The following is a 57,671-nucleotide window of genomic DNA, read 5'->3' as shown; positions in this document are numbered from 1 at the left end:
CATGCGGGCATACATGCATCAGGCAATTGGATGACGAGGCATTTCACGTATGCGCAATAGCATGTGGCAAAAAAGGATGCAACAGCCATGGTCGATCCCACCAGCACTTCAGCCCCTGAATCCGCTCCTGCACATTCGCGCCTGACACGTCATTGGCTGCGCTGGTCAGCCCTTGCGATGGCGCTGCTGCTGGCTTTGATTCTGGCGGCAGCACTGCTGATTGCCTTCATGGACTGGAACAAGCTCAGGCCCTGGATCAATGAAAAAGTCAGCACTTCCGCGGGCCGCGACTTTGCCATCAACGGCGACCTGCAGCTGCAATGGACCTGGCCACAGCCCCTCGATACGGGCTGGCGCCACTGGGTGCCGGGAGTGGTGATACATGCCAGCGATCTGACACTTTCGCAACCCCAGGGCTGGCTGGTTCAACAGGCACCTGAAAAAGCCAATGACAAACAGCCGGTATTGCCTGCGGACCCCAAGGAGCTCAACACCGGTCGCCTGCCCGAGCAAGGCCAGGTAGCGAACGAGAAAAAGACGAACGTAGATGACGACGACGCCATATCCGATGCCGGCCGGCAACCGCCCGAACGCAATGCCCGCACCATGATCACCGCTGCAAATGCGACGGCCAGCCTGCGCCTTTGGCCGCTATTGGCGCGTCATGTTCAACTCGACTCCTTGCTGTTGCAGGCTCCCGACATGGTGCTGGCCCGCAACGACAAGGGCGAGAACAACTGGACATTTGACAAGCCCGCAAGTAGCGGCCCGAAGTGGAGTTTTGAAATAGGCCAGCTGCGCATCAGCGATGGCGTTCTGGGCTGGTCCGACGCCGTCAAGAACATGGCCGTGCGCGCCCGTATCGACACGTTGCGCAGACCGCTCGGTGCCGATCAACCTTATGGCGTGCGCTTTGGCCTCGCTGGCTATCTGCACCAAGGCAAGACCCGCGCGCAAATTCAGGCCCAGGGTCTGGCGGGACCTGTACTGGATCTGCGCCAGGACAGGCTGCGCTTTCCGCTGCGCATTTCGGCCAAGGCCGGCAGCCTGCAAGCATTTGCCGAGGGTATTCTCGACAATCCCAAGACACTGGATGGACTGGACTTTCAAGTTCAGGTGCGCGGCAAGAGCATGGCCGACCTGTTCGAGCTCAGCGGCCTGCTGCTGCCCGCCACTCCGCCGTTCGAGACCAGCGGCCGTCTGATCGGCAGCCTAGCGCCAGGCAAGGCCGTCTGGCAATACGAAAAGTTTCAGGGCAAGCTGGGTCAGAGTGATTTGAGTGGTGACCTCCAATACCGCTCCGCCCAGCCCCGGCCAAAGCTGACGGCACAGCTGCACTCCAAACAACTGCGACTGGTGGATCTGGGACCTGTCATAGGCGCAGCCCCGTCCGACAGCCCCGACAAGCCCCAACCCGTCAACGGCAAGGTACTGCCGCAAGTCCGGTTCCAGACCGAGAACTGGGACAAGATGGATCTCGACCTGCGCTATGAAAGCAGCCATATCCTGCGGCCCGAAGCTCTACCCCTTCAAAACCTCAGCGTGCATGCGCTGCTGGACAACGGCAGACTCACCCTCTCGCCACTGAAGTTCGGCCTCGCGGAAGGCGCGCTGAATATCGATGCCAGCGTGGACAGCCATGCCAAGCCCGTTGCTGCCAAACTCAACGCACAGGTGCAGTCGCTCAAGCTCTCCGCGCTGTTTCCCACAATTGAAAAGATGAAGAAAAGCCTGGGCCGGCTCGATGGCGCAGTCGCGCTCACCGGACAGGGCGAGTCACTGGCACAGTGGCTGGGCACGGGCAATGGCTCGCTGCGCCTGTTTGTACGCGACGGCACTTTCAGCTCGCAACTGCTGGACCTCGCGGGGCTGAACGTAGGTTCCATCGTCATCGCCAAGCTGTTTGGCAGCGACAAGGAAGTGCAGCTGCGCTGTGCCGTGGCTGACTTCAATGTGCAACAAGGTATTGCCCGCCCACGCATGGCCAAGCTGGCCACCACAGAAGCCGTTGTTGAGGCCACGGGCGAGATCAACCTGGCGCAGGAACAGCTCAATCTGCGCATCGTCCCCGAATCGCTGAAGTGGAAGTTCTTCTCGTTGCGCACGCCACTTTATGTGCGTGGCAGCTTTGCCAAGCCCGATGTGGGCCTGGAGCCCGGCCCCCTGGCAGCCCGTGCCGGCGCTGCGGTGGCTGCTGCCGTTTTTGCGCCAGCGGCACTGGCTTTGGTACCGCTGACCGTGCCTGCCGCTGACGACGATGTGAACTGCAAGCAGTTGCTGACTCAAGTACGCCAGTAAACGAAGGCAAGAGCACACCGCTGACCCCAGACTTCGAGCCGGAGCTCATTTGTATTTCACAGTCCATCGCTTATCTTCGAGATAGGCATAGGTGTATAGCCCGCAAGCGTGAACACATGCATTCACTAGGAAACAGAGGGCCCGATACACGAGCCAGCTCAGGAAGGTAAGCTACCGGCCCGGAGCAAACAGCCGCAGCGAAGCTCCGCACGAATCCTTTAGGCTGATCCTGATCATTCATGGCCTCGGGACTGAGCGGCAGCAACCGCCAACAACAACCCTTGAACGCTGCCTGTCCTGAACGGCCGCCCCCACGGAACCGGGCGCTCGATTGCGCGGTTTTCCGCGTACCAGCGCGACGGACTGCTACTGCGTGCCCCGATAGGCTCTTGTTGACCCAGAGCCGTCGACCAAGCCGCGTTGGCTTGGGACGGCTTTGCAGCGATTGCCGCTGCTCGTAGCCGCAACGCTTCATAACGGTCACCGCTCCATACCAGCCATCCGGGCATCGACGCAGATGACCGCTCAACGACGGGCTTAAGGTCGTCGTCGTCAGTGCCCCAGAGGGGCTCCTGAAAGTCCGCTCTCGTGACTTTTGAATAGGCGTTGCCGACCCGATTCAGACGTTAAAAATCTCTCTAGCGAACGTCTGCTCTGAGGGCCATTGCAGCAGCTTGCTTATCCTGAAGTCGTTGCATGAAACGAGTAGCGTCGATGATCGAACGCCGGTGCGTCCCCTTGCCGATCAAGCCAGCCTCGTCATGACAAGAGACATTGAACAATAAGGTTCTGGCGTCGACTGCGATGAGTTCGACATCGGCGGTGACTGTCATGCCAATGGGAGTCGGAGCGATATGACTGATATCCACGTGGATGCCAACTGTTTTCTGCCCAGGCTCCAGAAAGGGGCTCAGGCTTCGAATGCAGGTTTGCTCAATAAAGGCCACCATCATCGCCGTTGCCAGCACTGGCGGCATTTCCTGAAAGCCTAGCCAGGACGTGTCGACCTGAGGGACGGTGTGGCGCGTGTCGACGACGAAGTGCTCAATATGACGAAGCCCTACGGCAATGCTTGGTGCTGCCTGGATTGTCATAGTCTTCCGATCCTCATATTGATTGGCCACGAAATTGCGCGGGTGATGTTTGCATCACCCCATAGCGATGAGATGTCGTCGGCAAAGTCAAGCAGCACTTTTTCCCGTCCTGCTTCTTTTGCGCTGCGAACTGCTGACCAAGTCAGGAGATATCCCAGAAATTCGGAAAGGTGCCAATCGACTTTGATGTCCAAGGTTGGGGCGGCCAGCTCCTCAAAGGGAAAGTCTATGGTCGCATAACCACTATCGACCAATTTTCGTTCAGGAGGCCAGTAGGGGCCAATTTCGTCCCAGTAGAATTTTTGAAATCGCTGGTTCAGTGCTGATTCGAGGTTCAGAACTCCATAGCTAATCAATGCCAGCACACATTCAGGTGCTGCAATCCGTCTGACTTCCTGATAGAACACAGGCAGGTTGAACCAATGGGCGGCCTGGGCCGCTGTAATCAGACTGGCGCAATCAGCAACCAGTGGCAGTTGTTCCGCTCGTGCACATTGATAGGTGATTCGCTCATGGGGAATGGCGTTCGCAATCTGGTCTGCACTGGGATCAAGTCCGATCAGAGCCTCGAAGTGTGGAGCAAGAAGCTGCGTGAGTTGTCCATTGCCACAGCCTACGTCAACAGCAAGTCGATTATCGAGGGCTATCTCGGCAAGATGTGTAGCCAGTTCTGGCGGGTACTCTGGACGAAAGCGGGCATAGGCTCGACCACCTTGCTCAAACCAGTTGCGAATGGAAGTAGCTTGATCTGACATTGTCTTATTCCCTCCCGACCAGGTCGCTTTTGGCTGTCGCGATGCGAGCGGAGAACCCTTGTTCCTCAAGCGCCTGAGCAGTTTTTTCCAACACTTCCCTTAGTGGAAAGCCTATTTCTTCTTCAAGCGTGGCAATCGCGGCGAAGGTCGCAAGCCAGTGATGTTCGAGTTTGGCTACGAGGCTTCTGCCAGTAGCCGTGAGTTGGATGCCACTCTTACGTCCATCGTTGACCGCATAGCGCGTAATGAGGTTGTCGCTTTCTAGAAGGGCGATAGTCTGGCTGATGGCACCCTGCGTCAGATGAGTACTTGTGGTGATATCCGTGACCGTGTGCATCCCCGCCTGTAGCGCTCGAAGAATGGGTGTATAGCGAGGCCGGTAGTTCAGGCTCATTGTTCGGTAATGTTCCTGCGCTCCCTGCTCGACCAATTCGCCGACGTAACGCAGGAGCTCGCCTAATCCTGGGTTTTTCTTGAAGTTCATTTTTTGAATAATACATTAGCACTAATGTAAATTTCAAGAGTAGTGATTTGAAAATCAAGCAGAACCTGATGGGCCTTCTTGGTGTCTTCATCGATCAGGATTGCGCTGGCGAGCGCACCGAGTAACTGCGTGTTGGCGAACTCGACGGCACCGGGGAAGAGGTCCGCGGCGTTGGCCGGCAGGTCGAGCGGCACCTCGTCGAGGAGCAGGCTCAACGCTTCATGCGAAGTGGCGTAGCTGCCAGGCTCAACCCCTGTGATCAGCGTGACTTCGGAATGCGGATACTTGCCGCCCTCGGGCCTCAGGATTTCCGCATCGGGATAGGCTTGGCGAAAGCCATCGACTACCTTGTCTTGATGCAAGCGGCGCCAGTCCGTCCCCTGGTGGCTCAGTGCCTACTGTGGCGGCGCAGTTGGCTGCCTATGTGGCGCGCTTTGAACTAACCACGGAACGCGGCTTCTCTATACTTTGTGTGTGGCTTGACTGAGGCAGGTAGCCCCCGTTGAATGACGATGGAGTCCTGATGGCGCAAAACATAATTTTTTCGGTGGACATCGGCTGGCAGGCCTTGCTGAAGGACCTGGGTGTCCAACCCGGCCATGTGTTGCGTCGGGCCGGGCTTCCCGACGATTTGCTTTCCCGTGGCAGACGCGGGCTTCCCACTGAAGACTGTTTCCATTTCTGGAACGCTTTGGAGGCTGAGGCGGGTGATGTCATGTTTCCCTTGCACCTCGTCGAAACCCTCTCGGCCGAGTCCTTCGATCCGCCCCTATTCACGGCGCTGTGTAGCGACAATTTCATGCAGGCCGTAAAGCGCCTCGCTGGCTGCCGGTGCAGACCGACGTGCCGTACTCGTTGCAAGTGGCCGAGATCGCATTTTTCCTGCGGTTGGCCCGACTCGCGACCCGCGAGTCCGTCCAGGCGCTGCGGGTGGCGCTTCCGCAACTTCCGCCTGCTGCCTATGCCCGGCGTTACGAGAGTTTCTTCTGTGCCCCCGTACAACAGGGGGCGAATCCGAGCATCACATTCGCGTCCGTTTCTCACGGTCAACGATGGCATGTGGCGCCTGTTCGAGCCTGATCTGCGCCGCCGGCTCAGCGAACTCGATGCGACGACGACGGCGGAACGCGTGCGTGCCGTCCTGCTGGAACTGCTGCCCGACAACGAGGCAACCATCGAGAGGACCGCCGGGCGCCTGGGCTTGAGCAAGCGTACGCTACAGCGTCGCCTTGAAGACGAGGGAGAAAATTTTCGGGCCTTGGTCAATTCGACGCGGGAGAACCTGGCCCGCCACTACCTGGGAAACACCACGATGTCCGGCGCGGAGATCGCCTTCCTGCTCGGCTTCAAAGATCCCAATTCCTTCTATCGAGCATTTCAGGACTGGACCGGGCAGACGCCCCACAGCGCCCGCCATGCCATGTGTCTGAACTGAGGAGAAACACACCTTGACCACGCTTGTCGATCAACGAAAAGTGCTGCTGGCCGGCGCCACGGGACTGGTGGGCGGCCTGATGCTTCAGGCCCTGCTGGCCGACCAGACGGTCTCCGAAGTGCATGCCCTGAGCCGTCGGCCATTGAGTGTCCGCCACCCCAGGCTTCAGGTTCACATCGTGGATTTCAGCCGCTTGCCCGCGCTGCCGCAGGTCGACGAGGTGTATCTGGCGCTCGGCACCACGATCAAGGTGGCCGGCAGTGAAGCAGCGTTCCGTGCGGTCGATCTGGAGGCCAATCTGGCGGTAGCCAAGGCAGCGTTCACCGCGGGAGCCCGTCGCGTGGGACTGGTCAGCGCCGTGGGGGCGAATGCGAAATCCTCCGTGTTCTACAACCGCGTCAAGGGTGAGTTGGAGGACGCCCTCAAAGCGATGGGGCTGACGACACTGGTGATCGCGCAACCCTCACTGTTGCTGGACTACCGGAATGGCCTGCAGCAGCCGACGCGCATCGGTGAACTGATCATGATCCCGATCGGGAAGCTGCTCGCGCCGCTCCTACCCGGAACCTATCGACCAGTGCGTGCGCGGGCGGTCGCGCAGTCGCTGGTCAAGACCGTGCCTGCGGCTGAAGGCGTGGTCGTGCTGGCTTCCAACGTGCTTGCCAGGATGGACGACGAGCGCTGAGCGAGACTTTGGCAGCACCGTACATGGCGCGCTGGTAGTTGCGTCTGTTGGTGGCCGCCAGCCTCTGGCCGAACGCACAGTTCAACGCCTGATGTCCAGCTTATGCTGGAACCAGCCATTCCTCATACAACTGTGAACGGCGGCTTTGGCTGGTAGTGTGAGTACACAGATATGCCAGGATGCAGACACCCGCTACGCGAGCCCAGCCAGAGGAGTCTGCTGTCACCGAAGGCCACGAGCAGTCGATGACGGCAAGGAACAGCGGACCTGAATGGACGCCATTAGGTCGCCAAGGCACAACAGCCCTAGTGTCTTATCGTCTCCACACGCATCCCGGCAGCCCACCACCCGGGAAAGCCGTCATACACCCGGTCCGCCTGGAATCCCTGGGCGCGTAGCCAGGCCACGGCCTCTATCGAGAGCACGCAATAGCGGCCGCCGCAATAGGCGAGGATTTCCTGGTTGCGCGGCAATTGGGCAAGGTGTTGATCAAGCTCCTCGGTCGGAATATTGATCGCACCCGGGATGTGTCCACTCTCATAGTCCTGGTGAGACCGGACATCCAGAAGTAGCGCCCCGTTCTCCAATTTTTCGAGCAATTGCTCGATGGAAACGCCCTCCAGTTGTTCCGGACGCTGGATGCTGTCCGAAATGATGCGCTGCATGTCAGCCTGCTGGTGGGAAACATAGTCGCGTAGCGCCGCAAGCAGGTTGGCGACGGGACCGCTGCCGACGCGATACAGCACCTGCTTTCCATCGCGCCGCGACTGAATCAATCCCGCCTGTCGCAATTGCTTCAGGTGCTGGGATGCATTGGTAATGGAGAGCCCGGCGTCCTCAGCCAGCTGTTCCACGGAGCTCTCCCGCTTAAAGATCGCTTCCAGCAGCGCCAGCCGATGGGCATGCCCGAGCGTCTTGGCGACATTGGCCAGGTCATCCAGTGATTCAAGGGGGGACAGGGTCGCGCTCATTGTGGTCTTCATTGACGCCAAGATACCACTCTCATATCATTTCAACAATTAATGGAATGATGTTTGAAGGAGGTATCGATGGAATCAGTCGGTGAGAAAGCCGCATCGTGGAGTGAGTTGCTGCAGGGACGCAATGGGCTTCGATCCATTGCTCTGGCGGGTGGGGTTGCATTGCATGCGATCAATATCTACGTGGTCACGACCATCCTGCCCAGCATCATTCAAGAAATCGGCGGGCTGGAGTATTACGCCTGGAACACGACCCTGTTCGTGGTGGCGTCCATTGTCGGATCGGCCGTCTCTGCCAAGTTCATCGATGCGCTGGGGCCACGCATGGCCTATCTATCGGCGCTTGCCATCTTTTCGCTGGGCGCAGCATGCTGCGCACTGGCTCCGTCGATGCCTGTCCTGCTGCTTGGGCGAGCCGTGCAGGGGCTGGGGGGCGGCGTGTTGTTCGCACTCAGCTATGCCCTGATCCGCGTGGTGTTTGAGGCGCCTTTGTGGCCGAGAGCCATGGCCCTGGTGTCGGGCATGTGGGGTGTGGCGACCCTGTGCGGCCCGGCCGTGGGCGGTGTCTTCGCGCAAAGCGGCCAATGGCGGTTGGCATTCTGGGTGTTGTTGCCAATTGCGCTGCTGCTGGCGGCAATCGTGGCAAGCCAGGTTCAAAGCCGCACGCCTGCAGCCGGAGCCTCCGGGCCTCTGCCTTGGCTGTCGATCACCCTGCTGGTCCTGTCGGTGCTGGCAATCTCCACTGCCAGTCTGAGCGAGAGCCTTGTTTGGAATATGGCCGGCATTGCGGCAGGCATGGTCCTGGTCCTTGTCATTGCGAAGAGGGACAGGCTGGGCAGCGTCAAGCTGCTGCCGTCGGGAGCCTGGTCGTTGTCAGCCCCCCTTGGGGTGGTCTACGCCATGATGGTTCTGCTTGTCATTGGGTTGACGACCGAGATTTTCGTGCCGTATTTCTTGCAGGTGATCCATCAGATGACGCCTTTGGCTGCGGGCTACATGACCGCCATGATGGCGGGCGGATGGACGCTGGCTTCGCTATACAGCGCAGGACGCGGGGAAGGCCGTGCCGCCTACCGCTTTATACGGTTTGGTCCGTTGATCGTGCTGGCTGCATTGCTGAGCCTGGCTGTCATGCTCCCCAGCGTGACATGGGGCAGCACTATGGCCGGCAAGGTGACATATGGGGTAGCCCTCGCCGCCGTGGGGTTCGGTATCGGCCTGAGTTGGCCTCACTTGCTGACACGCGTGTTTTCCGTGGCCACTTCGGGAGAAGAGACGCTCGCGTCTTCCTCCATCACCACGGTTCAACTGTATGCCACGGCCCTGGCCGCTGCCATCGCCGGTGTGGTTGCCAATCTGGCTGGATTGACCGAACCCGGCGGGGTCGATGGCGCGAAGTCGACGGCATTGGTCTTGTTCGCATCGTTTGCGGTCGCACCTGCAGTCGCAGCAATTCTGTCCAGCAGAATGGAGCGGATCCCTAAGTGACTGCCATGTCGCACATATTCGTGAGGCTGCTTAGAGACGATCAGCTACAGTCTCAGATCGGCCAGAAGCAGGCATTCGGAGTAACCTCCTTCGAGCTTTTGGTATCGTTCTACCCTGCTTTATAAAAGACAGCTTTGGGTCGTGTCTGCCGGTAGTATCTGCCAGGAGCAGCCACTCTGGCATTGTCTTTTTTGGATATTTAACCCATGCAAATGCCTATTACCCGGCGCTCATTGTCATTCTTCGCTGCCTTTTTTATGGCTGGGGTCATCGCATGTCTTCACACTTACAGCCAAGCAGTTGAAACTGGAGTGCTTAGGCTTGGGGGGCGGAATCCCGCTGAATTTGCTTTGGCTAATGCACCCGAATCGTTCTACTTTTGGCTCAACTTCACTCTGGTCGCTGCGGGGTTTTGCACATTGCTTGCTCTAGTGTCAATGTGGGCCGCATGGCGCATGGGTCCTACAAAGGGATTGAAATAAGCTTCTTTTTTAGTAATCACGGCCTACCTATAAGTGCAACAGGTCGCCAACGGAGCCAAATGAATCCGCCATTTGTGACTGACCGCTCAGGGTCGTTCAGCGACAGTCGCAGATCGGCCAAGAGCAGCCGCTTGAAATGGCAAGATGCAAGCTATGCTGCATCATTTGCTGAATGACTAATGTGATCTGGTCATCACTTTATGGGGGCAGAATGGGTTTTATATTCCGAAGCGGGGATTCACGACGAGCAAAACAGTTCACGGTCTTCCTGCTGGCAATCATTTGTATTGGAATATGGGCTGGGCTTAACCGTCGAAATTTCCTGCCAAGTGACTCTACGCATCAAGCTGCGGTGATCGCTGGAATTTTTGTGTCCTTTGTGAGTGCCTATGCACTCTTTCGTGATGCAAACCCAGATGCTCCATTCAATCGTTTTGGCCCAACTCGACGGGCCTTTTTTGTGCTTCTGGGTGCAATGGTGACTTTCATCGCCGGATGGATGGCTACCTTCGGCATCGCTGCAGCAATCCTTCAGTTCGTTGTTGCTTCGCATGAGACTCAAACAACTGTGCAATTCGTGTACCCACCGCACGAAGGTAAAGGTTGCCGCTATCGACTAAAGCTAATCGCTTCTACCCCGCAAGTGGAAATAAGCCCTTGTGTTTCAGAAAAAGTTTGGCGAATTGCTAAGCAGGGGGAGATCGCCACGGCAGTCGTAGCTTCAAACCCCCTCGGATTTCAATTTATCGATCTTCGGCCCGCCAACTGACAGACCGTTTTGGGTCGTTCAGCGACAGTCGCAGATCGGCTGTGGATTCAACCGATCGACGCAACACACTCGTTGAACATCTCAGCCGGGGTTCTGTACCCCAAGGTCTTCCTGGGACGCTCGTTTAATTTTCTCGCAATCGCATTCAACTCATCCTGCGAGTAGCCAGAGATATCGATTCCTTTGGGCATGTACTGCCGCAGCAACCCGTTGGTGTTTTCGTTCGTTCCGCGCTGCCATGGGTTTTGCGGATCGCAGAAGTAGACCTGGATGTCGGTGGCCACCGTGAATCGCTTGTGCCCAGCCATTTCAGATCCTCGATCCCAAGTCAACGAGCGGTACAGCTCTTGCGGCAAGGTCTGTGCATGCCTGGCCAGCGCTGCAACAACGGTGTATGAGTCTTTGTCCACTAGTTTGACCAGCATCACGTAGCGTGTGTGGCGCTCCACCAGCGTGGCAATCTGGCTGTAGGCATCGCCGAACAAGAGATCACCTTCCCAGTGTCCCGGCACTGCCCAATCCTCGATGCAAGCAGGACGTTCACTGATGGAAACGGCATCAACAATCCGACCATGGTTGGGAGTTTTCTGGGTGTAGTGGCGTGAGCGGCGCATTACCCTGGTACGCCGCAGGTGCGCCAGGAGCTCCTTCTTCAAAGCTCCGCGTGCTTGGACGAAGAGCGTGCGGTAGATGGCTTCGTGAGACACCTGCAACTCCTTGTCGTCCGGGTAAGTTCGTTTGAGCCACCCCGCAATTTGCTCGGGCGACCACTGACGCTGCAATTTAACCGCCACGATCTGCGCCAGTGCGGGATTACAGGCCAACTTACATGTCTTTGGACGACGCGCTCGTTCCCAAGCGCTCTCATCGGCCTTTGCAGCTCGATAGCAAGTCTTGCCTCCATTGCGTAGAAGTTCACGGCTGACTGTGGATGCAGCGCGTTTCAAGCGGCTGGCAACACAGCGGATGGATTCCCCTGCTGCCAACGCTCTGGAGATTTCTTCTCGCTCAGTTATGGTCAGTGCCAAGCGAGACCGATGTCGAGCTGGTGGCTGGATGCCGCCAGACGCACTCAGGATGGTGTGAATGGAGGTATGCGGGCGATCAAACAGCTTGCCGATCTCGTGCAGGGTATCGCCAGCTTTCCAGCGATCCCACATCAGGGCCTTCTGAGCTTCGGTGTAGTAAATCCGCGGTCTTTGCTTCATGCCAACACTCCTTCCGCCAGAGGCGGTCATTGTGTTGCATTGACCAGTTGAATCCACAGCCAGAAGCAGCCATTCGGCACTTTTGCGGGAAGCGGACGTAGGCGTATAGCGATGTAGCAGTTTTAGAACTTCTTTCGCTGAGTTTCTGGAAGAAACGCTGTGGCGAAGCCAAGGAGCGGCAGAAATGAGGTCACGCCATAGACCCACACAATGCCGTGTACGTCTGCCAAATCGCCCAGTCCGGCAGCGCCAATTCCACCGACGCCGAACATCAACCCAAACATCAGCCCAGATACCAATCCCACGCGACCGGGTACGGCCTCCTGCGCGTAGACCACCAGAGCGGCAAAGGCAGATGACATAACCAAGCCTATGACAATGGCGAGAATGGCGGTCCCGGCAAGACCGACATAAGGCAGCGCAAGAGCGAACGGGGCGACGCCAAGAAACGAAATCCAGATGACAGCCTTGCGGCCAATGCGGTCTCCAACTGGTCCGCCTATGAAGGTACCTGCGGCCACAGCTGCGAGGAACATGAAGAGAAACAGCTGACTCGTCTGCACGCTGAGCTGAAAGCGCTCGATCAGATAGAACGTGAAGTAATTGGTGAATGATGCGATGTAGACGAACTTCGCAAACATCAGCACACAGATAACGGAAATCGCACGTATCACGCCAGCGCGGTCCAGCCCCTCGCCATGGTCTTTCGACAGGACATTGGCTTTAGCTGTTCCGTGATGACGTACCCAGATCGTGAGGCGATACAAAACGAAGATCGCTACCAGTGCTACTACCATGAACCACGCGACGGCTGGCTGACCATGCGGGATAACGATGACCGCAGTCAGCAAGGGGCCGATGGCGGAGCCGGTGTTACCACCTACCTGAAAAGTGGATTGCGCTGTTCCAAACCTGCCACCCGACGCCAGCCTGGCAATCCGCGAGGCCTCAGGGTGAAAGGTAGCAGAGCCGACGCCGACCACCGCTGCCGCAACCAACAGCATCTCGTAGCTGCTGGCCGTAGCCAGGAGAGCGATTCCGATGAAGGTCATCCCCATTCCCGAAGGAAGCAGGTATGGCTTGGGATGCTTGTCTGTATACAGGCCGATCCAGGGCTGGAGCAGCGAAGCCGTGACTTGATAGACCAGCGCGATGATTCCGATCTGCCCAAAGCTCAAGGAGAAGCTCTGTTTGAGCATGGGAAAGATCGAAGGCAACATGGCCTGGATCATGTCATTGAGAAGGTGGGCAAAGGCAGCGCCCCCGACGATAGGGAGAAGGAATCCCTGTGGCTTGGCGTCGGGCACCGCGATGCAAGGTGCTTCCGATGTGGAGAGAGTGGCAGTTCTGACGGTCATGGAAATACAGAGGCAAGTGCGTTGGACCTGAGCCGTTGAACGGCTGAACTTGGAGATTACGTCCTTGCCGATTGGCTGTCGCACGCTCATCTGCCAATATCTGTAGAGTTTCTGCCATGACAACGCATCCATCCCATAAACACAAGCAGTACGACAGTCTGGCCTGGCCGGTCGTCGTCATGGAGAACAGGTGGCCGCTCGGTATGTCCACGGGTTGGCATTCCCACCCCAAAGGCCAGCTTCTCTACGCTACAGAGGGCGTTATGGTGGTGCACACCGACGCGGGGTCTTGGATCGTCCCCCCCAATCGCGCGCTCTGGATAACCACGGGCCTGCGGCATACCGTCACGATGGCCGGTGACGTGCTTATGCGCACGGCGTACATCGATGTCGCGAAGGTAACGACCTTGCCGCATGAGAGCAGCGTCATCAACGTCTCACCCCTGCTGCGCGAACTGCTCGTGGAGGCGGTCCGCATTGGGTTCCACACCGAGCCGAAAGGCCGCGACGCACGGCTTCTGGAATTGCTCATTGATGAGATTCGCGTCTCAACAACCCTTCCGCTTCATCTGCCGATGCCCAAGGATGAGCGGCTTCGCAGCATTTGCGACCAACTTAGCGCAACCCCCTCAGATGCGTCGAATGCTGCGGAATGGGCAGCGTCAATCCATGTGGGAGAGCGAACGTTGCATCGGCTATTTGCCAAGGAGACTGGCATGACGTTCGCTCAGTGGCGTGAGCAGGCTAGGCTGCTTCACGCGCTGCGCGGGATTGCTGCAGGTAACAAGGTCATCGAAGTAGCGCTCGACTGCGGCTACGGCAGTGCCAGCGCGTTTGCTGCAATGTTCCGTCGACATTTCGGGGTCTCGCCCTCCAGCTTCTATCAATAGCAAGGCCAAGCTGCGAAGCCCTCAATTCGGCGCGTCCTTTTTAGCTGACTGCAATTGATGTGTGCGAACGGCGGCTATGGGTCGCTCAGCGACAGTCGCAGATCGGCCAGAAGCAGACAGCCGCAGAGCATCTCCGAACCATAGCTTCAGGGTGGTTGCAGTCGGTCAAGTCAGATGGCTTTTCTCAGGAAGTTAGGACAGGGTTTGCGCTGTATTCGCCTTTTGACGCAATGACTACCACGCCCGCACTATTTGCCTTGGAGTCCACGTACGTATGTCCTGGCTTTCACTAGCTGCTAGTGCGCGCAATTGATCAGCGGCTAGATCGATTGATCTGTCGCGCCTCAGTGCAATCCGCAAGCCAGTTCAGCGATACTGAATCTCCAAGTATCAGCAAAGCAGGCTCTGCAAAGTCAGCAAGTCCAATATGCATGGTGCTACTACTCATTTCTTGACAGGCGGCAAGCCACCGTGCGGAACGTGAGTCCAAGGAGAACTTTCCCATCGTGAGCGTTGTGATCCCAGTGATGGTTAGGTCTTGATTATGAAGGGCTCCACCAGCCTAAGGCCCTTCTGTTGGCTGCAGGTCAACTTCAGCTATGGGTCGGTCGCCTACCGGCCGCAAGCGGCCGTTCCACGCTGGAAGGCCTATACTTTTCAGGCTCGTCAACCTGCGCTACGCGAAAATATCAAATGAAAAAAAGGGAATTGTTCAGTGCTTTGCTGGGAGTTTCGCTGCTCACTCAACCGCCCACTACTTTTGCGCAAAACACCAATGGGAAAAATCTCTTTACACAGAGATGTGCCGTATGCCATGGGGGAGATATCAAGGGCACCGGACCATTGGCCAAGAAGAGCACCCCTCCCACGCCTGATCTCACAACCGCCGCCTTCAAAAAGCGGCTTGAAGATTATCCAGGCGTCATTGTTTCGTCGGTAATACTCCGCCCGAATGGAGACCTGATTCCGAGAACGTTGCGGGAAAACGGGGTGAGGATCGCGCCCCATCCCTGGACAGTGCAGGATTTTCGCGATTTGAATAAATACATGAGTGACGTAATTGCAAAAAGCCGATGATCATGTATTGATAGCCTGACCTCACCATGAGGCAGCTGGCATGTGATATCACTCAACAAGGCTGTCCTTGTGCTCCCTTTTATTAATTGCACAACTCATTTTGCAATGTCTGATATGGGTCGTTCAGCGACAGTCGCAGATCGGCCACAAGCAGCCACTTGACCTGCATCCGTTAAGTGGTCATCCCGTAGCTCGACAGCAATCCCGATTTCGCATCTCAACCTCAAAACAATTCAATATTTCTTGTATTATTGATGCATGCAAGAAGCCCAAGTTATCCGTTCCCTCTCAGCTTTAGCCCATGAAGCACGCCTGCGCGTTTTTCGTGCGTTGGTGGTTGCGGGGCCAGAAGGCCTGACTCCCAGTGCATTGGCGGAGCAGTTGGGTATCGCCCCCAATGCACTGTCGTTTCACCTGAAGGAACTCGCCCACGCTGAACTCGTGAGCCAGGAGAGACAGGGACGCAATGTGCTCTACCGCGCTGCATTTCCCGCCATGAATGGTCTGCTCTCATATCTCACCGAGAACTGCTGTCAGGGCACAGCCTGCACTCCAGACGCCGCGGCTTTGTGCCAGCGCTGAAGCGCTCGCTGCTAGGAACAGTTGACCATGTTGACGGCCATTCTGATTTTCATCTTCACGCTGACGCTGGTCATCTGGCAGCCGCGCGGCCTTGGCATTGGCTGGAGCGCTTCAATCGGGGCCGTTGTCGCTTTGCTTCTGGGAGTCGTGCACTTAGCTGATATTCCGGTGGTCTGGCATATCGTTTGGAATGCCACGGCGACCTTTGTCGCCATCATCATCACCAGTCTTTTACTGGATGAGGCCGGGTTCTTTGAATGGGCCGCATTGCACTTTGCCCGCTGGGGCGGCGGCAGCGGCGTCAAGCTGTTTGCCTTCATCGTGCTGCTGGGAGCCGCCGTGTCGGCTCTGTTTGCCAATGACGGAGCTGCCCTGATTCTCACGCCCATCGTGATGGCCATGCTGATGGCGCTGGGCTTTTCTCCTGCAGCGACGTTGGCGTTTGTCATGGCTGCCGGGTTTATTGCCGACACTGCAAGCCTGCCGCTGATCGTCTCCAATCTGGTGAATATCGTCTCCGCCGACTTTTTCAAGGTCGGCTTCAACGACTACGCATCGGTGATGGTCCCGGTCAACATCGCCTCGGTCCTGGCCAGCCTCGGTGTGCTGCTGCTGTTTTTCCTACGCGATATTCCCGCCACCTACGATGTGGCCCAACTCAAACAGCCCTCGGCTGCGATCAAAGACCGGGCCACGTTCCGGGCCGGCTGGGTCGTGCTGGTCTTGCTGCTGATTGGCTTTTTTGTGTTGGAGCCTCTGGGCGTTCCTGTCAGTGCCGTGGCGACCGTGGGTGCCGCAATCTTGCTGGCCGTGGCAGCTCGTGGTCATGTCATCAGCACCAGGAAGGTGCTCCATGGCGCGCCTTGGCAGATCGTAGTGTTCTCGCTGGGTATGTATCTGGTGGTCTACGGGTTGCGCAACGCGGGCCTCACGGATTACATCGCCGTGTTGCTGAATCAGTTTGCAGCCGGTGGCGTGTGGACCGCATCGCTGGGCACGGGCGTGTTGTCCGCAGTACTGTCCTCGATCATGAACAACATGCCCACGGTCTTGATCGGGGCCTTGTCCATCGATGCGTCCACAGCCAGCGGTGCTGTCAAGGAGGCCATGGTGTACGCCAATGTGATCGGCTGCGATCTGGGCCCCAAGATCACGCCGATTGGCAGCTTGGCCACCTTGCTGTGGCTGCATGTGCTGGGCAAGAAGGGCACAACGATTGGCTGGGGCTACTACCTCAAAGTCGGCGCGGTACTGACCCTGCCCGTGCTGCTCATCACCCTAGCCGCCCTGGCCTTGCGGCTCAGCGTGGTGTCTTGAATTTTTGCAACGGGAATCTAGCGCTATGAGCGACATCACGATTTACCACAACCCTGCTTGCGGCACCTCCCGCAATGTCCTGGCCCTGATCCGCAACAGTGGGGAAGAGCCCACGGTCATCGAATATCTCAAGACGCCACCTGATCGCGCCACGCTGCTGGGCCTGATCCAAGCCATGGGCGTGCCAGTGCGCGATGCGTTGCGCCAGAAAGGTACGCCGTATGACGAGCTTGGCTTGGGCGAGCCCAAATGGACGGACGAGCAATTGATTGATTTCATGCTCCAGCACCCCATTCTGATCAATCGCCCGATAGTGGTCACCCCTCTGGCAACCCGCTTGTGTCGTCCCTCGGAGGCCGTTCTGGACATCCTGCCGCAGCCTCAACAGGCCGCCTTCTCCAAAGAAGACGGGGAAGCCGTCATTGACTCGAAAGGAAACCGAATTGACAAGCTCTGATCTCCCCAACCTGGACGAGCAAGTCTTTGAAAAGCCCAGCCTAGAAGGCCTGTTGCCCGCACAACGTGCTACGCACGCGCCGCGCATTCTGCTACTGTATGGCTCGGTTCGTGACCGCTCCTATAGCCGCCTTCTAACCGAGGAGGCAGCGCGGCTGCTGCGCAAGATGGGTGCCGAGACCAGGCTCTTCGATCCGCGTGGCCTGCCACTTCCCGACGGCGCCCCTGAGGATCACCCTAAGGTCCAGGAACTGCGCGAGCTGGCCCAATGGGCCGAGGGCATGGTCTGGACTTCTCCAGAGCGCCACGGTGCCATGACCAGCATTCTCAAAGCGCAGATCGACTGGATTCCTCTGTCCGTTGGCGCGGTGCGGCCGACACAAGGCAAGACACTGGCAGTGATGCAAGTCTCGGGCGGCTCACAGTCCTTCAATGCGGTCAACCAGATGCGCGTGCTGGGTCGATGGATCCGCATGATCACCATCCCCAATCAATCGTCCGTTGCCAAGGCATTTGCCGAGTTCGACGAGGCTGGCCGGATGAAGCCGTCTTCGTATTACGAACGGGTGGTGGACGTGATGGAAGAGCTGGTCAAGTTCACACTGCTGACGCGAGACTGTGCCGACTATCTGGTGAATCGCTATAGCGAGCGCCGTGAAAGCGCCGAAGAACTGTCCAAGCGGGTCAATCAGCGAAGTATCTAAGTGATGCGGGCAGGTGGGCTCTGCATTCCAAAACAAGTCCAGTGGCCGCTTCTTCGCCACTTGAGCGGCTGCAATGGGTCGTGCGCTGCCCACGGCGGCTAACTGTTACCAGCCAGAAGCTGGCCAAACATCATGCTATTGACCATGAAACTTGCCCATCGAGCTAGACTGCGGGCGCCATAAACGACGCCCACGCTCGAAAAAAACGTCCGCTTGCTGAAAGCGAAACGTCATGATGAACCACACTGTCTGATCACCATACCGTAAACCCGCCATCGACTGTAATGGACTGTCCGGTAACAAAGGCAGCTCCTTCGGAGCAGAGCCACATTACCGTCCCCGCGATATCGGCGGGCTTGCCGAGACGCCCCATGGGCGTGGCCTGCATGAGCTGCTCCATGTCCCGCGCGTTGTCGGGACGATCCGTGATGGCCGTGTGGGCGATGCCGCCGGGACACACGGCATTCACGCGTATCCCTTGGCTCGCATAGTCCAGCGCCACGGAGCGGGTGAGCCCGATCACGCCGGCTTTCGAAGCCGAGTAAGCAGCTAGCCCTGGCCCACCCACCACGCCCATGATCGAGGCGGTGTTGACAATGGCTCCGCCGCCATGGTCTCGCATGTAGGCACATTCGTGCTTGATGCAAAGCCACACCCCTTTCAGGTTCACAGCGATCGTCCGGTCCCACTCTTCTTCGGGCAGATCCGCAGCGGCCCTGCCTCGCGGCGCGATGCCCGCGTTATTGAAGGCATAGTCGAGACGGCCCCAATTCTTCACGGCTTGCGTGATGGCATGGGTGACATCCGCTGACTGCGTGACATCGGCGCGCAGAACGATAGCTTTCGCTCCGGCGCGCTCCACTGCGTGCGCGGTTTCCTCAGCTGCATGCACTGCGGTATCAACCAGAGCGACATTAGCGCCCGCCGCTGCAAAACTGATAGCGGCCTGCCGCCCGATGCCGGTCGCGGCACCGGTAATGAACGCGACTTTTCCTGCAAAACACTCCATCTGACTCTCCTTTGTGCGTTGGCCCCATGTGCGCAGTCAAGCCGTGCTCAGGGCAGACCACTCCGGCAAACATGCGCTTGAGGTGTTGGAGAGTAGATGCAACGTGACCCGATCACATCAGCGAAATAGACTAGGCGGTTTTCTGTAGCGTGTGAAAGCCAATCCGGCGCACTCAATGGTGCACACGTAGTACTTCACACCATGATGCAGCGCTCAGCCGAGGGAAAGGACGCTGTTCAGCAGGGTTCGAACCAGTGTCGCCTGACGCGTGGCTCCTGTCTTAGAGAATATGGCGCGCAAATGTGCACGCGCCGTGTTCTTGCTGATACTCAGCACTTCCGCCGCCTCCTCAATCGTGGATCCATTGGCTAACGCAAGTGCCAATGCTGCCTCAGCAGGCGTCAAGTCGAACAGCTTGCGCATGATTTCGTCTGAAGCCTGCGATTTGCGATCGGGGTCGCGAACGAAGATTGCGCAAGCAGGTCGGCGCGCATTGTCTTCAGACCATTCATTGAATGCAATCTTGCGGACCAGTACACCTAGTTTGGCTTTGCCGGAGGGCCGGGTAACCGACATGGCTTGCACCACCCCAGGTGCATGCCCGGCTCGCTCATCCAGCGCTTGCTGAATGAGCGTCTGCAATTTTCGATTTTCCGGCGAGAACGAGATTTCAAGCACATTGTTTTTTCTTTGAAGACCGTCTTTCTCGGCGATGATCTCGTTCGCAGCAAAGTTGGTCTTCATGATCGAACCGCTTTCGTCCAGAATGACCATTCCGACCAGCATGCGATCGAAGGTGCTGGCGTAAAGCGTTCGTTCGGACTCAACAACGTTGAATTTCGAATGCAACCGGACCGCGCGTTTCAGATGAGGCAGCAATGCGCTGCAAACGGCTTTGTCACGCTTGCTAAAGCTTGAGGAATCATGACTGCGACACACACGCAGGCGACATTCAACGCCGTCTTCCGTATGCAAGTCTGCCCCCATCATGTAACCGACATCGAACGGCTTTTGGAACTGCTGGTACATCTCGCTCTGGCGCCAAAAGTTTTCACCGAGTAGTTCATCCACGGTAATCATCCGATCGGCCGGGAGATTCACAAATGGGTCAAGCGCATAGTAATAGTTGCTGTAGGAGGCTTCGCCAGGGAGTACCGTGCCTTGAGCCGACGCATGGACCATGAGGCCGGCGCGCCCGCAAGCCGGCGAACGCAGAATGAGTGTCACGTAGTTAGCACCAAGCAGCCCGCGAATTGCCTCCAGCGCACCAGCCCAAGGTATGGCGTCCATCGGCCCCTCGTAGATCATCGCAACTAACTTGCTGAACTGTTCGATGGTCAGCATTGATTCGGCGAGGAAAGCTGCCTCATCCTGGTGATTTATCTGCACTTGCTCATCTCCTTTTGTGTTGCTCGCCCTATGAGCCCCCTTTGGTGGCCGCGAGGAGGGCCGGAGTATTGAGGCGATGCCTTTGCGGTGTAAGAACGCGCTTCCCTCGCAAGTGTAGAAGAGCAGCGATGCAAGGCCGAGGTCTGCAGGCCAAGGCTGAGACCACAACGGGTCGTTCTGAGACGGTCGCCTACCGGCCAGTAGCAGTCCTTGGAGCTGTTCCTGCCATGGACTGCTTTTGGCTGCGTGAGCGGCCTGTCGCCGGATGGCAACTTGATGGGGCAACGCGATAATCCACGGGCACCCATCAGCGGTCCTTCGTGACGGCCAGCGATCAAGCCATAGCAGACATCCGAATTTGCATCACTTGATTTAAATGGCGGTCAAATGCTCGTACAGGACGATCGATCCAATGCTGATCAGCAGCACGCCACCGACGGCCTCGGCCCAACGTCCAGCGATGTTTCCCAGTATGCGTCCGACCATTACTCCTATAGTCACCATGGCAAATGTTGCAAAGCCGATAGCAAGAGCAACGGTGGTGATGCTCACATCCAGAAATGCAAGTCCTACTCCCACGGCCATGGCATCAATGCTCGTTGCAAATCCAGTTGCAACTAATAGCCAGAAGCCATGTCGCGCTGGCTTGCTGAGCTCTTCACCATCAGGGACTTTGATTGCCCCGATCAACATTCTTCCACCTAGCACCAGAAGCAGCACAAAGGCGATCCAGTGGTCCCAGGCCTTGACGTAATCTGAAGCCGCATAGCCCAGCGCCCAGCCTACCAAGGGTGTGATGGCTTCGATGACACCGAAGATGGCGCCAGTCCTCAATGCTTCAGACCAGCGTGGTTTGAGTAGCGCAGAACCTTTGCCGACGGCTGCGGCAAAGGCATCGGTGGACATGGCAAAGGCCAGGAGCAAGATAGAAGCGGCATTCATGGGGAATTCATTCTTAACGGTCGGGCATGAGCACAACGGCATCTCACCGCGGCCCGAGCTCGTCGCGATGAAATGCCGATGGTCTCGCCAACCGAAGAACGGATGCATACGCCACAGCAAACTGAATGCTGAGTATGTTGACGTATGCGCTTCCAGGGCGGAAGCAGGCTACTCCCCAAGGGGACTGCAGTTTACAAGAGCATCAGAATGCAAGGCGCATGCCCATGATGCTGTCCCGAGCTTTCGAAACGAATCGCATTTGCTGCGGACAAGCGTTTTCGCTGATGAGTCTTTCCCCGTAAGCAGAAGCAGCACACGGCGTAAAGCGGTCTTAGATTTTTCATCTAAAAAGCTTCCGACAACGATGCTTTGCGATGGAACAAAAAGTGCTAGCATCGCGCCGCTAGCGCCGACTTCAGCACCAAAGACACATAACTCCGCAGAAGTATTCGCCCACCTGATTCACAAGGCAGGTCGAAAAGCTATTGCGTTCGATGCAGCAAGAAAGCTCGGGGAGTGAAGCCATCATTCCTCCAATGCTTGAAGAGCATTTTGCTGCGGTAGTGGAACTTCATGAGTCAAGTGTCTTGTCCCAAACATCTATCCCCTGTGATTCCCCTGCGTCTCACGGCATGCGCGTCTCCTGGACAGCGCTAAGCGGCTTGGCCGCCATTGCCCTGTTCTTCATTGTTCTGGGACATGACGGCCGACGTGTTGCGCAGCTCCTGATACTCATGGTGCCTGTGCCCGTCGGCCTGGCCTGGCCGATGCGCAGCCCTGCATGGCTCAGGGCGCGACGTTGGCTTTCCTTTGCCTGGGTGATGCTTTTTGCATTGGACGGCACCATGCGTGCCTATCTGATGGAGCTGTACCAGTCCTCTCCAGAGGGTGCCATGGTGATCGGCGCGATGGCCAATACCAACTGGCGTGAAAGCTCCGAATATCTGTCAATGCACTGGCGCAGTGTCGTGCTGATTTGCTGCGGCCTTGCCTTGCTAGCTTGGCTGGTGTGGCATCTCACGGGGCGAACGATATTGGCTACCTTACGCAGGGACAGAAGGCTGGCAGTGCTTTCTTTGGTCGTGGCCCTTGTATGTGCGCTGGCCTATTCCAGCAAGCCTTGGCGCAGGTTGCATCCTGCGATTTTCTGGACCCAATGGGTACTCTCCGCTCAAAAACTGAAAGCCAGTCTGGCCAACCAGCATGAGGAACGAGCAAGACTGCTGGATCGCGCCATCCAAGCAAAGCCTTTGCTGGCGAATGCCGGGCCATCCACCGTCGTGCTGGTGCTCAGTGAAAGCATCAATAGAGACAACTTGTCGCTCTATGGCTATGACAGACAGACAACGCCCCAGCTTCAGGAGCATCAAAGGACATCTGGGGCCCAGATGACCGTGCTGCGCAATGCATGGTCTGTGGATGCCAGTACTCTGCCCGCAGTGCGCAACTTGTTTGGCTTCGGTGCCCCAGGCTCGACTGAGTCCCATCATCTGGTCGCGCTTGCTCGAGCATCGGGCTACAAGGTCTGGTGGATCAGCAACCACGACGATGTTGGAATCGAGCAGCAGCATGCCAGACTGGCTGACATCGTACAGATGGTGAATCGCACTCCTGGGCGCTCCTCTGTGTCTTTGGATGGAGAAATGGTCGATGAACTGAAGACGGCTCTGGATGCGCCCTCCGAACGCAAGTTCATCGTGGTTCACATGCTGGGCGCCCACCCGCACTACAGCCTGCGCTACCCCAAGGGCCAGAACCCCTTTGATGATGAAGCAGATGCGATTGATGCATCGCTGAAGAACAAGGGCACCTCCTTGTGGGTGCGCCGGCAACGCCAAGAATATGATGCGGCGCTGCTTTATCACGATTATGTGGTGGCGGAAACACTGCGCCTCACCCAATCAGCTGCCTTGGCAAAAGGCAAGGTGGCATGGATGTATCTCTCTGATCATGGCCAGGAAGTGGGCCATGTCCGCAACCATGCGGGACACAGCAAGAGCACCGAGGCCGGCTACCGTATTCCGGCAATTATCTGGCGAGCCCCCTCTTCGCCAGACCTGCCTGAAGACGTTGCAGAGAGGCCCTTTCGCTCCGATTGGGCCGCATGGACTATCGCGGATCTGCTGGATATACGCTGGAGCAGCCAATCCCTTGAGCGCAATGTCTTGAGCAAGACCTACCGGTGGGAAGAGCCGCGCCTGCCAATGCCTGTGAGCTCTTTCACCAGGTGACTTTTTTACAGAATGAAAAACTGCTTCTGGCCGAAGCCAGGCCTAGCTACTTGTGAGCGCAGCACCACAAAGTGGACCTTCGGGGCTGCGCCTTGAGCGTCCGGTTTAGGCTAGGCAGCCAGCGAGTGCGGTCCGTCGTCAGTCGGCCAGAAGCAGACAGCCGCAGAGCATTTCCGAACCATAGCTTCAGGGTGGTTGCAGTCGGTCAAGTCAGATGGTTTTTCTCAGGAAGTTAGGACAGGGTTTGCGCTGTATTCGCCTTTTGACGCAATGACTTCCACGCCCGCACTATTTGCCATGGAGTCCAAGTACGTATGTCCCGGCTTTTCACTAGCTGCTAGCGCGCGCAATTGATCAGCGAATTGCTGCGCCTCCGACGACGAAACCTTCCACTCAAACAGCACGTCACTTCGACTGAGACTCCCTTCATCATCGGAGGGCACAATCATCAAACCCACATTCACCAGTTTGACGAAGGACGATGTCGCTAGATCGATTGACTGTCGCGCCTCGATGCAATCCGCAAGCAAGTTCAGCGATACTGAATCTCCAAGTATCAGCAAAGTAGGCTCTGCAAAGTCTGCAAGTCCAATATGCATGGTGCTACTACTCATTTTTTGACAGGCGGCAAGCCACCGTGCGGAACGTTAGTCCAAGGAGAACTTTTCCCATCGTGAGCGTTGTGATCCCAGTGATGGTTAGGTCTTGATTATGAAGGGCTCCACCAGCCTAAGGCCCTTCTGTTGGCTGCAGGTCAACTTCAGCTATGGATCGTGAGAAGTCCTTGGTTGTTGGCTACTCCAGCCTGAGTTGCCTGCAGCCGCGAGTGGAAGGCCTGAGCCAAATCGTGTCACGAATCGATTTCGGCTTGCCTAAAAGGGTTAGGCCGCACTTCTCTGTGCACGCCTATATTGCTTAATTTTCTTGTTTTTCCTTGCGGTTGGATACTGACTTAAAACCAAGCACAACTTCAGATCAGCGAGCGCTGCTAGAAGATCGGGTTCAAAGGCATCGGACTGCGCGATTACATTCCGCATCGAGATGCCGAAGTCGATGGAGGCAGACTCAAGTCCAGAGACTTGCCTCATCGCGAGTAGCGCGGAACGGTGTTTTTGGAGGAAAGCGAGAGCCTCCTTTTGTTGTTCTTCAAGAAAGTCAAAGTCTGCTTCACTTGCCATGACGCTCAATCCCGATGTTCGCGCCGGTCGCGCTGTGGGTCGATTTGTTCGGGGCAATCCCTTTCTGAACACAGCACAGGGCGGCGCTGGGCAAAGGCGTTGCAGTTCTTCGACGTCTACGGTGTCGCCAACAAAGTGAATAACGCAGGCCATATGCTGCTCAAACAATCTAGAGTAGTACGTTTCGCAGATTCTGCAGGACGTTCATGCGCTATGTGAACTGTTTTTAGCAGTGTTTTCTGCCGAAATCGGCTCGTGGCCGTAGGCATCTCATGTTCTTGCTGGATGGCTGCTCAGGGTCGAACTGCGACAGCCGCAACCGGCCAGAAGCTGCCGTTCGACATTCTTCAACTGCTGGCTGCTTCAGCCTGAGCTCCGAGGTTCAGTTGAACAACTGAGATGAAGGCAACAGGCCCACTGTCGCTGAGGTGGGCCGTCCAAACACCGACGCCAAACTTGCTCAGGCCATTTGCAGTGAGGCCTGATAGAGTGCCCGAAAGCACCAATTGGGAGAGGTACCAATGATCCACAGCAACGAGAGTCGACAACGCCTATACGCACTCGACAACCTACGCGCTGCAATGATGTGGCTCGGTATCGTTCTGCATGTGGCCGTCATTCACATGGCCGGCCCTTCTCTGCTGCCCTGGCGCGACAACCAAACGACGCCTGCGGCTGACTTGCTGGTTGCCTTCATCCATGCATTCCGCATGCCAGTGTTCTTCATCCTGGCGGGCTTCTTTGTTGCCTTGCTCATCGACCAGCGCGGCCCAACGGCCACCGTGAAGCACAGGTTGCGTCGCTTGGCGCTGCCCTTCGCCGTTTTCTGGCCGCCCTTGTTCCTTGCGTGCTCAGTATTGGCGCTGGTGTTCCTGCATCGCATGGCTCGCGGGACATGGGGCCTGGACCTCGGTCTGTCTCCTATTGAAATGAATGGGTCGCAGGGCGCACCAAATACGCTGCACCTGTGGTTTTTGTGGCTGCTGTTGTGGCTGAGCCTTTTGACGCCGCTGATGCAGATGCTGATGCGCCGGCTTGTACCCAGCACCGGACCGACATTGGGACGCTGGCTCGCCGCCATGGGCCGTACCCCTTGGGGAATAGCTGGGCTGGCAGCTACTTTGGCGGCCGTGGGCCTGCCATACGGCAATGGTCTGGTGAGACCAGGGAACGCCTTTTTTCCGCCCTGGACAGAGTGGGCACATAGCGGCCTGTTCTATGTCTTTGGATTGGTGCTGTACGCCCATAGGCAAGTACTGTTGACGCATTACATGAGGCGCTGGTCCTGGTACGCAGGCGCGGGGCTGGTATTGTTCCTGGCTTCCGGCGTCGTGCTGGAAAAAGTCCCTGCCGAACTTCGTGATGCCATGCCGCTAGAAGCGCGGCTGGCATTTTCCTGGGCTTACAACGCCACCGCTTGGTGCTGGAGCTTCGCGCTTATCGGCGCGTTCTCGACTTACCTTGGCCGGCCAAGTCGCACAATGAGCTACCTGGCAGACAGTTCCTATTGGGTGTATTTGGTTCACTTGCCACTCACCATCGGTTTCGGGGTCTTGCTGTTTGGTCTGCCTTGGCCCGCAGGAGTGAAGATGGTCGCTAACATACTGGCAACGACGGCGCTAAGCTTGGTGACTTACCACTGGCTGGTGCGATTCACTGCCGTGGGAGTGCTCCTCAATGGCAGACGCCAGGAGCTGACGCAAAAAAGAAGTGGAGCGATACCAACCTCCTGATGCCGATGTGTACTGGCACCAGGTAGGGGCCGGGTTTCGCCGTACTGCGGCGGTCAAAGCAACATCACGGCTCGGCTGCAACCGCTGTGCAGATGATGTCAGCAGCCAGAGGATGAGCGGCTGTTTTGGGTCGTTCAGCAACAGTCGCAGATCGGCCAGAAGCAGTCGCCCAAGAACAGCAGGCTTTGCATGTAGAAACTGTAGCTTGCAACGATCTAACTAGTCATTACTGCGACTGACCTTAGCGACTGGTCTGAGTCGACTAGAGCCTGCGCTCCTGGCCAGAAGGGGCCTGTGGCCATCGTCAAAAGTCATGGTTTGAATTTGGCTTAGAGCTCAGGTCGACGTTGGTTTTCCGAGTGAGACCGCTTCAACCAAGTATCAAAAAATACGCGCCTGAAGCGACACATGCCAAGGCCATAACCAAGAAGGCCCAGTGCAATCCTGGAATGCCTTCAGCTCCAGTGAACTTGTTGGAGCGGGAAGCCCCTTGTTCTCGCACTGACAAGGGGTCGGCACCCACGGCCCTGCCAGATGCGGGAGGGACAGCCCAAACTCGATGATTCACCGAATGCCGGAACTGAGATGCGTCGTAGGCCAAATATCCAAAAAAGAATGCGAGTGCAAAGAACCAGAGTGGAGACACCATAAGCCTCGGTTGTTATGAAGGTGACCTAACCATTATTGGCTCAAGCCCCACGAATGTGGCAGAGATCTGAAAAAGTGGCATTTCTTCCAACGAACCAATGTCTCTTTTGGGTCGACATGAGCCTGTTGCTACATCCAGAAGCGGCCCTTCGAGCCGGTTCGTGCTGAACCACGCAATCGAGCGGCTGCTCGGCCGCTCAGGACAGAGCGTTCAACGGCCGGTGTGGGCCGTTGCTACCGCTCAGGTGCCGGATCGTAAATGACTCAGATCAGCCTGCAGCAGCCGTTCAGGGTGCACCACAGCTGTTCGCTCTTGCCTGTACGGTGCAATAAATCTCTTCTCCTCATCGCCCACCGCTGGCAGACAGTGGGCAAGACTCGCCGGAGTTGTCTCCCCTACCCCTGCGTGCGGTGCACGGCCGCTCGCAACTCATCCAGCAGCCGGCGTGCGGCCTGTGTCAGCACCAGTATGTGGATGTAGGCATGAATCTGCCCGGTTCTCTGTTCAGTTCCCCCCCCTGGACGACAAGGGCTTGGCTGCATAAATCGGTGCCACACGCAAATCCGTGACTCAAGCTCACACTGCTCAGCTATCTGCGACTTCTCTAACCAGATACGGTCGAAAGCCTGTCTCGTACGGGAACCGCACGCGTGGAGAGCAGCTCACGCCGTCTCCGTTGTGCAGCGAATGAACAACGGCGTCTGGCTTGGTTTGATGAGCCACTGCGGTAGTTGACGCATCCTGGCCCTTCGTCAACGAGGCTCGGGTCTGCATGTCATCCTCCACACGAGCAACGTGATTGAACAAGGCTTGCAGATGCAGCGTAGGCCGTGCGATCAGGTACCCTTGAACGCCAGCCGCTCCTGCGGTCAAAGCCACATCGAGCTTCGCAGCAGAATCGATCCCTTCCACGATCACGGTCACCCCGTGATCGGCACAGATCCCCACCATGCCTTGCAGCAGCCTCGCCGGCAGCTCGCCTTCGGCGGTTTCCTCCAGCACAGACTTGTCGAGCTTGACGATGTTGGCACGAACCTTGTGCAGGATGTCCAGCGAACCTGCTTCTTTGCCTATGTCGTCAAGCGCAATCCTGACACCGAGCAATTGAAGATGTCGAATCAGGCCGAGGGCAGATTTTTCTTCCGGAAAGGTGCTCGTTTCTGTGATTTCAAGCACCAGTCGCTGCGCCAAATCAGGACGATCCCCCAGATGCGTGAGAATCTCATCCCACCAGGCCGCACTCACAAAGGAGCGAGCAGATACATTGCAACCCAGATTCAAACCTTCACTGCTAGCCAGTGTTCCCAGCGTAGTCCATAGCACGCTACGGTCAAGACGCTCAACCAGTCCCAAGCGCTCCAAGGCCTGAATCGCATCTGGAACCACATAGCTGAAGCATGCAGCCTCGGGCGCATTGCGGCGCAACAGGCATTCATAGTAAAGAGTTGGAGCAGACTCCGAGTATTCACGGGTCGCCACCGACTGGAATGCCAAGGCGAGGTTTCCCTGATGCAGATCATTCAACAAGCAACTAGCCAGATGCATATCGCTCTGGTAGTGCTGACGCCATAGAAAGCGCAGGCCCCGTGCAGGAGGATATCGGCGGCAGTCTGCGGTACGGGAACCTTCAAGCTGCGGGTTCTTGCCCGTGCTCAGGATCTGCGCTTCGACCTGCAGATAGATCTGTTTGATGCCCCAGATCACCGGCACTTGCCCTATCGCTGCACAGATGCGCTCTGCTTCGCCGTGATAGCCAGAGTCTTCTACGGTCGAGAACTGGCCCGTGACCATCAAAGTCGCCCGCTTTTGTTTTGCCACACGAGCAGACAGGCCCTTTCTTTGCAGACAGGCTATGGCGAAGCTGAGCGCGAACTGATAGAAATCGGTGCCGTAAACCAGCTCCAGTTCTTCCAAATTGGCAAGCCGGACCATGTATTCCTCGGACACATAAGCGGCGAGTTTCTGAGTGGTTTTCAACATGGTGCGAGCTCCTAGTTCTGGTTTTTCGGAGTGCAAACGACACGAAGATCCAGTCGAATCTCCTCGGGTAAGCAACTGGCATTGCAATGGAATGCTTCAACGCAAGTCCTGTTCGCGCTCATTGCGCCCTACCCTTGCTGAGCCTTGGTTCAGGCCGCTTGAACTGCTGTGGAGCACCTCAGCTACACAGCAATTTCAGTGTAGAAATCAAGTCCCATTTGCTATATCTGACAAGAACGAAAAGACGTCGCAACGCATAGGACGAGTCCTAAATTCACCTAAATAGACAGAAGCTGGCGCATTGAACAGCGCGTTTGACAGGCAAGACCATCAGGCACATGTGCCCAAGCTTGCGCCGAGCGCTGGAGCGATACGTGATCGGTCATAGAAAAAGCCCGCAATGTTAGGCATTGCGGGCTTTTTCTATGGTTGACTTTCAAAATAGCTTCGACTGAATCGAAGTTCCTTTTTCTCAAAGGCCTATGTTTTTCTGTGCTCCACAGGATTCACGCTAGTCGCACTACCAGGTCAGGACTAGATCATTGAAGATGAAAGGCATTTATTCAGGCAGCACTCAAGGTCTTGGAGCAGCAGTGAAACTTGAGGACTTTGCGATTGGTATTGCCTTCGCCGGCACTCTCATTCTGAGGCGACAGAGATATCTCGACGTAACCCCGGTACACGTCGAATACCATGGAGCAAGCCCCATTCTGGCGAGTGAAGCAAATTAATCAGAGGTGGTTTAGTCTCATCTGAAAAAACGAAAATTCTGCCTGAAACCCAGGATTTACACTAAAGAAATGGCCATCTTGAAAACCTGAGTAGTCAGAGTCGACAATTCAGGTATGCCATACATACGCAGACCAGTTATTGATAATTGATTGTAAATATCACCGAAGCATTGGCAGGCCCTGGCGTCGGTGTTGCTGTCCCCGTCTGGACATAGCGGGCCTGCATTGGAATGGTGTAGCTCGCTCCCGAACTGCCGCTGGGACTGATGCCGCTCGCCAAGAGCGTGTCGAACTGCAGAAAGCCGTCAAGGGAACGGAAAAGCTGAACACCAATACCGGTTGCAGTGAGAGATCCGGGTCTCCCAGAACCTAGCTTTATCGTACCGCGTTGCGAAGGAACGACGCCATTCAAAGGGGTCAGAGAAATCCCAATGACATTCGCATTGATCGTGCGACTAGACTCCACAGAACCTATTCCATTATGAGTGTTGATCAAAGAAGCCGATACCCCGTGAAAAGCTGGGCAATTTCTCAACTCAATAAAGAAATTTCTGTAAGGGGTACCACTGCCGGCGCCGCTGAAATCGCTCACCTTGTGGCTCCCGAGTGCTACTGTCACGTTTGGTGTTGTGCAAGTTTGCGCAACTATTTGAATGTTTCCAATAAATCTTGCCCTCATGATAGGAAGGGTGTTGTCTGTCACCAAGTCATACTGCATACGCGGCAGATTGGCGCCTTGGACGAGGCCGGGCGAGACTGGTCCAATTTTGACAAGACTGATTTCAAAATTCGAGTCAGCGCCATTAATATCGCACCCCCCACCGATAAATCCGCAATTGGTGATTGATCTGGTATATGGGAACGCATTGCCTGAATACCACAATGCGACACCAATGCCAGGTACTCCGGTCTGATATATCCGACCTGGAAAAGGATCCCCATTCCAGCTCGATATAGGCTGTGGTGTTCCAGTCAACCAATATTTGTGTTGGACAGTGGCGATGGCTCCGTCGTTTCTACAGTTGATCAACGTTGTCATCGTCCTTACAGTTTGCCGGTACAGCACAGTCCCATCCGGCACATCTCGGCCAACAGTCAATGCACTGACATTGAGTGTCGCAACTAAATCTGCAGGGCCGCTGCCATAGGGGTTTTCTGCCCTGTAAGAACAGGTTGCATTCGCTGCGGTCGCAAGCATGCCGATAACTAAAGCCAATATCCATTTCAAATAAAGGCTGACTTTTTCTTGATTGTGGTTCTTCATCACCCTGCACTCCTTAGCGGGCTTGCAATGCGCATTGCGCTTCGAGGCGGACGATCATCCCGGCCTTGGAGCCTGCCGTGCGTTCAGGCAGAGTTATAGGGCTCTTGCATTGCTGCTCGGGCGCATCGCCCCAGCGGATATTCAGATCGGCACTGTCGTTGGCCAGGCGCACATAGGCACGCCCACCTTGAGCGACGGTGCCCACGCTATTGCCGTCGCCATCAGTGATGTCAGCGCCAAACGGTACAACGGAGCCATCAGGCAACACGAGGTCGATCAGCGCCGAGTGGCCCGTGACAGTGGCATAGCGGAGCATGACCACGGCGCCCGCATGCGGTGCCACCTGCTGGCTGGTGGTTTTGAGCTCCACATCGGCAGAGATGCCCTTGGGATCGATAGCCACCTCATTCAAGCGATAAGGCGTGAGATAAGGCAGCACGCCATAACCGCGCGAATCCAACTTCAGTCCTTGATAGCCTTGAATGATCGCGCCGGCTGCTTGCGGCGCTTGCACGATCGCAATGGTGTCACCCGTATACGGGGACATGGTCACACCGCCAGGGTGAACCACCACGGTGCCCGATGCACCTATGGAAGCGCCGCTGTATCCCACCCCCTGCGAGTACCCCGCCTGCAGCGTTGCGAGTTGACTGCGGTACTGGCCATTGAGGGTGCCGGCAGTGCCTGCATTGCCAGGGCCATGGTTCACACTGGCACCATAGCTCCATTGGTTGTACTCGCCTGCGAGACCCGACAAGGTAGTCTGCGTGGTCGACCCCACGTTCGGCCGGTGCGTAGCAATGACTCCGAGCTGCGGCGCCTGCATCGTCTTGCCCAGCGGGATGGATAGATTGACCATGAACTGGTTGTCCATCCGGCCTGCATTGTTGCGCACACGATTGAGCGATACCGAATAAGTCAGCCAGCGATAGGTGTTCGTGTAGCCCATCTGGAACTGCACGTCTTTCTTTTCCTGCCCCCAGTAGTTCTGGGCAAAGCCACTCACAAACAACTGGCCGCGCCTGTCTCCCAGTGACTGGTTGAAAGTGAGCGATACCCGGTTCCGTGGGCGCCAGATGCCATCGATGGCCCGGCCCTGGCTGGCAATGTCGACGGCCTTCGCAGCCGTGGCAAAGTCCATGAAGCCCCGGGCGGAGAAGCGATAGGCCGCCACCGACACATTGCTGCGGGTTGCGTCAAAGAACTTGCTATAGCCCAGGCGAACACTGGAACCTGTCAAGGACTCCCGTGCCGTGCGTGTCCGCGCTCGAGAAATACCCAGCGAGAACGCACCCAGCGAGGTACCAAAGGCCAAGCCAGCCAGCAAAGCACTGTAGTTTTCATTGGCCTGCAGGCCACCATAAGCCGTCAGGCTGTTGGTCAGGCCGCGCTGGTAGGTGCCCTGCAGCAGCTTCGGCATATGGCGCAGCGCGCGATTACGCACGGTGCCGGCGGTAAGGCTATAACGCTGAGTTCCAGGTCGCAGCAGTTGCGCGACCGAAGCGTAGGGAACCAGGAAGGTACGCTTACGACCATCGGCTTCTGTCACAGTCACTTCCAGGTTGCCGCCATAACCCGTCGGATACAGGTCATCAATCTCGAAGGGACCTGGCGGAACGACCATGTCGTGGATGACCGCACCGTTCTGACGGATCGTAACGCGGGCATTGGTCTCGGCCATGCCGCGCACCAGCGGTGCATAGCCGCGCTGCGAGTCAGGCAGCATGCGGTCGTCGGAAGCCAGCATGGCACCGCGAAATGCGACTGTATCGAACAGGTCACCTGTCGTGTTGGTGTCGCCCAGCGTCATTCGGCTGGTAATCGACGGAAAATCGTGACTTACATAGGTATTGAGGTCTTCATAGCGGCTGGAACCGTTCTGCTCCCAACTCATCGAGCCGTTGTGACGAAAATACCAGCCGCCCAGGTTCATGCCTGCATTGATGCCCAGATAGGCAGAGTTGTTGCTGAATCCTGGCGATTCGTTACGGTACGCATTGAAGCTATAGCCCAGCATGCCAGCATTGACGCCTGCATCCCAGAGCTTGGGGCTCACATAACCACGCGGGGAACGGCGCAGCAGCACCTGTGCCAACGTGATGTCCAGTCGTAGCTCACCGGTATCGAGGGCAGCGCGGGCATTCTCGATATGTTCTTCGAGCACGGCGCATCCATTGGGGTCGGCAAAGGCCTGAGTCTGCTCGGTGCTCAGCTTGGACCAATCCAGGCCGACCTGATCAAGCAAGGCCTGCGTCATGCAGATGCGGCCGCGCTGAGGATCATTACCCGGCTTGACCCCTACATTGACGAGCCCCATGGCCTGTCCATTCAAGTACAGATCCATACGGTAATCGCCAGGCAGCACAGGATTGCCCCTCGCAAAACGCGAAAGGTCTACCTGGCCCATACCGGCTTGCGGTGACAGGAAGTCGGGGTTGAACTCCAACATTTCCAGGGCCGCAGTTGCCTGCATCGCTTCGCTGGCCTGAAGTTCAGGACTCACTGGAGGCATTGCTACGGCGGCATCCATGCCTTCTGCGCCCATGGCATGCTCCATGCCGCCCAGAACCAGCAGCACAGCCATGCATACGCGCGTCAGCGGCGTTTGCAGGGTGTCAGCATAGCGGCTCAGTTGAGCGTTTCTCATAGGAATCATCCAGGCACAGCAAAGTCCATCCAGACTGGCCATAGGGCCAGTGGGCAAAGCGATTGAAAAGAGGTCGAGACGGCTGGCAGGAGGGATTACCAGCCTTGGGCGTTATCTGTTCTCGGGCGGGAAGACCGCCGGAACCGTGGCACCGTAGTCGTTCACGGTTTTGTACTGAACCCGCAGCGCGGCGGGTGGCAGGGTGCTCAGTCCATCCAGCACAAAGCTGTGCTTGGCGAAAGGCTCAACCAGGCCGGGAGCACTCTCGTAAACCTTACCGCCAACCTCGATACTGGTTTTGCTGACGTTCACGTGGTACGGCGTGGGGTTGTTCGCTTCCAGTGCAACCCCCTTGCCTGCGGCGTCTTGCACAACACTCCAGGTCACTTTGGCAGGAGCATCGTTTGCGTCACCTTCTAGACCCTTGGGGCGGAAGAAAATCTTGATGCGCGAGCGAAATGCCATTTGCAGCATATTGCGACCACCGTCGACCTGCGGGCGCGGAGGGATCTCCAGCACGTTCAGGTAGTACACCGACTCGCGATCCTGGGGCAATGGATCCTGCGTGTACATCATGCGCAGGGTTTGTCCCTTGGCAGGATCGATGCGAAATACCGGCGGCGTTAACGTGAAAGGCATGGCCTTCTTTTGCGCGTCAGTGCTGGAGTCCCCATCGTCGATCCAGGTCTGAACAAGCGCCGGCACTGTTCCATCGTTATTGAGTTTGACCGTGACTTCCTTTTCCGCAGAAGGATAGATCACACGCGTTCCGGTAATGACGACGCTTGCTTGTGCCGCGCCCATTGCCAGAACGGCGGTGCAGACCAGCGACAGACGCTTCAGGAAAGTGGCGTTCATAGATCCTATTCTTGTATATGTTTTTTACGGTATGGCGGTAGCGCAGGCCGCCGCCATACCCTTGAAGAATCGATAACTGTTAATGGTAGACAATCGAGTAAGTCACATTGCTGGCCACCGTGCCAGCAGTTGCTGCTGGACCAGGGACGTAGTACTGCACTGCGTAGGGCAAGAGGGCACTACCGGTGGCGTCCATACGGATCCTCGTCGTAACAGCGTTTTGTTCCATGTCACCAACACGAATGGGGCGACCGCTGGCGCCATCAACCAATTGCAACTCCACATGGTGCGCGGTGCCAGTGCTCAACAGGTTGCCCGTGATCACGTTCACGAGCGGGCTGCTTTCAAAGAATGCAGTCACGCCGTTGTCGACAATGCTTGAGCAGTTCTTCAGGCCAATGTTGAAGCGGGTCTGGCCGGAGGCTTCGCCAGCGGTGGCCAGCGTGTCAATCGACACGGTAGGCAGCACGACGGTAGTGATGGCGGGAGTCGCGACACCATTGACGTCGATCGTGCAGGTCTGGGCTTCAAGCTTGCCAACAAAGCTGATGAGGCCATCAGCAGCGTGGGCTGGACCGAAAGCAGTGGAGCCGATTGCAGCGATGGCGGCGATAGCGGAAATGGTTTTCTTCATGAAAAAACACCTTATATAGTTAATGAGCCAGTTCGCTGCGTGCCTTTGTCATCAATCGATGCTGGTCCGCTGGAACTCCAGTAAAACAACCTTGCTTTACAGTGCCCCCACTGTAAAAATTTCCTCTCGCTCGTCACATCTGACAAGAACGAAAGCACCGGCTCAACGCATAGGACAAGTACGAATCTGGCGTTTTCCGCGGGAAATACATACACAGAAAGCCCGAGCGCAGCTCGGACTCGGGAGCGGTTGGGCCAACTAGCAACACCTGCACTTATCTGCCTGCAGCCTCAGTTGCCGATGTGTTGTGCAAAGGCTGTCTGGATCGACTATTTAGGCTTAGCATCGCTGGCACACCTGGATCGACAAGGGTTGCCGCCCAATGCCTACTTCTCCACCTCCCTCCGTGATTTCCGCCATGCGCCGCTATCAGCGGCTTGGGTTATTTGGCGGGGGGATTGCGCTGACCGTGATGGTGTTAATCACCTTCGGCCTCGCGGTGGCGTCCATGATTCGGGCCTATGTAGACGACGAGCGGCGAGAGCTAGAGGTCGAGGGCCGCAGAATCAGCAACGAGTTCATCAATGCTGAGATCGCGGTGCGCAGCGCGGTCTCCGTCGCAGAGATGGCGTGGAGTCAGAGTCAGGCAAAAACTTCGAATGCTGTTGAGCGGCTTTATGCAAATGGAGGGCGCCTGGTGCTGCAGCAGAGCAAGAACTCGCCTGCCCTGCTATTTGCGAGCTCTGCACCCGATGCAACAGTTCCCAATCTGAGCCGGTTCATTTCCCTGGCCCAGCATGTGACTGACACCACGATAGCAACAATCACCGCCCATGGGTTCGTGTTCAGCGCCTATCTCTATACGCCACAACGCGATCTGATCGCCTGGTCATCGGGCAAATGGCCCAGCCAAACGCAGATTGATGCTGCGCTCTCTGACCGCCCTGCCTTCTTTGATTCACTCACTCGAAATGCAGACGGACCGATCGAGCCCGCCTCGGCCATCGATGCCAAAACCGGGCTACGTGCGGTTCGCTGGACAGGTCCCTATCGCAATCCGCTCACAGGCGAACAGTTCACGAGGCTGTCAACCTACGCACTCGACGCCAGTGGCCAACCCTTTGCTGTTTTTGTCTATGAAGCCTCTTTAGCCCTGAGAACCCGCCTGCTGTCGATAGACCGCTTCGGCGGCACATTCGTCATCACAGACCATGCAGGCGCTCTGGTGGCCGTCAGCCAAGGAGGCTCGAATCGTCCTGAAGTGCTGGCAGCAGCTCAGGAGGCGAAACCAAGTCTGGGGCCCGTTGTCCAACGCGCCAGCAACGGTGTGTACACGGTCAGCACTCCCATCGGCCTGACCGGCTGGCAGTTTGCATATGCGTACTCATGGCGTGACGTACTGAAGGGTGTATGGCCGCAGATCCGCTGGACGCCAGCGTTCACGATTGGCTTGATCGCCGTGTTGTGGCTTCTGCTCTGGTGGTACAACCGGCGCGTGTTCGTTCCGATGCTGGCCCACACAGAGCGAGCTGCCGAAGTCGAGCATCTGAACCGTCTGTTGATCCAGACCGCGCCAATCGGGTTAGGTGTGATCGATGCACGGTCCGGTCAACCCATGCTGCGCAGCCCGGCCATGGTGGATGTCGCCAGCCGTGTGGTGACCGAAGCCCCAACGCTGTCTGCAGAAATCGCACAACGCTTCGCGGCCCAAGGCAGCGATGACAAGGTGCACGACGACATCGCACTTGCAACCCGCGATGGCGGTCAGCTCGACCTTGAAGTCAATCTGGCGCAGGCACGCTATCAGAATGCAGACGTGTGGGTGACGGCATTTACCGATGTCACTGACAAGAAGCGCACCGAACAGGCATTGCGTGATGCCAAGCAGGCGGCCGGCGAGGCAAACCGTGCGAAGTCGGCATTTCTGTCGACTATGAGCCATGAGATTCGTACACCGCTGAATGCGATCCTTGGCAATCTTGAACTGGTCCAACGTATGGATCTGCCACCTCTGGCGGGTCAGCGGCTGCAGGCAGTCACCTCGTCATCGAATGCGCTATTAGGGATCATCAGCGACGTGCTGGATTTTTCCAAGATCGAGGCTTGGCAGATGTCGATCGAATCGATTGCATTCGACCCGGCGGCTGTCATCAGCGAGGTGGCTGCTATCTTTGAGCCAGTTGCACAAGAAAAAGGATTGCAGTTCGACTGCATTGTCGACCGCGAGCATCTTGCCCCCTTCTATCTGGGTGACCCGACCCGTATCCGTCAGATTGCATCGAACCTGCTGAGCAATGCGATCAAATTCACCGACACTGGCGATGTGCTGATCGAGGTTTATTCAAAGGGCAATGGACTGCCTCACCCAGGTATCGTGATCGGAGTCTGCGACAGCGGAATCGGAATAAGCCAGGAGCAACAGAAACAGTTGTTCGAGCCGTTTGTTCAGGCCGACTCAACCATCACCCGCCGGTTTGGCGGAAGCGGGCTTGGACTTGCCCTGTGCCGACGATTGGTCGCGCTGATGGGCGGAAGCCTTGATCTGCGCAGTGAACCAGGCGACGGCAGCCAATTTACTGTCATGCTGCCACTTGTACCGACTGAAGCACCGGTATCGAGTCCAAGCGATACGGATGCTGCTGCAGATAAGACGACATTGAACGAAATCAAAGTGCTTGCTGTCGATGACCAGGCATCGAACCGTGAACTGATCCGCATGCAACTGGAGGAATTGGGCTATCAAGTGGTCTTGGCCAACAACGGCAGCGATGCACTGCTCCGCTTCAATCAGGGCTCCTATGACCTGGTATTGACGGATCTGAGCATGCCCGGCATGGACGGGTATGCGTTGACACGAAGCCTGCGGAATCAGGGAGCAACCGTTCCGGTGGTCGCTATGACCGCCCATGCAGAAATCGAAGAACACAGGCGCTGCAAAGCGGAAGGCATTGATGCGGTGTTGGTAAAGCCCATCCTGCTTAATACCTTGAGTCACACGCTGCGCAAGGTCCTTAATACTCAGACTGCTCAGCCATCAGCAGTACAAAACGAAAGCATCGGCTCCGGACGCCTACCCGAAGCGGTACTGAGCGCATTACAGGAATCCACCCAGAATTTGCTGGGGTCACTGCGCGCCGCCCTGAACCAGCCCGTTCCGGACATGCTGCTGCGCGATCTGCATGCGCTGAAGGGCATGTTTGCGATGATCCGGGAGCAGGAAGTAGCCGAAACCTGCGCCGGCATCGAGCAGCAGGTAAAGCAAAATCATTTTAATGAGCTGCCGCAGGCGCTTGAGCATCTCGCTGCACTGGCACAAGATGCGCTGGTGCGGCGCAGCCAATAGGCAAAGAGAGGGAAACAAGTATGTTGAGCATCAAAGTTGTGCTGGTCGATGACCACCCGGCAATGATTGCCGGTGTGGCACATGAACTTGGCTTGAGCGGCACGATCAAGGTACAGGGGCACGCCTCCAACTCGACGGAGCTCGTAGAGATGCTTGAGTCGACTCCGTGCGACGTTGTTGTGTCCGACTATTCCATGCCTGCAGGAAAGTACGGCGACGGCATCACACTCTTTAACTTCATTTCCCGCCGTTTCCCGGAGGTCAAACTGGTTGTGCTGACCATGCTGGACAACCCTGCAATTCTGGGATCTCTTGACGATCTGGGCATACGAGCCATCGTGAGCAAGTCAGATGCAGTGTCGCATCTCATCCCCGCAATTCATGCAGCACACACGGGTGGGAAATACCACTCCCCGGTTGTTGATGCCGTCCTGAAGGTTCGTACGGCACTGCGCACCAATGCCAGTGCGCCTGCAGCACTCAGCCCACGAGAAGCAGAAGTTGTGAGGCTGTTCGTTTCCGGCATGACCGTCAACGAGATTTCCGAGCGTTTGAGCCGTAGCAAGCAAACGATCAGCACCCAAAAGATCCGGGCCATTGAGAAGCTGGGCCTGGCGGGTGACACGGACCTGGTCAGGTACGCTATGGAGCACGGCTGGGTGACCTCTTCGCAGATACCTCCTGACAGCACCGCTGAATAAGCGACACTATCCAGGATAGCACCTGCATTCAGCTGCAGATCGTATCGAGCGAGGCTCCCGAGGGGGCTCGATGTCGAAGCATTTCGATTGCCAAATGCTCCAGAGTTTCCAGCTCGGCATCCAAGGCCTTGAAGTCGCCTTCGTCTGCAAGGTTCTCGACGCGATCGATATGCTCTTTGAGTTCCTGCTCGTGCACCATGGCAAAGCTGCCCTTGATCGCATGCAGTGCATTGCGTACCGCTGTCATGTCTTTCGATGCCAGGCCGGCGCGGATTGCTGCCATATGCTGCTGAAATGAGATCGATAGCGCTTGCCATATTGGCATGGATAGTGGCCCCACCAGAAGCATCCGCTCGAACGTTTGGAATTCGATACTTTTGCTGGGCAGAGAGAAATCCTTGCGCGCATAGATCGCAAGTGCATTGCCGAGTGCCTCAATCGACAGGGGCTTGAACAGGACCTCGTCAATGCCGGCCCTCAGGCATGTAGCACGCTCTTGCTCGCTGGCATGCGCAGTGACTGCCAAGATGGGGATCCGAGCCCCCTGCGCTCGCAAGGCACGGGCCAATGTGTAGCCATCCATGCCAGGCATGTTCAAGTCGGTCAGAACGAGGTCGAACTCTGATAGCTGGAAATGCTCCAGCGCGCGACCACTGCTTTCGGCAACCACCACTTGCTGACCCAGCAATCGGAGCTGTTCCTGAAACAGTTGCCGGTTGACCGGATGATCCTCCACCACCAAGATGCGCAGAGATGTTGCGGTGCGAAGATCCCTGACAGGCGTTTCCGGCTCCTTGTTCATAGCCGTAGCAGCCCCTTGCGTCAGCGCATAAAGTATCCCTTTCAAGGCGTAGCAGGACACGAGCACCCGCCCTGCTGCTTCTACCGGAGCCAGCGGGCCAGTCTCCAGAATGTCGACCACATGCTTGGCGTCGCTCGCAGCCGATTCTTCATCGGCAAGCGCCCATGGACGAGGGCTCCCCATCACAATCAGTACATCCGATTGGGGGGGCAATTCATCCGGCGAGCTGGCTGATTGCAACTCCGCTCCCCAATCCACCAAGTGAGGCTCGATGGCTGCTTGCCACTGTGGATTGGCGCATAGTAGCGAAACTCTTTTTCCTGCCAAAGGCGTCTTGCATTCGCCCATTGCCGGCTCGTCCCCCGCAATGGGAAGCTCAACGGTAAACGTGCTGCCTTGCCCCGCCTGACTTTCTACGTGGATCGTGCCACCCATCAGGTTGGCAATTTTCTTGCATAGCGCCAGGCCAAGTCCGGTGCCACCGAACCGACGGGTGATGGACGAGTCGGCCTGCACAAATGGCATGAACAGCTCCTGCTGCTGTTCAGCTGTTATGCCTATGCCGGTGTCTCGCACATGCAGACACAGCATTGACGCCCCCTTGAGACCATAAGTCTCTACCTCCAGCATCACTTCACCGGCATTCGTGAATTTGATGGCATTGCTCAGGAGGTTGCCCAGGATTTGCCTCAAGCGGAAAGGATCACCCATGCAGCGCGACAGTCCTGGCCGAACACGGTAATACAAGGCCACATCCTTTTCCTCGGCCCGCGGCAGGAACATGTGAACAATGGACTCGACCTCTTGCACCAAATCAAACGGCACGGACTCGATGTTCATCTGTCCCGACTCAACTTTCGAAAAATCCAGAATGTCGTCGATCAGAGAAACAAGAGCGCGTGAGGCACTGGATACAGTTTGCACGCGGTCGTGCAAAGTGCCTGCCTGTACTTCATGCTCCATCAACTCCAAACTACCGAGAATGGCATGGAGTGGCGTACGGATTTCGTGGCTCATCGTCGCCAGGAAGGCCGATTTGGCCCGGTTGGCGACGTCTGCAGCCGATCGCGCATCGTGCAAGGCGCGCTCAGCATCTTTTCGAGCAGTGATATCCAGCAGGCTGCAGAGCAATACTTGTGAGCCTTGGTACTTGCCAGGAACCAAATCGACGTGAAGTTCGACAGACCGATAGTGTGCATCCGTGACGTTGAGATCCCGCGTGACCTGCCTGTCCGGCCCCTGCTCTCGGGCCGAATAGATTTGCAACAGGCGCTGGTTCAATGGCTGGCCATTGACCACATAGCCACCAGCCGCCTCGTTTTGCAGTATTACTTCACCGGTTCGTTGATCGATGAGACTGAGCCCAACGGGAGCCGTTTTGATGATCGTGCGATTCAGATGCTCACTCTCGTAGACGCGCAAAGAGCGCCGGTGGGCCGGCAGAAATACTCGGTAGTGGAACAGCAGCACGACCGTCCACAAGACGAGCAGTATCAATGCGGTGGCCACCGCATATCCCGCCAAGAGGCCGCGCAGCGCACTCAAGATGGTGCTCCAGGAGTAGGCATACACCAGCGTCCAGCCTGTTTGAGACAAGGGCTCTCCTAGAGTGAAGACGCCGTCGCTGTAGCTGTCATGACAACCAGTCAGACTGTTCTGCCATACCTTGCTTTCAACGACCCTCCGAGCCAGCGCCTGAGCTTGATGGTCAGACCGTGCCGCGGATCCTACGCCCTGCAGCAGCAGCTCACCCTCACTGGAAATCAGAAGGAAGTTGCCAGCATAAGCAGACTGATTCAAGCGATCGGACAGCACGTTCACGGGCATGTCGCTCACAAAGATCATGAACGGCTTGTCCCCGTCGAATGCTGGCTGCACCAGTTTGACGACACGCTGTCCGGTGAATGGGTCGACATGCGGAGCGATCCACTTCACCTTGCGCGATTCATGCAGCGCACGATCAACAAGCGGGTCCGTCAAATCGCCAAGATCGAAAGCCAGACGATGAATGAGATCTGCAACGGATTTGGCATGCACATCCGCCACCGGGTCTCCCGACTTGGGAGGCGGAAGAAACGTGATGTATTTTTCGTCAGGCGTGTAGTGATAGCCAGTGAATTCACGCCCACGCTGTAGTGAACTGGCGCTCGCGGTATAAGCCTGCCCCTCGCTGAAAGCCAGATAGTCTCGGTACATCTCAGCAGGCTTGCTAGCGACATCACCGATGGCCAGTTGCGGCAGCACATTGGGGTGGGCCTGCAGGTAAATACGGCCTCCCTGACGCGCGAAGTCGCGCGCGAGTGCCGTTTTCGCGGAGTGTTGCTGTTCGGTATTCCAAAGCATCTCGGCATGTATGACCCCGCGCTGCATAGCGGCCTGCTTGGTTTCTATTTCCAGCAGCAGCAGCGATTTTTGAGCGCTGTAAACCAAGCGCGCATCGGAAATGTAGCCAGATACTTTGGCGTAGACGGCCAACCCAACGACTAAAAGAATCACGAGCGACATGATGGCGGCGCCGCCAAACAGCACTCCGCGCTGCAAGCGATTGAGCAGTCCTATCTCATTGTCGATGTTTGAAATTGAATGAGACAAAGCATTGCACCGGACCTGCAAATACACATGGCAGCAGTCACTCGTCCTGAAGAGTTGAAAGCACGCAATGTAGTCAATCTGGGGCGATTTGTGAGCGTGCTGCCTTGATTTTCGTACTCGTCCTATCCCACTTCGAACTTTCGTTTTTGTCCGATTACCTCCATGTGACATTCCTTCCACAATCTGGCGAAACGGCAGCAATGCCTAGTTGGTCTTTTGGAGCGCGAACGATGACCCCAATTTCTATGCTGGTCACAGAATTACTGCTTGGGTTTGTGAGTCTCACATTGGTAATTGCGCTTAGAGGTCCAAAGAAGGCTTTTTCTCATACAACTGAATCAGTTCATGATTGCCTCTCCACGTCAGCAACGATTGAAAGTCGAAACGTGGGACCAAGCAAGCAACTCGCAGGAAAGGCAAGAAACACCTGCCTAGATGCACAGCGACGAATTGATTCCAGGACCACGCTCATGAACGTCTTCTCAATTCGTCTATTGATCGCCGATGATCATCCCGCCCTGCTCCTGGGCCTGCAAAGCGCAATCACCAACATCAGCAGCCTCCAACTGGTGGGGACTGCCCGTAACTCGACAGAAATGGTGGCCCACCTTGATAGATACCCATGCGATGTGTTGGTGACCGACTACGCCATGCCTGGTGGCGAGTATGGGGATGGAATCCCCATGATCACCTTCGTCAAGCGTCGCTACCCGAATCTGCGCATCGTGGTAGTGACCATGATGGACAATCCCGCGATTCTGAGCGCGCTGACAGCGGAGCATGTCGGCTGCATTGTTAGCAAGTCAGATGACCCAAGCCATATCGTTCCTGCCGTTCATGCCGCTTTTGCTGGGGGCAACTACTACTCGCCAGCGGCAAGGGCGATCCTGGAAACCGCAAGATCTGTACACAACGAGCCGGACGGTCCACGTGCCCTGACTCGACGTGAAGCCGAGGTGATACGTTTGTTCGCATCAGGACTACTTATTGGAGAGATAGCCGAGCGACTGCACCGTAGCAAGCAGACCGTGAGTACGCAAAAAAATAGCGCCATGCGCAAGCTCGGCATTGTGCGCGATGCAGATCTTTTCAAGTACGCGATAGAGACTGGCCTTGTGACTTCGGCATCCATGGGGCCGGAGACAGCATGATTATCTCTACTCCCAAACGTGTACTCTGGAAGTCTTGATGCGCTAACATGCCCAGCATCTGGTTTCGTACTTGTCTCATGCGATCGACACATCACTTCGTTCAAGTCAGATATTCCAGACGAGCGTCGGCTCGTAGACTGAAATCGGCCAACTGACGTTACAGCAATTCAATTGATCCATTCATGGATCAAGACATTTTGAGTAGAGGAAATGCTCTGTACTTCGCATTATTTTGAACGTCAAGTTTCAAGCAATTTGTTTCGTACGAACGGGAGCTTGCGACCCTAAGCGCAAACCCAACGGTGACAACTACCCTGCCTCAATGAGAACAATCGACTGTTCAGTGCAAGCATCGGTAAAACTTCTCGAGGTCGTCACACGGATATGACATAAATCGGCAAGGCAGCACATCCATTGAACATTGTGGGTGTCGTGCCTTGGCTATGTGCTGGTACCCAAGGAGTTTGCTGATGAAAGTCATCCCACTATGGACACACAGCATGAGCGTGCGCGACCCTGCACTGGATGCGCAGCATATTGAGCTACTGGAGTTGTGCCGCACGGTTCAAGACATGGCTCAGCATGGCAGACAAAAGAGCGACCTGTACGCGCAACGACTAGAGGAGATAGTCCACGCCTTGCGCAGGCACGACCATTTCGAGATCAATAGGCTACTGGATCGTGGGGAACGTCTATCAAAACAACTGCGCATCAATCGCGCAAAGGCCTTGCAGCAACTTGAAGAGCTGGCCCTCGCTACGCCATCGCACGATATATCTCTGGCTAAGCTCCAAACCCTTCTTTGCGGCTGGATTCCGTATCACTTGCACTAACGAGGTGCGGGTGTTTCATCCTTCACAAGGTGGCGGAAATTCCTGCCACATTTCATACCAAAAAACCCAGGACGCCTTCGCAGCCTTTTCTGGTCTTAGCCGGCACTTTGCGAGGGCTAGAGGTTAGAGGTCACCACTTCAGTCTGGGCAAGCTGATGGCCAGTCACCCCGAAGTCAACGCCGCCAAAGCCACAAGTAGTTGCCTGTCGTCCAAAGTGGACAACAGCTTGAGGCCTGCTCGCAGCAACGCCCTCTTCTTGATCAAATGGCCTTGCGAGGCTGCGCGCAGTTTTAGCGCATCAACCCCCTCGTAGTCATCCATTCGGAATGGTGAAGCTACCACGCATCAGTTTCAGCGTCTTGGATTGGGAGTCGATAGCCTTGGGAGCCTCCACTGCAGCGGGGCTAGAGCCGGAGCTTCTACCTTAGGAGCATTGGGCACTGTTGCCGTGCATGCGACCTCGGTTGCCGTGGCGGCTTTTGACTTGGTTAACTTCGTCTCAAGGGCCGGCATAACGTATTGTCGATGCCTTTGGGAAGGTACTGCCTGAGTAAGCCATTGGTGCGGGCGATGACCGGCCTGCTTGTTCTGACCACCGGCAGCAAACGACTCAGTGCGGTCGCTAGCAAGATCACTAGCCAGCGTCTGCTCTCGGCGGGAGCGGTCACTCGACACTGGGCAATCTGGACGAAGTGTGACCGCAAGTTTGCATGCCGGTTAGCGGTCGTTGGCGATGTTTGTTGGATGGGCTCATGCCGCAAGCCTAGGGCTGGCGGCACAGCGATTTATGCAACAACGCCTATTGGGAGCAAAAGACCGGGCCGACACCTCGCCATTGGGAGCGGTCTCTATTTCTTGGAGTGCTTGGGTACTCACAAGCCGCAAACTCCATATGACCTATTAACTTGTTAGTGGATTCCTTAGATCCAGGTGAGATGGGACCTGCGGCACAGCCGCGTTTACAATCGTCGCTGAACCACGAGATCCAAACGGGAAAGTTGCAATGATTTTCCCAAAAATCTCCGAGCGAGTTCGAACTATAGTCTCGTCGAACGCAATTAGTCCCACTTCTGGAAGATGCATTTATCGAGCTCCGCTGAGAATGGGCGGTATTGGGTGTAGTCTGCTGAAATACATCATCTTTCGGTTGTGCCGAATTCTTTTTAGCCATCAACTCTTTATAACATTGAGCAACTTCATTGCCGGCATTGTCGGTGTTTTTCTTCCAAAGCTCGGCACACCTCTGCTCTTCCGCTTTCACTTGCTCCCTAGTAAGTCCTTGAGCCGACAATGCAACGCCAAAAAAAAATCAGAGTAGTAAGAAAAATAGATTTTACTCTCATATCAGCCTCCATAATTGCGCTGCTTAATAAATCTGCTTGATACCTGCCAAGCAGGTGGACCGACAAATTCGGCTTAAATAAACTGACTCCGTTGGATTAATCCTCGATCGTTTGATGCCCAAGCGCATCTCCCAAATGGGGTATGTCGATAGTGCTACTGACAGTTATTTGAACTACATAAAAGAAATGTATATTTTCTAATTGTTTTTTTTGGTGTCGGATGTATCTTCTATGCCTTGGCTACGTTACCGTGAGTAGCTTTCATTATTTTCTGATTACTGTTATGCAAGATGTCTGCATGCGTGCTGCTACGCACATTGAATAAGCAACAGGTAGCTACTATTGCGGTTTGGGTGGCTCTCACTTCATCCAAAGGCAGTAGCAACCGCTAGGGGTACTTATGAACATTGCGCATTTGCAGCTATGACGGCTTGAGAAGCTGACCGCACAGGAAGAATGTCGTTAGTCAACTGGTTAAAGTTGACAGCCCCGGATGCCACTTATGTTGCAATCCCTAACGCAGATAGCAACCGCATGAGATCCGACTGACGGCTGACCCCAGTTTTGGCGAAGATAGCTTTGAGCTGGACGCGCACAGTGCCCACACTGATTCCTTGGTGCTGTGCGGCCTGTGCGGGGGAGTTCCCTCGATAAAGCGTCAATGCGAGACGGGCTTCTGCGGGAGTTAGGCCGTAAAGTTGTTGAAGTAAGTGTGGCTGAATGCTGTGGGCTTGGTTCGGATCATGAAAAAGTACTAGCGCCAGCGGACGCTGCCAGTGGTTAAAGGCCTGCATGCATGCCGGCATAGGTAATACCAGCAATTGCAATGGAGACAGACCATTCAATTCAGCAATGGAAACACCACCTGCGATCGCTGGGCCTTGCCGACCGCATGCGGATCGCAGCAATTGCTCAAACAGACCTGCACGGATGCCCTTCAGATGTAGGCAGCCCTGATAAACCATTAGTTGCGGTAGGCGCCGCAGCAGTGCATCGGCCTCGGCATTGCTTAGGAGGATGCGGCTATGTTCATCTAGCACCAGCAGCGGTGTGTTCAGGCTATCGAGCACAACCGATGCCAGACCTGCATGGGCTGATAGACGTTGCATATGCATGCGCAGGCGCACAGCGCGCTGCACATGTGGGACAAAACACCCAAAGGCGATCAAGTCGGCATTGGTGTAGTGTGGCTGGCCAAGGCGCCGTTGCAACGACAGAAATGCATCTGCACTTTCATCCCCCAGCAAGCGGTTGCACAAAGTCGTTGCCATGTCATGCGGAATCAGGAAATCTTGGTAGTACTCGCTACGCCGCATGGCCTCTTCGCCAATATCGCGGCGATCTAGATACCAGTGTCCAAAAGGCATCGTCGTCGCGTAGGGGCGGCCTTCGTCTAGTTGGTGATAGTGGGCGTTGAAGGACACTACCGCCTCCTGGGGGATCCCAAAGGTTTCACTTACGGCCAGCGCTTCCGCTCGTTTGTCAAATACGACCACAGAGGCCTGCGGGCTTTGGGTGATTGCAGATATGGTACGCAAGGCCTCGCCCCAGCCTTCGTTGGTTAGCACGCCCTCATACAGCTGGCTTATAAGCTGCTCGATTAGCATGCTTGGGCTTTTCATGGAGCATCCTTTTGGGATTTTCTGGCACGTGTCAAGTTAGCACAACCAGCAGGAGGAATACAACCAGAGGCATTCGTCATTCATCCTGGAGATCCACTTCTCGGTATTTATATTAGTTTTCGCATCTTCGCGGAATGCCGCCCGTACTTGCGAGCCGCTAGGCCATGCGTCCTCTTCACCGCGCCGGACGACTGCGTGAAACAAAGCGTGAATGATCTCAACGAACTATCTGTGCTTGTTTGCGACTCTCGGCGTGCAAGTGGCTGATGCCGCAATCTTTCGACTAAGCCTGTTGCGACTCCCAGAAACAGCCTTTCGGGACTTTGACACTGAATCACACAACCGAGTGATCAGGTAGAGGGTGCGGCGGCCGTAAAGAGTTGGGCGCGTTCGGCAACCATCGACTGGTGTCCGCGACTACCTTCGTTCAAGTACGAAACAGCGAATGAGGCAGACCCGCCTGGACCAGCCGTTCGCGGCCACGTGCCGGACGACTGCTCCTGGCCGATTAGCGACAGCCTGCCTCCGTTGAATGCCTATCCTAATCCGGACGCTCAAGGTGCAGTCTCGACGGTCAGCTTTGTGGTGCTGTACTCACCAGTAGTTAGGTCCGACTTCGGCCAGTAGCAGTCCTTGGAGCTGTTCCTGCAATGGACTGCTTTTGGCTGCGTGAGCGGTCTGTCGCCGGATGGCAGCTTGATGGGGCAACGCGATAAACCGCGGGTACCCATCAGCGGTCCTTCGTGACGGCCAGCGATCGACCCGTGCTGTCGTTCGTGCCTCCGCAGCCAATTCCAGAATATGGCAGTGATGCGGGAGCCGGTCCAGCAGCGCCATGGTCATCTGCACACGTTTTGTGAATAGGTAGTGTTAGCCGCTCTTAGGGCGATAGATGCTCTTGAGTGTCGCGATGACTTTAGCCGCATCTTGATTCTCGATTCGGTAGTACAAGGTTTGTGATTCACGCCTGAACGCGACAAGCCCTTCTTCGCGCATTTTCCCCAAGTGCTGAGACAAGGCTGATTGACTGAGCGAAACATGCTCAAGCAGCCCTCCCACCGTCATTTCGTCGTGCTCAATCAATAGACATAGCACTTGAAGACGATGTTCGTTACCGATGGCTTTCAACAGGGCGGACGCCTCCCGAATTTCGCCTAGCATGAAGCCAGCATCGCTGTCAATTTTTTCGGAAGTCTTGGCTCTCATAGTGGTGGAAACTGTATATTAGATTTTTCTAATTTAGAAGTTGATAATTTAAAGATTGCTGAGGACTGCCGCATGAACACATCGACTCAAATTCAAGCTTTCTTTGACGAGGGCACCCACACGGTCACCTATCTGCTGTCTGATCCCTTGACGAAATATGCGGCGGTGATCGACCCAGTCCTGGACTATGACCATCGAAGTGGAACAGTGGCAACCTCCTCCGCCGACAAGGTTCTGGAAGCAGTATGTAGTCAAAAACTACAGGTCCTTTGGGTCCTGGAAACGCATGTTCATGCAGATCATCTAAGTGCTGCACCATACATCAAAAGACATACAGGAGCTCAGGTAGCCATCGGAGCTCACATTCGAGATGTGCAATCCGCATTTCGCTACACGCTCAACTTCCTTGAAATGGATGAAGGCGTTTCCAAGTTCGATAGGCTTTTGCATGATGGTGAGACTCTCTCGATAGGAAACATCTCGATTGAGGTCTTACACACCCCGGGGCATACGCCTGCTTGTGTCTCCTATCGAGTCGAAGATGCGGTTTTTGTCGGAGATACCTTGTTCATGCCGGATTACGGAACTGCCCGCGCCGACTTTCCGGGCGGAAGCGAACGGCTGTTATACCAATCCATTAGAAAGCTTCTCAAATCACCGCCTAAGACACGACTTTTCATGTGTCATGACTATAAATCGGCGGGTCGCAATGAATATGCCTGGGAAACCACGGTGGAGGAACAATGTGCACGAAACATTCATGTTCATGACGGTATTGACGAAGATACATTTGTACTTACCCGCATGCAGCGAGACGCTGCACTCCCCGCGCCAGCACTTCTGTGGCCATCCATACAAGTCAATATTCGCGCCGGAAATTTACCTGATCCTGAGATAAATGGAGCGCAGTACCTGAAGACTCCAATATTCCACAAGAACCAGTCAAAATAAATCGTAAATTTATTCAATCTTAAAAAACTTTGTATTGAGAAAAAGAGATCATGAACATTCCCACATTGACACTTCTAGCATTCGCCGGTTGGACGTTGCTTATTTTATTCAGCACTGTTGGCGTCTATCGTTGGTCAAGAATTTTGACGGGGCGTGCAACTGTGAACGAATGGCAGCCAGGAAAACCGCAAGGAAGTGATTGGTATCAGCGTGCCATGGGTGCGCATAGGAACTGCATTGAAAATCTTCCTGTCTATGGCGCTATAGTCTTGGCCATCAATACATCAGGGATGAGCGGCGTCACATTGGATAATTTGGCAATTTTGGTCTTGGTGGCTCGGATTGCGCAAAGCCTGGTCCATATATGTCTACCCCAAACCAATGCGGTGGCCACTTGGCGCTTTGTGTTCTTCTTCATGCAAATAATTGGAATGGCTTGGATGGGGGTATATGTTGTGATGCACCTTTAAAAGCATTCACCGAATTTATATCTATACTGAAAGAATAGTATTTTTTCTTATTGAGCAATGGGAATGAAGAGATGCCTAATATTGCCACACTTCATATTGATGATTTTCAGAGAGTCATCAATAATCTCAATAACCAGGGTGAGCTAGCCATCATCTACTTCTCTGCATCTTGGTGCCAACCATGCAAACGCATGGCGCCAGTATTCGAAAGAATTTCAATTCATTTCAATGATGCCAATATTTTCTTCGGCTCGATTGATATTGCTGAGGCCCCAATTATCGCTCAGCAATATGGGATAAAGTCAGTTCCTACAGTGGCGATACTCCAAAAAGGAAGGTTAATAGTATCTCTTTCCGGCGAAAGACCTTTTGAAGAATTTATTAGGCATATAGAAATTGCTACCTCGTCTCTAAGAGATGTCTTAGTAAACGTCACTTGATACATGCAAGAGGGTATCGAACGACCAAGGCCGAACTGGAGCATGAATGAAGCAGATCAGCCTGGACCAGCAGCTTGCGGCCACGCGACAGACGACTGCTTCTGGCTGAAGCCAGGCCTAGCTACTTGTAAGCGCAGCACCACACAGCGGACCTTCGGGGCTGCGCCTTGAGCGTCCGGTTTAGCCTGGGCAGTCAGCGAGTGCGGGCCGTCGTCAGTCGGCCAGAAGCTGTCGTCCGGTAGGTAGCCGTGAACGGCAGGTCTAGGCTGTCTGCAATCGCTCAATTCAAAGATGCCAATGACTACTAACGCCCTCAGCAGTCGGTCAAGACATTCAAATGCTAGTCGCAAAGCCGACGTTCGAGTCTGTATTTCAGGAGGGCTTCCGAGCCGAGGCAATACTCAAGATTAGTTCCTCCCTTCAATCCTCATTGAAGGTCATTTTTCTTGCGCGACACGAGGGCACCGATGCGCGCTGGCCGACTTGCTACTTCGATGTCCTGGCATATTCGTTGATGAGTCCCTCATAAGCCTCCATCGGGGGAAATACTTCAAAGCTGTGAGCTGCCCCCGTGTAGGCAAAGGGCAGTTTCGTGCTTGTATAGGTCTCGACGAAAGGATAGAACCAACCGGTCTCGTCCAGGAGGGTCGCCCTGCAATTGACAAACGCGTCAGTTCCCTCCGGGCGCGTGAACATCCATGTCATGCAGTATTCACAGAAGTAGTGCTGGTCCGCGCCGTGCAGACCGCCAATGACCGGCGCGCCTTGGGTAACCTCGAAAGCCTTGGCCGGAATAGCAGCGCTGAGCGAGTAGGCGCTTGAACTCATACGCTGACAACCGCGGCAGTGGCAGGCCATAGTCAGCAGGGGTGCGGCAGAAATTCGGAACCTTACCCTGCCGCATCGGCATCCGCCTTCGGTGGGTAGAGTGGGTTTAGACATTGGACAGACTCTCCAGAGATGAAACATTGCCGCTTCAAATGAACCGCAGCGACGGCTTGTACAAATTCACTATACATGAGCGCTCGTCGTGGCAAGCAGAGGCAAAGCTGACTGTCGCGAGTGACTAGAAGTGGCCGTGAGCTCCATTTCACTTGCAACACCGAAAGCAGTCACTGGATGATTTGGCGTTCAAATTGAGCGTCTGCTTTGGGGATTCATGCCGACCACGCACTCCCGGCCAGAAGCTGTCGTCCGGTAGGTAGCCGTGAACGGCGGGTCTAGGGTGATCTGGGTCATTCACAGTCCAGTGCCTGAGCGGCAGCAAAGGCCAACAAGAGCTGTCGAGCGCAGCCTGCCCTGAACGGCCGCTTCACCCTCGGGACCGGCCGCTCGATTACGCGGTTTGCCACGCGCTGGCTCGAAGGACCGCTTCTGCGTGCCCCGACACCCGTTGCAGCCTTTGCTCGGCCGCGAGTCTACGTTCGCTCAGTATCGATTGCCGTCGGTCGCTCTTGAGCCTGAATTACAAATATCGCGCACAAAGCAGCTATTGTTTATGTCATGTGCCCTCCTGCAGACGCCCCTTCTCCGACCAGTATCTGGGTGAAGGTCAACTGGCGCCAGTTGGGGCTGTCGATCAGGACCGGCAGGTCGTCTCAGCGGACAACGAGCCTCCATCTTGTACGAACTTCAGTTCATCGTCAGAGGGCCTTCTCAGGTAGTCATATCACCGCTGACCGCCTGGATCTTTTCCCAGACGCGTCCATACTGAGGGACCTCGATATGAAAAATTCTTTCGAACGTATCGGCCAGATGATCGGCGCTCGTGATGCGCTGTTCGCTGATGCTGTCTGCCGTCAAGCTGCACAGGCAATCGTTTTTCAGGCCGACATAGCCATGCTCTGTATGCCGCAGGATCGCCAGCGCGTTTGTAAACGGAGAGCCGGGATCCCTTGTCAGCCAGCTAAGCATGGCCGCGATGGCTGCCTCGTCGCTGTGATCGGGCCGGAAATCGAAACTGCGCGCCATGCCGCGTGTGTGGTTCATGAAACGCAGCCAACCGTCGTCCGTCGGCATGATCGAAAAGTCGAAGCCGCGCTGACTGATCGGCCCAGGAGCAAGCAGTACAGGTTCGACGATGGCATCGGACAAGCCGACCTCGGCGAGATAGGGGCGATCGAGATCAACACGCAGGGTCAGATGGTTACCGATGACGACGTCACCCAGAATTTCACGATTGACACCGCTACACAGGCGGGTCACGCGAAATCCTAGAGCGGCGAGCGCAGCTCCGAACAGACCGTTCATCTCGTAGCACCAGCCTCCGCGCTTACCCTCCACCATTTTGGTGAAGGCAGCGGCTGGTGCGATCGAAGACGGCCATCCCATGAAGGCATCCAGCGCCTCCCAGGTAAAGGTCATGAGATGGGCTCGGTGAAGCTTTGACAGACTGTCGAGGTCGAGAGAAGCCGGCCTATTGACCCCGATCTTTGCGAGATAGGCGTCCAGCTGATCGGACGTCAGGGTCATCCCACTTTGGCATGAAGAGTCGTGCACCATTCTCAGGTTCTCCACTCGTAGATCGTTGCCGATGGCTCCCAGTTATACGCGCCTCACACATGCCAGGCTATAGGGAAAATGGATTCACGCCCGGATTTTGTGTAATTGGTTCAGACCTCAACCATAGATACGGCCTACAAACCATCGCAACCTCTGATATTTGCACGCGTACCAACTAGGTTGCCAGATCAGAATAGCGGCAACCAGCCTGAGGCCGACGCTGGCATCGATCAGCCGGAATTCCGCTACTGGCCGATCTGCGACTGTCGCCGAACGACCCGTTGCAGTCGGTCGTCGGCCATCGTCTTATGTCTGCCTTGCAGCGATTGCCATCATTGATACAACCAAGTCCACCAACCACCACATGACACTCCTCGGCAGCTCGAGCCTGCGAGCAGGATCTCTGCGGGCGCGCGCTCATACCTTGGCGAGGAAGGCCGCCGCATCACCCGCTTCACACTTCCAGTCTGCGAAGACCCCAACCAGATTGCATTCCACGCAGTGGCAAGCGATGTAGTACCAGCGCACGTCATGTGTGCCCTCGTACACGGAGACGCCGGACATCAGCTCGAACACCTCGTTCTCGCACACGCATTCGTGCGCCTCGGGGGCGGCCTCTTCAACGTAGTCCGCGCTGTCGCCCATCAGGTGTTTCTGCCCGCAGTCTGTACAGGTGCGGATTGCCACGCCGGCTTCTTCATCGGTCTGCAGCGCAAAAGTCCGGCACCCGCAATTGCATTTGGACGAGGCAAACCGGACGGCCTCATGGCGATTCGCAACGCTGTAGCTGCGCAGCTCGGCTTGGGTGTCGCCGGACGTCGTCCCATACCAGAACTCGCCCTTCTTCGTTAGTGCCATTGATGCTGTTCCATTCTTCAAGGTGGGCTTCCCGGCAGACCTGACGCCAAGCTTGCCCCGATCATCTGGATTTTGCCTGAAGACATGGTGAATCGTCGTCAAGGGGCCAGGTTGGGGTGGTCTCAGACAAGGGCTACGGAAATCCTTGAATGCCGATTCTCGGAGATTGCAGCCAGAGTCCATCAAGTTCAGCTGCTGATCGCCGCCGACATTCGATGTTGAAGCGCCTACGTCAGCTCTCAGCTTGAAGCATTCGGCCAAGCAGCCTTCGCGAACCGCTGCTCCTGGCCGATCTCCGACTGTCGCAATTCGACCCATTGCTGTCTGTCATCTGCGACGATTTCTAGCCTGCGCGTTTTCGGGCGCGCTCCATTGCGTCCTGCGACGGCATAAAGCCAAGTTTTGCAAAAAATTCGGGCGCTTCAGAGCGAGATGCTCGAAGCATCCAAGTGACTCCCTCATCGCCTGTCACAATTTTTCCCCACTAGGCTTCGGCCACTTCCTCGGCATCGCCACTCAGCTTATTCTGGGTGAATAAAAGCGTAAACACGGGCCTAGCATTCATGCGCCTTCCGCAGCATTATTTGCAGTGACATACCGAACTAAAGTCGTAAACACAATTCAGGTTCAAGATAAACAAACACTTATAAGCACCTACATCCCAAAAGCTTTGGCCACCCTAGCTCCAGCACACGCGGCGTCCTGATGGAGCCTCATAGCGCTGACCTCCCGGCTTTCTGCCCGCAGATTCAGTCGATGTGAGCTTGTCATGGGCGATGGCCTGATGTACTCTCGCAACAGGAGATGACGTTCCTCCTTTAACCGCAGCATGCTCTGTTGCTGATGACGTCTACAGACACCTGACCTCCTGTCGGGGCTGTAGACGTTCGCGTCCACATCTTCTGTCGTTGGTCAGTTCGATTTCCATCGTTCTCATGATCAAATGCACAGACTCAAACGAATCGAACAGTTCCAGCTTCTGCCATACGTGGGCAAGTGGCTCATCATTGCCAGCGTCGTCGCGGCGCTCGCGGGCAGCGCTTCCGCATTTTTCCTGCTGTCGTTGGACCACGCAACCAATTGGCGCATAGCGCACTCATGGATCATCTGGTTTTTGCCCTTGGCCGGCTTCGCTGTGGGCTGGGTCTATCTGCGCTTTGGCAAGCCCGTCGACAGCGGTAACAACCTCATCATTGATGAGATTCACGACCCCAAGAAGGTCGTCCCCCTGAGAATGGCGCCCCTGGTTCTTGGCGGAACGGTGGTTTCGCACTTGTTTGGCGCCTCAGTGGGCCGAGAAGGCACCGCAGTGCAAATGGGTGCGGCCTTGGCTGACCAGTTGACGCACCTGCTTCGCCTTCGCCAAGAGGACCGGCGGATTCTCCTGATGACGGGCATGAGCGCCGGCTTCTCCTCGGTGTTCGGAACACCACTTGCAGGTGCAGTATTCGGGCTGGAGGTGCTGGCCATAGGGCGTATGCGCTACGACGCCTTATTCCCATGTCTGGTCGCCGCCATCGCTGCGGATCAGGTGTGCCTGGCCTGGGGCGTACATCACACGCACTACGCCATTGGTGAAGTCGTGCCGCTTGGGCCGTGGCCTGTGCTCGCGGTCGTCTTGGCAGGAATTCTGTTCGGCATCGTGGGAATGGCGTTCTCCGGACTGACTCACCGAGTGGGCGCATACATGAAGCGTCGTGTGCCCTACGCGCCTATGCGTCCCTTCATTGGCGGCATGGTCATTGCGGTGGTAGTTTGGGTATTGGATGCCTATCAGTACATCGGCCTTGGAATCCCGGAAATATCGAGATCATTCCAGCAGCCAATGCAACCGTGGGACTTCCTTGGCAAGCTGGGCTTTACCGCTATATCGCTTGGGACAGGCTTCAAGGGTGGCGAAGTTACTCCGCTGTTCTACATCGGAGCCACATTGGGGAATGCGCTTGCACCGCTGTTTCACATGCCTTTTGCCATGATGGCGGGCCTTGGATTCGTCGCTGTCTTCGCAGGGGCGGCCAACACACCTATCGCCACCACGTTCATGGCCGTGGAGCTGTTCGGGGCAGAAATTGCACCGCTGGCGGCGATCGCTTGCGTCACAGCCTACCTTTTTTCGGGTCACACCGGCATCTACCACGCGCAGCGCATAGGGCGCAGCAAACACCGGGCCCATCGAGCGATAGCCCCTGAAGATCTGCGCCTGGCCGAGCTCGCAGACTTTAAGCAGCATAAGAAAGCCAGCGGGAATACAGCGACAGACGTCGGCAAGAACGAGATCCAGCCATGACGAGCAAGACCTCGGCTCCCCTTGCAGCGGTGCGCCTATATTTCCCGAGCGGCGCGACCGCTAAGGCAACACGCTTCTGGCATCACCTGAGCGCTCCTGCGCTCTCACGCCATCTCCTGCGAGAAGCAAAGGAAGCGAACATTCTGCAGGTGCTGCAGCACCACGTGAGCGCGGGGTATCTACCTGGTGAAAGGATGTCCCACGTTCATCCTGAGCTCACAAACATGAAGCATCCGCAATGCATCGAGTTGCTCGACAGCGAGGCACGCTTGCGCACTTTCTTGCACGCCCATGCCGAGGAGCTTCACAAAGTTCATGCAGTGATGTTCCTGTGCGAACTGCCCCTGCGACACCGCTGTAAAGCCGGCAAAGCTGGGGGCAAGCCATGAGCACCGCGCTAGCACTGTTGGCTATCAGTGTGGGCGCTGCTATAGGTGCCCTCCTGAGGTATGCGCTAGGCCTTTGGTTGAACGGAGTATTACCCGCCCTGCCAATGGGCACGCTCGCGGCGAATCTGCTGGCGGCCTATATCGTGGGCGTCGCCATCGCTTTTCTGGCGACGGCGCCGGAGCTGTCTCCAAACTGGCGACTGTTCATCATCACGGGCTTGGCCGGCGGCCTGTCTACGTTTTCGACATTCTCTGCAGAGCTGCTCACGCTATTGCGCGATGGCCAGGTAGCCTGGTCCGCTGGCATGGTGGCTCTGCATCTCGGCGGCTCCGTTGCCATGACGGCTCTGGGCATGCTTTCCACCTCGTTGATCCACCAATCATGAATGGAGAAACTGCAATGCAAGGCTATCAACTGACGTTTTTCACCGCGCAGGACAAACGTGTAAACGGCAAGCCCATCGGTGAATGGCTACTGCAATTTGCCCAGCAACATGGTGCTGTAGGTGGAACGCTGGTGGGCGGCGGTGAAGGCTTCGACCACCTGGGCAAGTTTCACTCCGCGCATTTCTTTGAAATCGCAGATCAACCTCTGGCCGTGACTGTTTCCGTCGACGAGAAGGCCTGTGAGGCCTTGATGAATGCCCTCTCAACCCAAGAGGTGAACTTGACGTATGTGAAGGTACCTGTCGAGTTTGGCCGGATCGGCAGAAGCGCGACTTGAACGCTACCACCGAAGGAGTACACATGACGACCAAAATTATCTTGACCCGCCATGGGCATGTGGCGTGGATTGCACCCGAGCGCTTCCGTGGCCGCGCCGAACTCCCACTGTCTCCCTTGGGAGAGAGGCAAGCTAAATTGCTCGGAGAG

General features: G+C 56.2%; 49 protein-coding genes, 1 pseudogene and 2 riboswitches (1 of these 52 only partly in view). Of the genes and pseudogenes, 27 read left to right on the top strand and 23 right to left on the bottom strand.

Annotated features, from left to right (window positions below):
- The first annotated feature begins 87 nt into the window (after positions 1-87).
- Entirely contained in the window at positions 88-2,298 is a 2,211-nt protein-coding gene (locus tag CTR2_RS12345) for an AsmA family protein (RefSeq protein ID WP_087083731.1), read from the top strand.
- Between the two features lie 638 nt (positions 2,299-2,936).
- Here CTR2_RS12345 and CTR2_RS12340 read toward each other — a convergent pair.
- From CTR2_RS12340 to CTR2_RS12325, 4 genes are read right to left on the bottom strand one after another with little or no spacing between them, the layout of a single operon-like run.
- Entirely contained in the window at positions 2,937-3,392 is a 456-nt protein-coding gene (locus CTR2_RS12340; protein ID WP_087083733.1) for a thioesterase family protein, read from the bottom strand.
- Positions 3,389-4,147, bottom strand: coding sequence for a class I SAM-dependent methyltransferase (locus CTR2_RS12335; RefSeq protein ID WP_087083735.1), 759 nt, complete (start codon positions 4,145-4,147; stop codon positions 3,389-3,391). The genes CTR2_RS12340 and CTR2_RS12335 overlap by 4 nt, the downstream gene beginning before the upstream one ends.
- A gap of 4 nt (positions 4,148-4,151) precedes the next feature.
- On the bottom strand, positions 4,152-4,631 hold the full coding sequence (locus CTR2_RS12330) for a MarR family winged helix-turn-helix transcriptional regulator (RefSeq protein ID WP_087083736.1): 480 nt from the start codon (positions 4,629-4,631) through the stop codon (positions 4,152-4,154).
- The gene (locus tag CTR2_RS12325; RefSeq protein WP_217896238.1) at positions 4,628-4,993 is read right to left on the bottom strand and encodes a hypothetical protein; all 366 of its coding nucleotides are present in this window, start codon (positions 4,991-4,993) and stop codon (positions 4,628-4,630) included. Before CTR2_RS12325 ends, CTR2_RS12330 begins: the two co-directional genes overlap by 4 nt.
- A gap of 161 nt (positions 4,994-5,154) precedes the next feature.
- Here CTR2_RS12325 and CTR2_RS12320 point away from each other — a divergent pair.
- From CTR2_RS12320 to CTR2_RS12305, 4 genes and pseudogenes are all read left to right on the top strand, one after another.
- Positions 5,155-5,442: pseudogene (locus tag CTR2_RS12320) on the top strand (AraC family transcriptional regulator ligand-binding domain-containing protein); the annotation flags it as partial.
- Between the two features lie 20 nt (positions 5,443-5,462).
- Positions 5,463-5,711, top strand: coding sequence for an AraC family transcriptional regulator ligand-binding domain-containing protein (locus CTR2_RS12315; protein ID WP_310224402.1), 249 nt, complete (start codon positions 5,463-5,465; stop codon positions 5,709-5,711).
- Positions 5,689-6,066 carry a helix-turn-helix transcriptional regulator gene (locus tag CTR2_RS12310; protein WP_254913422.1) on the top strand — a complete coding sequence of 126 codons (378 nt, stop codon included), beginning with the start codon at positions 5,689-5,691 and terminating at the stop codon, positions 6,064-6,066. The genes CTR2_RS12315 and CTR2_RS12310 overlap by 23 nt, the downstream gene beginning before the upstream one ends.
- A gap of 13 nt (positions 6,067-6,079) precedes the next feature.
- A complete protein-coding gene (locus CTR2_RS12305; protein WP_087083738.1) occupies positions 6,080-6,751 on the top strand; it encodes an NAD(P)H-binding protein in 672 nt (223 codons plus the stop codon).
- Between the two features lie 305 nt (positions 6,752-7,056).
- Here the strand turns inward: CTR2_RS12305 and CTR2_RS12300 are convergent, their stop codons facing one another.
- The gene (locus tag CTR2_RS12300) at positions 7,057-7,722 is read right to left on the bottom strand and encodes an ArsR/SmtB family transcription factor (RefSeq protein WP_087084618.1); all 666 of its coding nucleotides are present in this window, start codon (positions 7,720-7,722) and stop codon (positions 7,057-7,059) included.
- Between the two features lie 78 nt (positions 7,723-7,800).
- On the opposite strand from CTR2_RS12300, the gene CTR2_RS12295 reads away from it, so the two are divergent.
- On the top strand, positions 7,801-9,219 hold the full coding sequence (locus CTR2_RS12295; protein ID WP_087083740.1) for an MFS transporter: 1,419 nt from the start codon (positions 7,801-7,803) through the stop codon (positions 9,217-9,219).
- Between the two features lie 654 nt (positions 9,220-9,873).
- Positions 9,874-10,470 carry a hypothetical protein gene (locus tag CTR2_RS12290; RefSeq protein WP_140401044.1) on the top strand — a complete coding sequence of 199 codons (597 nt, stop codon included), beginning with the start codon at positions 9,874-9,876 and terminating at the stop codon, positions 10,468-10,470.
- A 47-nt stretch (positions 10,471-10,517) separates the two neighbouring features.
- Here CTR2_RS12290 and CTR2_RS12285 read toward each other — a convergent pair whose 3' ends face one another.
- Both CTR2_RS12285 and CTR2_RS12280 read right to left on the bottom strand, forming a co-directional pair.
- On the bottom strand, positions 10,518-11,678 hold the full coding sequence (locus CTR2_RS12285) for an IS30 family transposase (protein WP_087084619.1): 1,161 nt from the start codon (positions 11,676-11,678) through the stop codon (positions 10,518-10,520).
- A gap of 122 nt (positions 11,679-11,800) precedes the next feature.
- Positions 11,801-13,126 carry an MFS transporter gene (locus CTR2_RS12280; protein ID WP_087083742.1) on the bottom strand — a complete coding sequence of 442 codons (1,326 nt, stop codon included), beginning with the start codon at positions 13,124-13,126 and terminating at the stop codon, positions 11,801-11,803.
- A 26-nt stretch (positions 13,127-13,152) separates the two neighbouring features.
- Here CTR2_RS12280 and CTR2_RS12275 point away from each other — a divergent pair, with 26 nt between their 5' ends.
- From CTR2_RS12275 to arsH, 6 genes are all read left to right on the top strand, one after another.
- Positions 13,153-13,926 carry an AraC family transcriptional regulator gene (locus CTR2_RS12275; protein WP_087083744.1) on the top strand — a complete coding sequence of 258 codons (774 nt, stop codon included), beginning with the start codon at positions 13,153-13,155 and terminating at the stop codon, positions 13,924-13,926.
- 693 nt (positions 13,927-14,619) lie between these two features.
- Positions 14,620-15,003: a c-type cytochrome gene (locus tag CTR2_RS12270; protein WP_087083746.1), complete on the top strand. Its 384-nt coding sequence runs from the start codon at positions 14,620-14,622 to the stop codon at positions 15,001-15,003.
- A 258-nt stretch (positions 15,004-15,261) separates the two neighbouring features.
- Complete coding sequence (locus CTR2_RS12265; RefSeq protein WP_087083748.1) at positions 15,262-15,585, top strand: ArsR/SmtB family transcription factor; 324 nt, start codon at positions 15,262-15,264, stop codon at positions 15,583-15,585.
- Between the two features lie 27 nt (positions 15,586-15,612).
- The gene (locus tag CTR2_RS12260) at positions 15,613-16,902 is read left to right on the top strand and encodes an arsenic transporter (RefSeq protein ID WP_087083750.1); all 1,290 of its coding nucleotides are present in this window, start codon (positions 15,613-15,615) and stop codon (positions 16,900-16,902) included.
- 25 nt (positions 16,903-16,927) lie between these two features.
- Entirely contained in the window at positions 16,928-17,359 is a 432-nt protein-coding gene (gene arsC / locus CTR2_RS12255) for an arsenate reductase (glutaredoxin) (RefSeq protein ID WP_087083752.1), read from the top strand.
- Positions 17,346-18,062, top strand: a complete 717-nt coding sequence (gene arsH, locus CTR2_RS12250; RefSeq protein ID WP_087083754.1) for an arsenical resistance protein ArsH — start codon at positions 17,346-17,348, stop codon at positions 18,060-18,062. Before arsC ends, arsH begins: the two co-directional genes overlap by 14 nt.
- A 253-nt stretch (positions 18,063-18,315) precedes the next feature.
- Here arsH and CTR2_RS12245 read toward each other — a convergent pair whose 3' ends face one another.
- The 3 genes from CTR2_RS12245 to mntP all read right to left on the bottom strand — a co-directional run bounded on the left by CTR2_RS12245 (position 18,316) and on the right by mntP (position 21,402).
- A complete protein-coding gene (locus tag CTR2_RS12245) occupies positions 18,316-19,071 on the bottom strand; it encodes an SDR family NAD(P)-dependent oxidoreductase (RefSeq protein WP_087083756.1) in 756 nt (251 codons plus the stop codon).
- Positions 19,072-19,284: 213 nt separating this feature from the next.
- Positions 19,285-20,415: a helix-turn-helix transcriptional regulator gene (locus tag CTR2_RS12240; RefSeq protein ID WP_087084620.1), complete on the bottom strand. Its 1,131-nt coding sequence runs from the start codon at positions 20,413-20,415 to the stop codon at positions 19,285-19,287.
- A gap of 417 nt (positions 20,416-20,832) precedes the next feature.
- Entirely contained in the window at positions 20,833-21,402 is a 570-nt protein-coding gene (gene mntP, locus CTR2_RS12235; RefSeq protein ID WP_140401045.1) for a manganese efflux pump MntP, read from the bottom strand.
- A 19-nt stretch (positions 21,403-21,421) separates the two neighbouring features.
- Positions 21,422-21,585: riboswitch (yybP-ykoY riboswitch) on the bottom strand.
- 311 nt (positions 21,586-21,896) lie between these two features.
- Here mntP and CTR2_RS12230 point away from each other — a divergent pair.
- The gene (locus CTR2_RS12230) at positions 21,897-23,633 is read left to right on the top strand and encodes a phosphoethanolamine transferase (RefSeq protein WP_254913368.1); all 1,737 of its coding nucleotides are present in this window, start codon (positions 21,897-21,899) and stop codon (positions 23,631-23,633) included.
- Positions 23,634-23,857: 224 nt separating this feature from the next.
- Here CTR2_RS12230 and CTR2_RS12225 read toward each other — a convergent pair whose 3' ends face one another.
- Together CTR2_RS12225 and CTR2_RS12220 are read right to left on the bottom strand one after the other, a co-directional pair.
- Positions 23,858-24,232 carry a hypothetical protein gene (locus CTR2_RS12225; protein WP_087083760.1) on the bottom strand — a complete coding sequence of 125 codons (375 nt, stop codon included), beginning with the start codon at positions 24,230-24,232 and terminating at the stop codon, positions 23,858-23,860.
- 282 nt (positions 24,233-24,514) lie between these two features.
- Positions 24,515-24,811 (bottom strand): hypothetical protein, encoded by a 297-nt coding sequence (locus tag CTR2_RS12220; RefSeq protein ID WP_034359091.1) that lies wholly within the window; start codon positions 24,809-24,811, stop codon positions 24,515-24,517.
- A 521-nt stretch (positions 24,812-25,332) separates the two neighbouring features.
- Between CTR2_RS12220 and CTR2_RS12215 the strand changes: the two genes are divergently transcribed.
- Positions 25,333-26,544, top strand: coding sequence for an acyltransferase family protein (locus CTR2_RS12215; protein WP_087083762.1), 1,212 nt, complete (start codon positions 25,333-25,335; stop codon positions 26,542-26,544).
- A gap of 1,234 nt (positions 26,545-27,778) precedes the next feature.
- Here CTR2_RS12215 and CTR2_RS12210 read toward each other — a convergent pair.
- The 5 genes from CTR2_RS12210 to CTR2_RS12190 all read right to left on the bottom strand — a co-directional run bounded on the left by CTR2_RS12210 (position 27,779) and on the right by CTR2_RS12190 (position 35,307).
- Positions 27,779-29,173, bottom strand: coding sequence for an EAL domain-containing protein (locus tag CTR2_RS12210; RefSeq protein WP_087083764.1), 1,395 nt, complete (start codon positions 29,171-29,173; stop codon positions 27,779-27,781).
- 867 nt (positions 29,174-30,040) lie between these two features.
- A complete protein-coding gene (locus CTR2_RS12205; protein WP_087083767.1) occupies positions 30,041-31,168 on the bottom strand; it encodes a fimbrial protein in 1,128 nt (375 codons plus the stop codon).
- 13 nt (positions 31,169-31,181) lie between these two features.
- Positions 31,182-33,815, bottom strand: coding sequence for a fimbria/pilus outer membrane usher protein (locus CTR2_RS12200; RefSeq protein WP_176391660.1), 2,634 nt, complete (start codon positions 33,813-33,815; stop codon positions 31,182-31,184).
- 111 nt (positions 33,816-33,926) lie between these two features.
- Positions 33,927-34,673 (bottom strand): fimbria/pilus periplasmic chaperone, encoded by a 747-nt coding sequence (locus CTR2_RS12195; protein ID WP_217896239.1) that lies wholly within the window; start codon positions 34,671-34,673, stop codon positions 33,927-33,929.
- 79 nt (positions 34,674-34,752) lie between these two features.
- On the bottom strand, positions 34,753-35,307 hold the full coding sequence (locus CTR2_RS12190; RefSeq protein WP_087083771.1) for a fimbrial protein: 555 nt from the start codon (positions 35,305-35,307) through the stop codon (positions 34,753-34,755).
- A gap of 418 nt (positions 35,308-35,725) precedes the next feature.
- Between CTR2_RS12190 and CTR2_RS12185 the strand changes: the two genes are divergently transcribed.
- Both CTR2_RS12185 and CTR2_RS12180 read left to right on the top strand, forming a co-directional pair.
- The gene (locus CTR2_RS12185; protein WP_176391661.1) at positions 35,726-38,650 is read left to right on the top strand and encodes a hybrid sensor histidine kinase/response regulator; all 2,925 of its coding nucleotides are present in this window, start codon (positions 35,726-35,728) and stop codon (positions 38,648-38,650) included.
- 20 nt (positions 38,651-38,670) lie between these two features.
- The gene (locus CTR2_RS12180) at positions 38,671-39,351 is read left to right on the top strand and encodes a response regulator (protein ID WP_087083775.1); all 681 of its coding nucleotides are present in this window, start codon (positions 38,671-38,673) and stop codon (positions 39,349-39,351) included.
- A 28-nt stretch (positions 39,352-39,379) separates the two neighbouring features.
- Here CTR2_RS12180 and CTR2_RS12175 read toward each other — a convergent pair whose 3' ends face one another.
- A complete protein-coding gene (locus CTR2_RS12175; RefSeq protein ID WP_176391662.1) occupies positions 39,380-42,745 on the bottom strand; it encodes a hybrid sensor histidine kinase/response regulator in 3,366 nt (1,121 codons plus the stop codon).
- Positions 42,746-43,215: 470 nt separating this feature from the next.
- Between CTR2_RS12175 and CTR2_RS12170 the strand changes: the two genes are divergently transcribed.
- Together CTR2_RS12170 and CTR2_RS12165 are read left to right on the top strand one after the other, a co-directional pair.
- The gene (locus tag CTR2_RS12170) at positions 43,216-43,896 is read left to right on the top strand and encodes a response regulator (protein ID WP_087083779.1); all 681 of its coding nucleotides are present in this window, start codon (positions 43,216-43,218) and stop codon (positions 43,894-43,896) included.
- Between the two features lie 470 nt (positions 43,897-44,366).
- Positions 44,367-44,729, top strand: a complete 363-nt coding sequence (locus CTR2_RS12165) for a hypothetical protein (RefSeq protein WP_140401047.1) — start codon at positions 44,367-44,369, stop codon at positions 44,727-44,729.
- A 1,844-nt stretch (positions 44,730-46,573) separates the two neighbouring features.
- On the opposite strand, the gene CTR2_RS12160 is transcribed toward CTR2_RS12165, so the two are convergent.
- Both CTR2_RS12160 and CTR2_RS12155 read right to left on the bottom strand, forming a co-directional pair.
- The gene (locus tag CTR2_RS12160; RefSeq protein ID WP_140401048.1) at positions 46,574-47,695 is read right to left on the bottom strand and encodes a helix-turn-helix transcriptional regulator; all 1,122 of its coding nucleotides are present in this window, start codon (positions 47,693-47,695) and stop codon (positions 46,574-46,576) included.
- An 870-nt stretch (positions 47,696-48,565) separates the two neighbouring features.
- Positions 48,566-48,856 (bottom strand): ArsR/SmtB family transcription factor, encoded by a 291-nt coding sequence (locus tag CTR2_RS12155; protein ID WP_087084622.1) that lies wholly within the window; start codon positions 48,854-48,856, stop codon positions 48,566-48,568.
- Positions 48,857-48,973: 117 nt separating this feature from the next.
- On the opposite strand from CTR2_RS12155, the gene CTR2_RS12150 reads away from it, so the two are divergent.
- The 3 genes from CTR2_RS12150 (at position 48,974) to CTR2_RS12140 (ending at position 50,762) form a co-directional block, all read left to right on the top strand.
- Positions 48,974-49,852, top strand: coding sequence for an MBL fold metallo-hydrolase (locus CTR2_RS12150; protein WP_087083785.1), 879 nt, complete (start codon positions 48,974-48,976; stop codon positions 49,850-49,852).
- Between the two features lie 50 nt (positions 49,853-49,902).
- A complete protein-coding gene (locus CTR2_RS12145; RefSeq protein WP_087083787.1) occupies positions 49,903-50,322 on the top strand; it encodes an MAPEG family protein in 420 nt (139 codons plus the stop codon).
- A 71-nt stretch (positions 50,323-50,393) separates the two neighbouring features.
- A complete protein-coding gene (locus CTR2_RS12140) occupies positions 50,394-50,762 on the top strand; it encodes a thioredoxin family protein (RefSeq protein WP_087083789.1) in 369 nt (122 codons plus the stop codon).
- A gap of 486 nt (positions 50,763-51,248) precedes the next feature.
- Here CTR2_RS12140 and CTR2_RS12135 read toward each other — a convergent pair whose 3' ends face one another.
- The 3 genes from CTR2_RS12135 to CTR2_RS12125 form a co-directional block, all read right to left on the bottom strand.
- Positions 51,249-51,704, bottom strand: coding sequence for a GFA family protein (locus tag CTR2_RS12135; RefSeq protein WP_087083790.1), 456 nt, complete (start codon positions 51,702-51,704; stop codon positions 51,249-51,251).
- Positions 51,705-52,418: 714 nt separating this feature from the next.
- On the bottom strand, positions 52,419-53,264 hold the full coding sequence (locus CTR2_RS12130) for an arylamine N-acetyltransferase family protein (RefSeq protein WP_087083792.1): 846 nt from the start codon (positions 53,262-53,264) through the stop codon (positions 52,419-52,421).
- 417 nt (positions 53,265-53,681) lie between these two features.
- Positions 53,682-54,122, bottom strand: a complete 441-nt coding sequence (locus tag CTR2_RS12125) for a hypothetical protein (RefSeq protein WP_087083794.1) — start codon at positions 54,120-54,122, stop codon at positions 53,682-53,684.
- Between the two features lie 791 nt (positions 54,123-54,913).
- Positions 54,914-54,982: riboswitch (Fluoride riboswitch) on the top strand.
- 83 nt (positions 54,983-55,065) lie between these two features.
- Here CTR2_RS12125 and CTR2_RS12120 point away from each other — a divergent pair.
- The 5 genes in view from CTR2_RS12120 to CTR2_RS12100 are tightly spaced (at most 23 nt apart) and all read left to right on the top strand, a layout consistent with a single transcriptional unit that may run on beyond the window.
- Positions 55,066-56,409, top strand: a complete 1,344-nt coding sequence (locus CTR2_RS12120) for a voltage-gated chloride channel family protein (protein WP_087083796.1) — start codon at positions 55,066-55,068, stop codon at positions 56,407-56,409.
- Positions 56,406-56,798 (top strand): putative PII-like signaling protein, encoded by a 393-nt coding sequence (locus CTR2_RS12115; protein ID WP_087083798.1) that lies wholly within the window; start codon positions 56,406-56,408, stop codon positions 56,796-56,798. The genes CTR2_RS12120 and CTR2_RS12115 overlap by 4 nt, the downstream gene beginning before the upstream one ends.
- Entirely contained in the window at positions 56,795-57,184 is a 390-nt protein-coding gene (gene crcB, locus CTR2_RS12110) for a fluoride efflux transporter CrcB (RefSeq protein WP_087083800.1), read from the top strand. The genes CTR2_RS12115 and crcB overlap by 4 nt, the downstream gene beginning before the upstream one ends.
- 14 nt (positions 57,185-57,198) lie before the next feature.
- On the top strand, positions 57,199-57,522 hold the full coding sequence (locus CTR2_RS12105) for a DUF190 domain-containing protein (protein WP_087083802.1): 324 nt from the start codon (positions 57,199-57,201) through the stop codon (positions 57,520-57,522).
- 23 nt (positions 57,523-57,545) lie between these two features.
- On the top strand, positions 57,546-57,671 hold the start of the coding sequence (locus CTR2_RS12100; protein ID WP_087083804.1) for a histidine phosphatase family protein. Its footprint extends 492 nt past the window's final position; 126 of the gene's 618 nt are visible here — the first part of the coding sequence; its start codon is at positions 57,546-57,548; its stop codon lies off the right edge, out of view.

Source organism: Comamonas thiooxydans (assembly GCF_002157685.2).
GTDB lineage: Bacteria > Pseudomonadota > Gammaproteobacteria > Burkholderiales > Burkholderiaceae_C > Comamonas > Comamonas testosteroni_H.
Note: the sequence above shows the minus strand (reverse complement) of the source record. Positions and strands in the feature narration are given on the sequence as shown.

Coding starts and splice junctions, on each gene's coding strand:
- CTR2_RS12345 (WP_087083731.1), top strand. CDS start 88: ATGGTCGATCCCACCAGCACTTCAGCCCCTGAATCCGCTCCTGCACAT.
- CTR2_RS12340 (WP_087083733.1), bottom strand. CDS start 3,392: ATGACAATCCAGGCAGCACCAAGCATTGCCGTAGGGCTTCGTCATATT.
- CTR2_RS12335 (WP_087083735.1), bottom strand. CDS start 4,147: ATGTCAGATCAAGCTACTTCCATTCGCAACTGGTTTGAGCAAGGTGGT.
- CTR2_RS12330 (WP_087083736.1), bottom strand. CDS start 4,631: ATGAACTTCAAGAAAAACCCAGGATTAGGCGAGCTCCTGCGTTACGTC.
- CTR2_RS12310 (WP_254913422.1), top strand. CDS start 5,689: ATGTGGCGCCTGTTCGAGCCTGATCTGCGCCGCCGGCTCAGCGAACTC.
- CTR2_RS12300 (WP_087084618.1), bottom strand. CDS start 7,722: ATGAGCGCGACCCTGTCCCCCCTTGAATCACTGGATGACCTGGCCAAT.
- CTR2_RS12295 (WP_087083740.1), top strand. CDS start 7,801: ATGGAATCAGTCGGTGAGAAAGCCGCATCGTGGAGTGAGTTGCTGCAG.
- CTR2_RS12290 (WP_140401044.1), top strand. CDS start 9,874: ATGACTAATGTGATCTGGTCATCACTTTATGGGGGCAGAATGGGTTTT.
- CTR2_RS12285 (WP_087084619.1), bottom strand. CDS start 11,678: ATGAAGCAAAGACCGCGGATTTACTACACCGAAGCTCAGAAGGCCCTG.
- CTR2_RS12280 (WP_087083742.1), bottom strand. CDS start 13,126: ATGAGCGTGCGACAGCCAATCGGCAAGGACGTAATCTCCAAGTTCAGC.
- CTR2_RS12275 (WP_087083744.1), top strand. CDS start 13,153: ATGACAACGCATCCATCCCATAAACACAAGCAGTACGACAGTCTGGCC.
- CTR2_RS12270 (WP_087083746.1), top strand. CDS start 14,620: ATGAAAAAAAGGGAATTGTTCAGTGCTTTGCTGGGAGTTTCGCTGCTC.
- CTR2_RS12265 (WP_087083748.1), top strand. CDS start 15,262: ATGCAAGAAGCCCAAGTTATCCGTTCCCTCTCAGCTTTAGCCCATGAA.
- CTR2_RS12260 (WP_087083750.1), top strand. CDS start 15,613: ATGTTGACGGCCATTCTGATTTTCATCTTCACGCTGACGCTGGTCATC.
- arsC (WP_087083752.1), top strand. CDS start 16,928: ATGAGCGACATCACGATTTACCACAACCCTGCTTGCGGCACCTCCCGC.
- CTR2_RS12245 (WP_087083756.1), bottom strand. CDS start 19,071: ATGGAGTGTTTTGCAGGAAAAGTCGCGTTCATTACCGGTGCCGCGACC.
- CTR2_RS12240 (WP_087084620.1), bottom strand. CDS start 20,415: ATGCTGACCATCGAACAGTTCAGCAAGTTAGTTGCGATGATCTACGAG.
- mntP (WP_140401045.1), bottom strand. CDS start 21,402: ATGAATGCCGCTTCTATCTTGCTCCTGGCCTTTGCCATGTCCACCGAT.
- CTR2_RS12230 (WP_254913368.1), top strand. CDS start 21,897: ATGCAGCAAGAAAGCTCGGGGAGTGAAGCCATCATTCCTCCAATGCTT.
- CTR2_RS12225 (WP_087083760.1), bottom strand. CDS start 24,232: ATGCATATTGGACTTGCAGACTTTGCAGAGCCTACTTTGCTGATACTT.
- CTR2_RS12220 (WP_034359091.1), bottom strand. CDS start 24,811: ATGGCAAGTGAAGCAGACTTTGACTTTCTTGAAGAACAACAAAAGGAG.
- CTR2_RS12215 (WP_087083762.1), top strand. CDS start 25,333: ATGATCCACAGCAACGAGAGTCGACAACGCCTATACGCACTCGACAAC.
- CTR2_RS12210 (WP_087083764.1), bottom strand. CDS start 29,173: ATGTTGAAAACCACTCAGAAACTCGCCGCTTATGTGTCCGAGGAATAC.
- CTR2_RS12205 (WP_087083767.1), bottom strand. CDS start 31,168: ATGAAGAACCACAATCAAGAAAAAGTCAGCCTTTATTTGAAATGGATA.
- CTR2_RS12200 (WP_176391660.1), bottom strand. CDS start 33,815: ATGAGAAACGCTCAACTGAGCCGCTATGCTGACACCCTGCAAACGCCG.
- CTR2_RS12195 (WP_217896239.1), bottom strand. CDS start 34,673: ATGAACGCCACTTTCCTGAAGCGTCTGTCGCTGGTCTGCACCGCCGTT.
- CTR2_RS12190 (WP_087083771.1), bottom strand. CDS start 35,307: ATGAAGAAAACCATTTCCGCTATCGCCGCCATCGCTGCAATCGGCTCC.
- CTR2_RS12185 (WP_176391661.1), top strand. CDS start 35,726: ATGCGCCGCTATCAGCGGCTTGGGTTATTTGGCGGGGGGATTGCGCTG.
- CTR2_RS12180 (WP_087083775.1), top strand. CDS start 38,671: ATGTTGAGCATCAAAGTTGTGCTGGTCGATGACCACCCGGCAATGATT.
- CTR2_RS12170 (WP_087083779.1), top strand. CDS start 43,216: ATGAACGTCTTCTCAATTCGTCTATTGATCGCCGATGATCATCCCGCC.
- CTR2_RS12165 (WP_140401047.1), top strand. CDS start 44,367: ATGAAAGTCATCCCACTATGGACACACAGCATGAGCGTGCGCGACCCT.
- CTR2_RS12160 (WP_140401048.1), bottom strand. CDS start 47,695: ATGAAAAGCCCAAGCATGCTAATCGAGCAGCTTATAAGCCAGCTGTAT.
- CTR2_RS12155 (WP_087084622.1), bottom strand. CDS start 48,856: ATGCTAGGCGAAATTCGGGAGGCGTCCGCCCTGTTGAAAGCCATCGGT.
- CTR2_RS12150 (WP_087083785.1), top strand. CDS start 48,974: ATGAACACATCGACTCAAATTCAAGCTTTCTTTGACGAGGGCACCCAC.
- CTR2_RS12145 (WP_087083787.1), top strand. CDS start 49,903: ATGAACATTCCCACATTGACACTTCTAGCATTCGCCGGTTGGACGTTG.
- CTR2_RS12140 (WP_087083789.1), top strand. CDS start 50,394: ATGCCTAATATTGCCACACTTCATATTGATGATTTTCAGAGAGTCATC.
- CTR2_RS12135 (WP_087083790.1), bottom strand. CDS start 51,704: ATGTCTAAACCCACTCTACCCACCGAAGGCGGATGCCGATGCGGCAGG.
- CTR2_RS12130 (WP_087083792.1), bottom strand. CDS start 53,264: ATGGTGCACGACTCTTCATGCCAAAGTGGGATGACCCTGACGTCCGAT.
- CTR2_RS12125 (WP_087083794.1), bottom strand. CDS start 54,122: ATGGCACTAACGAAGAAGGGCGAGTTCTGGTATGGGACGACGTCCGGC.
- CTR2_RS12120 (WP_087083796.1), top strand. CDS start 55,066: ATGCACAGACTCAAACGAATCGAACAGTTCCAGCTTCTGCCATACGTG.
- CTR2_RS12115 (WP_087083798.1), top strand. CDS start 56,406: ATGACGAGCAAGACCTCGGCTCCCCTTGCAGCGGTGCGCCTATATTTC.
- crcB (WP_087083800.1), top strand. CDS start 56,795: ATGAGCACCGCGCTAGCACTGTTGGCTATCAGTGTGGGCGCTGCTATA.
- CTR2_RS12105 (WP_087083802.1), top strand. CDS start 57,199: ATGCAAGGCTATCAACTGACGTTTTTCACCGCGCAGGACAAACGTGTA.